The following is a 57,671-nucleotide window of genomic DNA, read 5'->3' as shown; positions in this document are numbered from 1 at the left end:
GCGGGAGGAATAGCAAAATGCGATCGCTCGTCAAAACCGAAACCAGTACCGAAACCAGACTCTCTTGGTGGGCTTACCTATTTGTCCTAGACGAATTCATTGCCGAAGCAGATGCTACTATCAACGGCCCAGCAGCTTACAATAATACACCTCCAGCACTGTCCGATCGCGATCGAGCCTTTTTACTTTCAGTCATGGAAAACCCGCCAGCACCGTCTGAAGGATTGCTCGCATTATTTGCAGATTATTAAACAAAACAGTAAAGCGAGTGAATTGGACTATTAGCCGTCTAGAAGATATAAACCGAAGCACGAGCAGTCTTAGAAAAGACCCATTTAATTCGGGAAATACAGAATTAGATGCTTATCTCAAACGATATGCAAAGCAGAACGATCGCCTCGGTACTGCTAGAACTTTTGTAGCTTTAGCAGGTGAAGATAACTACACAATAGCAGGCTATTATGCTGGCAGCGCTAATTTACTCGATCGTACCCAGCTACCACCTAACTTGCGAGAAAATCTCCCCAACTATCCCCCTCCTGCTATGCTAGTTGGGAAACTTGCAGTCGATCGATCAATGCAAGGTAGAGGCTTGGGGAAGCGGTTACTGCGCCATGCCTTCGAGAATGCACTGAATTTATCCCAAAATATGGGAATTTATGCTGTCAGGGTAGATGCTATTGACGAACAAGCTAAAGAATTTTACAAAAGGTGCGGTTTCTTGGAGTACCAAGATAGTCCTTTTTCACTGTTTATTCTGATGAGTACAATTAAACAAGCAGCAAATGGGTAGGTCTCTAACTCATGACTCTAACTGATAAATTTTACTTTTATTTTGAAGCCGATCGACCGATCGCCCCTACCAACCAAACAAAATTTATACAACAAAGACGGCAAATACAACACAACGTATACGGTTTGCCACAATACCCGAATCGATCGCACACCGTACATTAGGAAGAGTAAAGAAAAGCAGTCAACAACTGTAGCGGTGCAAGCCTCACGGATGCAACCGTCCCCCAACAGGTTCGGTAAATACCCCTTCATCGCAAGGTCTACCGCCCGCAGTATAGAGATAAGCACCCTATCGAAGACTGTATTAAAGCAGGACTCACTACCCGTAAACCGCGAGGTAAAATGGCAGTCCTGAATAACCAGACTATCGCACAGATAAAACACCAAAATTTTGTAGAGATTGGAGCCGGAACACCCCTATGGGAAAAGTAGTTGGAATTGACTTAGGTACGACAAACTCCTGCGTCGCAGTTATGGAAGGCGGCAAACCCACCGTCATAGCCAACGCCGAGGGGGGTCGCACCACACCTTCTGTAGTAGCATATGCTAAAAATGGGGATCAACTTGTCGGACAAATCGCCAAGCGTCAAGCCGTGATGAACGCCGAAAACACCTTTTACTCAGTAAAACGGTTTATCGGGCGTAGGGTTGATGAAGTAACCCACGAAACCACTGAAGTTTCCTACAAAGTTCTCAAAGTCGGCAACAGCCTCAAACTAGACTGTCCCGCCCGCGGCAAGCAATTTGCCCCAGAAGAAATTTCTGCACAAGTTCTTCGGAAACTCGTAGAAGACGCCAGCAAATACCTCGGCGAAACTGTTACCCAAGCGGTAATTACTGTTCCCGCTTACTTCAACGACTCCCAGCGCCAAGCTACGAAAGACGCAGGAAAAATTGCCGGTATAGAAGTGCTGCGGATTATTAACGAACCTACAGCAGCAGCTTTAGCTTACGGGTTAGATAAAAAGAGCAACGAAACCATCCTCGTATTTGACTTAGGTGGCGGTACTTTCGACGTATCTATTCTCGAAGTAGGCGACGGCGTATTTGAAGTGCTAGCAACTTCTGGAGACACTCACCTCGGCGGTGACGACTTCGACAAAAAAATTGTTGATTTCATCGCTAATGAATTCCAAAGAGCCGAAGGAATTGACCTCCGCAAAGACAAACAAGCCCTGCAACGCCTGACGGAAGCAGCCGAAAAAGCCAAGATTGAGCTTTCGAGCGTTACCCAAGCAGAAATCAACCTGCCGTTTATTACCGCGACTCAAGACGGGCCAAAACACTTGGACACGACTTTGACGCGGGGCAAGTTTGAAGAACTCTGTTCCGATTTGATCGATCGCTCCCGCATCCCCGTAGAAAATGCGATCCGCGACGCCAAATTAGACAAATCTGCAATTAATGAAGTCGTCTTAGTTGGTGGTTCTACGCGCATTCCTGCGGTGCAAGAACTGGTCAAAAAACTCCTTGGCAAAGACCCCAACCAAACCGTAAACCCGGACGAAGTGGTCGCAGTCGGTGCAGCAATTCAAGCCGGCGTACTCTCCGGCGAAGTCAAAGACATCTTGTTGCTCGACGTTACTCCGCTGTCTCTAGGCGTCGAAACCTTGGGTGGCGTGATGACCAAAATCATTCCCCGCAACACCACTATTCCTACCAAGAAGTCGGAAACTTTCTCGACTGCTGTAGATGGCCAAACAAACGTGGAAATTCACGTTTTGCAAGGCGAACGGGAAATGGCGAATGATAACAAGGATTTGGGAACCTTCCGCTTAGATGGAGTTCCACCAGCCCCCCGTGGCGTACCTCAAATTGAAGTTACTTTCGATATCGATGCTAACGGTATTTTGAATGTAGCTGCTAAGGATAAAGGTACTGGTAAGGAGCAATCGATTAGCATTACTGGTGCTTCTACTTTGCCCAGCAATGAAGTCGAGCGCATGGTGAAGGAAGCCGAATCGAATGCTTCTGCTGACAAAGAGCGTCGCGAAAGGATCGATCGCAAAAACCAAGCTGATTCTCAAGCCTATCAAATCGAGAAGCAGTTGGCAGAATTGGGCGATAAAGTTCCCGCTGATGACAAAACTAAGATTGAAGGGTTGCTTAAAGACTTGCGATCCGCGATCGAGAGTGAAGATGACGATCGCATCAAGACACTGACAACAGAGTTGCAGCAAGCATTCTACGCTGTCAGCAGCAACCTGTACCAGCAAGCAGGCGGCCCAACTGATGGCCCTGGCGGCCCTGGCGGCTATGGAGACGGCGGCCCCACTGGCGGCGGCGACGACGTGATTGACGCCGACTTCACAGAAGGCAACAAATAACAGGCTAAATTAAAAGCCCCCAGCTAGAAGCAAGAAACCCGGTTTTGAACAGAAACCGGGTTTCTGTTCATGCAAAAACAAACCAAAGTCGATCGACTAAAATTACTAAAAATCTTGCTTGAGGCATAGAGACAAAACTAGAATATGCTTCAACAAATATCATAAACTATAGCAATCCTAAATGATTTGTGTAATTCTTGTAGGGGCAAACCCCCCGTGGTTGCCCCGCCTTAGCTGGGCTAGGCACTCTTAGCACTACCCCTACATATTTTTACAACTTATTTAGGATTGCTATAGCAGTAATATCGCAATCGAGAGCAATTAAATGTCACGTTCTCCTATACAAAATTCCTCCCCAAATACTCCCAGCCAATCTCATGTTGCATCCTTGCGCCGACTCCGCCGCATCAGCCATTTACTAGACAATGCAATTCCGATTCCCGGCACAAAATACCGCATCGGACTCGATCCGATACTGGGACTTATACCGGGCGGCGGCGATTTAATCAGTTCAATTTTTGCAGGCTATGTTGTCTTCAAATCCGCTCAAATGGGAGTGCCTCAAGAGACTTTAGTAAAAATGGCAGCTAATATCGTATTTGATACAGTTGCTGGTACTGTACCGGTAGCCGGAGATTTGTTAGATGTTGCTTGGAAAGCTAATGTCAAAAATATAGAATTGCTGGATGCTCATTTAGGTTCCCCTGAACAAGGCAAAAAAGCCGATTGGCTATTTGTGGCGGCGCTGTTATTGGGTTTAATTTTAATTGTCGGAGGTGTTATTTTCTTGAGTGTGATGCTTTTTGGGTTGCTATTTCAATTAATTACAGGGCGTTAAATTGGGTTTAACGCTCCAGATAAATTCCTCTCTTTATGTCATTCATAGTGATAGCATATAATCGGGAAGCTTCTCCTTGAAACTCCTTTTTGAGGATGATTGCGAACCGAAACACAACATCTGGCTTTAATTATCCATAGGGTGCGTTGCTTTTTTTGATGCCTTACTAAAGAGCAAATATTTCACATATCCGTAGATTACAAACAGGGCGATTGGAAAAAAAACAAACTGTTTTTTCGCAGCAATACTTAATAATAAGAGGAGTATTAGCTACAAAAAAACAGTGACTGCAATCAATGTTCAATAAATAAATACTAAAGTGTGTCTGGGTTTAAAAATTCAACCAACCCCTACTAATAAAAGTTCTGATCCTCTTACCAAGAAGAGATATGTGGCAGAAATCTGAGATATTGCAGCATTCTCAACAACAGGCAAGATGCCTGTTCCACAAGAGAATTCACTCTGGATATTAAAAAATATATCTTAAGGGGATTGACAAAATTTATTAAATACATATTTAATAATCAATTTTCTTTGAAACTAGGAATTGACCAGGAATTTCAAAGGTGGTACCCGCCACGTGATGTATCTCGCGCAAATCAATCCAAAATCGAAAATCCTTGCGTCCCCCGCATTTATCCGTCGGGTCGCCTCTAAAATCTAAAATCTAAAATCTAAAATCTAAAATCGATTGACCCGATCGCCCTTGAGTCCGATATAGTGATATAATCCAGACTATAATATCAAATTGATATAAATGCTTGAATTATCAGCCCTTGGGCTGCTACAGTTGCAACCCCTGCACGGCTATCGGCTAAAGCAAAAACTGGAGCTGTTTATGAGCAGTTGCATCAGCGTCAACTATGGAGCGATTTACCCGCTGCTGAAACGCTTGGAAGAGCGAGGGGAGATTTCGGTAATAGCCGAAGAAGCCGGAGATGCGGGCTGTCCGCGCAAAATCTACGGAATTACCCCCAAAGGGCGCGAACTGTGGCGGCAAAAAATGCTCGAACACCCTCAAGAAAGCTGGGTTAACAGTGGTTCCCGGTTCCAAATCAAGTTTTTCTTTTTTGGCGACTTAGAACCCGCAGAACGGCTGAAATTGTTGGAACACCGCTTGCGAGCCTGTTACACCCGACAAGACTACATCGAAAGCCTCAAGAGCGAATATCCACTAACCGATGACTATCAATTCGCTTCTCGCGATCGCTGCAAGTCAGTGCTGGCCTCAGAGATTGAGTGGTTAACCGAGCAACTAGCCAAGGAAAAAAGCGCGATCGCCCGAGTGCGTGACTCCCCAACCTCCGCTGAATCCGCTGAATCCAAGGGAAAATCCTTCCAACTCACCCACTCAGGTGACTCGTAAGAAGGATGTGCAATCATTCCTGCCATCGTAACTTTTGAGAAATAACAAGAAGCTTTCCTAAAAATAATCACCCCCAGGCTTGGCTAACTGTGATGAGACTAAAGCCCTGCACATACCCCAACCCCATTAAAAAGAGACTTTCCCGATTCCATCCTGTTTAAAATCCCTTGTCATTATTCCCCCTTGTTGGAGGGGAACGCCGGAGAATCAAAGATTTCGCCCAAGTCTCAGTCAGAAGTTAAAAAAAATCTAAGTGGTGCTGCCCATGAGTTATTCTAAATCCCCAGAATCCGTCGTTGAAACCCAAGAGCAAAAACCTGCCACACCCGAACTGCACCCAACCGATGCAGACAGCGATCTACCAGAGGATTTTCCCGCCGTTGTCGATCGCCCGGAACCTGTTGCTAAACCACGATCGCGCTGGCCCCTAATTGCCGCGCTCGCGATCGCCACAGGCGCAGCAGGTTTCGGCTGGTACTCGTGGCAATCAGGCCAGACTCGCGCACCGCAACAGGCAGCCGCCGCCCAACCCCCAGGCATACCAGTCAAGATCGCAGCCGTACAAACCAGCTCAGTCGAAGATGCTTCCGAATTTGTTAGCAGCTTAGAAGCCAAGCGTTCGGTACAAATCAAACCCGAAGCAGAAGGGCTAGTCACGGAGATTTTTGTCAAAGCCGGCGACTTCATAAATCAAGGGCAAGCCATCGCCCGCATGAAAAGCGACAGCGCCCAAGCGGACTTGAGGCAATCCCAAGCCAACCTGATCCGCGCTCAATCCCACTTAGCCGAATTGCAAGCAGGAGCCAGGCCCGAAGAAATCGCCCAAGCTCAAGCCCAAGTCGCCCAAGCCCAAGCCAACCTCGCCCAACTGCGATCGGGCTCTCGGCCAGAAGAAATTGGTCAAGCCCAAGCCCGCGTTAGCCAAGCTGAAGCCGACCTCGCCGACGCCCAAACAGGTAGCCTCTTAGAAGAAATCGCCCAAGCAAGAGCGCAAATAGAAGCAAGCACAGCCGAAGCAAAGTTAGCCAGCCAGCAACTTGCCAGATATGAGGCCTTGGCAAAAGAAGGTGCAGAATCCGCGAACACCCTTGAGCAATACACCCAAAAAGAAGGCAGCGCCAAAGCCAATCTCCGAGAAGCTCAAAGGCGGTTTGAGCAGCGACAAAAGAACAGACAAGCCGAGATCGAGCGTCGCACAGCAGCCTTGCAACAGCAGCGGCAAGCTTTGCGACAATTGCAAAACGGTTCGCGCCCAGAGGAAATAGCTGCATCCGAAGCAGAAGTCGCACAAGCCAAGAGTAGATTAGCCCAGTTAGCCAACGGCACCCGCCAAGAACAGCTCGATCAAGCTGAAGCGCAAGTTGCCCAGGCCGCGGCTCAAGTGCGCGGCTTTGAAGTACAACTACAAGAAACTGCGGTCATCGCCCCCTTCGCAGGAGTCATCGGCGACATACCAGTGAAAGTAGGTGATTACTTGCAAAAAGGCAACGCTATCGCCACCCTGACAGAGAACCAATTGCTAGACTTGCGGTTATCAATTCCTTTGGAACGGATGCCTCAATTACGCTTAGGGTTGCCAGTACAAATGCTCGATGCTCAAGGTAAGGCGATCGCGATCGGTCAAATCAGTTTTATCTCCCCCAACGTCAGCGCCAATTCCCAAACAATTTTAGCTAAAGCCACCTTTCCCAACCCCACCGGCGAACTACTTAATCTCCAGTTTGTAAAAGCTAAAGTCATCTGGAAACAGAACCCCGGAATTTTAGTTCCAGTAACAGCAGTTACTCGTTTAGGGGGGGAAACTTTTGTCTTCACAGCTCAACAGCCGGAACAGCCAAAACCTGGAATGCCACCTTTAGTAGCGCGGCAAAAGCCCGTGAAATTGGGAGCCATTCAGGGGAATAATTATCAAGTTATCGAAGGTTTGAAAGCCGGCGAAAAAATTGTTACCGCAGGCATTCTTAACCTGACAGACGGCGCTCCCATTATGGCTCAAGAGGAAGGGAAAGGAGCAGGGGAAAAATTACCATTAGCAAGCCAAAAATAAGGTAGGTTGTTGCGCTTTAGCGCTCTTAATAGGTAAATTAAGAGCGCTAAAGGGCAACTACGTACCTTACGTGAAACTACTTGATTGCTCCGCTCTAAAAAAGGGGGCTATTTTAATTTTTGACGCAAGTGCAATTAGGAATTAGCAATTATCAACTAACAACTACCCATTACCCAAATAATGTTTGCAGATTTCTTTATTAAACGACCAGTCTTTGCTAGCGTCTGCGCCTTAATTATTGTTTTGGTAGGCGCAATCAGCATTCCCACATTGCCGATCGAACGCTTCCCCGACATCAGCCCCACCCAAATCAACGTCACAGCCAACTATAGCGGTGCCAATGCTGAAGTTGTCGAAAATGCGGTAACAAACATCCTAGAAAGGCAAATCAACGGCATTGAAGGACTGAAATATCTAACTTCCAGTAGCACTAACAGTGGAACTAGCACCATTACAGCCACCTTTGATACTTCCCGCGACAAAGATATCGCCGCCGTCGATGTGCAGAATCGAGTTGCAGTCGCTCAGCCACAACTCCCCGATGCCGTACAACGCACAGGAGTTACAGTTACAAAACAATCTAACAGCCTACTGCTGGCTATAGGATTATTTACCGAAAATAAAGAATACGATACCATATTTTTAAGCAACTACGCCGACCTCTATTTAGCAGACACTTTAAAGAGAGTAAAAGGCGTGGGCGACGTGCGAATTTTTGGGGAAAGACGCTATGCTATGCGCCTGTGGATCGATCCCAATAAATTAGCGGCTCGTAATCTAACAATGCAAGATGTAACAAGAGCAATTAACGAACAAAACTTGCAAGTTGGAGTAGGAAGAATTGGTCAAGAACCCGCCCCAGAAGGGCAAATGTATCAGATTGATTTGAGTGCAGAAAGTCGTCTCAAAAGCCCCACAGAATTTGAAGACCTAGTTATTAAAAGCGAAGCAAATGGAACTTTAGTTAAGTTAAAAGATGTCGGTAGAGCAGAATTAGGAGCAGAAAATTATAACTCTTTTCTGCGATTTCGAGGGAATGACGCGGTGGGTTTAGGGATTTACCAATTACCCGGAAGTAATGCTCTAAATGTTGCCCAAGCCGTCAAAGCAGAAATGGAGAAATTAGCGAAAAACTTCCCTCCGGGGGTGATACATAGAACCGCACTAGATACGACTCAATTTGTCCAAGAGTCAATGGCAGAAGTAGTCAAAACTCTGTTTGAAGCAGTCTTGCTAGTGGTGATAGTTATTTTTGTTTTCCTGCAAGATTGGCGCACTACGATTATTCCCACCCTCACAATACCCATTTCCTTGATTGGGACATTTGCTTTTATCAAAGCATTCGGATTTACGATTAACAGTTTGTCTCTATTTGGTCTTACCTTAGCAACAGGTTTAGTGGTTGATGACGCTATCATCGTAGTCGAAAATATTGACCGTCTAGTCCGCCAAGGTATGAATGCCCGCCAAGCAGCTTCCGAGTCAATGCGGGAACTTTTTAGTGCTGTAATTGCCACTTCCTTAGTATTGATGGCCGTGTTCGTACCCGTGGCATTTTTCCCTGGGACAACGGGAGCACTCTATAAACAATTTGCCCTGACAATTGCTTTTTCAGTGCTGCTTTCTACCTTTATGGCGGTTACTCTTACTCCCTCACTTGCCGCTATATTACTGCGCCCAGGTAAGAAGTTTGGCGGCCCGTTGGGTTGGGTTTTTAACCGGATTAATATTTTTCTTGATTGGATGCAAAAGAAATATAGAGAGTCCTTAATATTCTTAACACGATTTAAAACCCTTGTTACCCTGTTGTTTATTGCTTCTCTGGGATTCACCGCTTGGCTTTATTTAGCAGTACCAACAGCATTTATCCCAGAGGAAGACCAGGGCTATTTTCTGACAATTATTCAAGGGCCTCAAGGCGTTTCGCTGCAATACACCCAGCAGGTGATGGATGGAGTTGAACAAGAAATCCTCAATGTTCCTGAAGTGGTGGGTACTTTTTCGGTAGGTGGCTTTGGTTTTAGTGGTAATAGTTCCAACCAGGGGATTATATTTACTACCCTTAAACCCTGGAAAGAAAGGAAAGGTGAAGCTCAAACCGTACAAGCGATTATTGGTAAATTGCAGGGTAAGTTTTTCGCGATTCCAGAAGCGAGAATTTTCCCGGTGAATCCGCCGGCTATTCAAGGTTTAGGTCAATTTGGCGGCTTCCAATTTCAATTGCAAGACCGCAAAGGGAACAGCGGTTTAGATTCTCTAGTTCAGGCGATGGGCGGGATTTTAAAGCAGGCGAATCAGACGCCCGGATTGCAGGCGGTATTTAGTACGTTTGCTGCGAATACGCCTCAGTTACTTGTGGAAGTTGACCGCAATCGAGCTAAGGCTCTAGATATTCCGATTAATGATGTTTTCAGTACGTTACAAACGGCTCTTGGTTCTCAGTATGTGAATGATTTTAATCTGCAGCAGCGCAATTATCGGGTGTATGTTCAGGCGGATAAACAGTTTCGTGATAACCCTGAAGATATTGGGAAATTGTATGTCCGCTCTGGAAAAAATGAAATGATTTCTTTGAGCAATTTGGTGAAAATAACTCCGGTGGTGGGAGCGCAAACTGTTAACCACTACAATTTATATAGGTCAATTGAAATTAGTGGCTCCCCGGCTCCGGGCTCGAGTTCTGGACAGGCGATAAAATTGATGGAAAAGGTGTCGGCTGAAGTTTTGCCGTCGGGTTTTGGATATGAATGGTCGGGGAGTTCTTTAGAAGAAATTGAGTCGGGGGGTCAAGCACCAATTATTTTTGGTTTGGGGCTGATTTTTGTGTTCTTGGTTTTGGCGGCTCAGTACGAAAATTATGTCGATCCTTTCATTATTTTGCTATCGGTTCCTCTGGCGATTTTAGGTGCACTTTTAGCTCAGTCGTTGCGGGGGTTGGCGAATGATGTTTATTGCCAGATTGGTTTGGTGATGTTGATTGGATTGGCAAGTAAAAATGCGATTTTAATTGTGGAGTTTGCTAACCAGTTGCGGGAGCAGGGATATTCAATTACTAAGGCAGCAGTTGAGGCTTCTCAAGAGCGTTTACGACCGATTTTGATGACTTCTCTATCATTTATTTTGGGGATTGCTCCCCTAATTAACCCGGAAGGTGCGGGGGCTGCAAGTCGTAGATCGCTAGGGAATGCGATCGCGGGGGGGATGGTTGTTTCTACTTTCTTGAGTTTGTTTATGGTGCCGGTGCTGTATGTGGTCATTGTCTCGACTCGCGATCGCTTTCGGAAGCGCGATCGATTAACAAATCTACCCGGTGATGGTACAACTTTGAACGGCAAAACGACTCCAGGCGAGGAGGTTGAACGCGATAAAGTATCGCCGCTGTAGTGGGTAATTAGTTCCTTTAACTATCCGGTTAGTGGTTATTGTTGCAAAATATCCGACTATCTGTGCCACGGGCTTTTTGATTGTTGCGACGCTGTGCGGTAACTCTCGGAGAAGATTTTTTGTACAGGTAGCGATCGCCCCCCATCGTGCAATAATGATATGACTTGCACAAAAGCTCTATTAGTAGGTAAATCTTGCCTACCTTACCGCTACATATAGCGTCTCAACTGTCAACCCGTGCTAGTTATCAATTAAACCGGCTGTTGCACTACACAAATTTTTTCTAATGGCTGAAGTCCCCCTAAATCCCGCAGAACTTGCAGAAGCCCTCAACGGCTTTACCGATATCAATTTCCAATTGCCAGACCCCGAAGACGAACAAATACCAGACTTTGATTTTGACAATCAGGTTGACAATGCCTGGAAAGTGTGCGATCGCTTCGACTTGCAAACCGACATCTGGCGGGGACGCATTCTCCGAACAGTCCGAGACAGAGAAAAAAAAGGCGGCGAAGGACGCGGTACAGGGTTTTTGAACTGGCTCAAAGAAAGAGAAATTGGCAAAAGTCAAGCCTATTCTTTGATAGAATTAGCTAATAGTGCCGACACTCTGATTCAGCAAGGAGATTTAGACCCAGATTCCATTAGAAACTTCAGCAAAAGAGCCTTTGTAGAAACAGCCAAAGCATCTCCCGAAGTCCAGCAAATGGTAACAGATGCCGCAGCAAATGGCGATCGCATCACCCGCCGCGAAGTCAAACAACTCTCCGACGAATGGATGGCAATGAACTCAGATTTATTGCCAGAAGAAGTCAAAGAAAAAGCATCTACAGGTTCTCTACCTTCCCGCTACCTCGCTCCTTTAGTGAAAGAAATGGAGAAACTCTCTCCATCTCACCAAAGCGAAATTCAAAAAGAAGTAGCAGAAAATCCCGACGTAGATACTGTTAAACAGCTAACATCCGACGCCAAGAACTTATCAAAATATCTCGACGCCGCCGCCCAAGTGCAAGCTCTCAATCAGTCTCACTTAGATATGGAAATGGCCTTAGAAGAATCTTTGCGAGTAGGCTGTTTGGGAACCACCGCCGACGTTGTAAAACAAGCCGCACAGCTAGAACAAGCAGTAGTCAAACTCTACACCATTTGGAAACGCTTAGGCAGTTTGGCAGATAGATTGTACGTGGATACAGGAGCAAGCACACCCAATTTGCGGTTGCTTTTGGGATGCTTGGACAGTCTTTCGGGAGAAAAGATTGAAGTGGATTTCGGAGACGGAGAACGCTCTATTCGCTTGCAAATTTTCAGCGAATAGCTCAACTTTGACCGCAGATAAAAGCCAACATCACGGCTCATTATCTGCGTCGATTCCTGTTCATCTGCGGTTAAAATTTTTGATTTTTTCCAAAGATATCGGGGATGCAAATAACGCCGATATTTGGTAACTACTTCTTTCCCCAACAGCACTACGCTAATCCAAAAACAAACTTCCGCCCCAACAGCCAGAACGAAAGATAAAGTAGTTTTTTGGGTAATGTCCAGCCCCAGGAAGGGCACAACAAATAAGACTGCCAGCCAGGGCAGAAAAGATAGGACAAATAAGAACAAACCGAGCTTTTGCATAGATTCACATAATACAGCTTTGATCTGCCCTTTATCTGTTAGTCCGCTTAAAGTGGACTTCGTTTGTATAGTAGCGATTTCAATCGCCTCCTTCACTACAAACTCACCTCTGGAACCAATGTCAGCAACAGGCTTTCCGGCCTGTTCCACAAGAACATTTAGTATTGGTGGAACAAGCATCTTGCCTGTTCTTGAGAATGGTTCAACCTCTGACTACAAACTTAATTGCCAAGCATTTCCAACTCAATTCTTAATCCCCGTTGCCGCAATCCCTCGAATAAACTGTCGCTGACCGGCCAAAAACAGCAACACCACCGGCACTGTTCCAATTACCACCGCCGCCATCAACAACTGCCAACTGCTAGTAAACTGTTCCTGAAATTCGGCCAGAACCAACTGCACAGTCCGCAACTGGGGCCGCGTCGTAAACACCAGCGGCTTAAACAAATCGTTCCACTCCCCGATAAACGTAAACAAAAACAGCGTCACCAAAGCAGGGCGGGCTAAAGGTAACATCACCTGCCACAAAACCTGCCAGCGGTTAGCCCCATCCAGCATTGCCGCCTCCTCTAACTCCGCGGGAATTGTCATAAAATACTGGCGCAGCAGAAAAATCCCAAAACCGTTAGCCGCCGTCGGCAAAATCAGCGCCCCGTAAGTATTCAGCAGATGGCCCCACTTCAAAACCAAGAAAATCGGAATCACCAAAAGCTGAAACGGAATTACCAGCGTCGCCAAAACCCCCAACACAATCGCCTGTCGCCCGCGAAACTTCAGCCTGGCCAAGGCGTAACCGGCCAAAGCAGAAGTTACAACCTGAAAACCCGTCACTGCGATCGCCACTAGAGTAGAATTAAGGAATGCCAACAAAAAATTGCCCCGTCGCCAAGCCTCCTGATAGTTTGCAAAAGTCAGGCCTGCAGCCTTGACACCGACACCAGATGGTGATAATGAAACCCAAAATACAGCAGCCAGTGGCAGCAGCACCAGCGCAGCACCCGCCAGCAACAAAATAAAACTCAGCAGTTCCAGCGCATGAGACCTGTCAAAGGATTTACCCATAAATTTGTGAATTAACCTAAAATAATAAGCCTGTGACGTTCTCCAACCCGATCGCATCCCCGATTCCCATACAACAACATAATAGTCGTAGAAGGAAAGAAGGAGTACCTAGGGAGGAAGTTGTGATTAGGATATAATGTTATAGATAGAGTTGGTACTGTAAAACCCTGAAAGGTGGAGACATAGACCGTATTTCTATCATCTATTTCCGGGCAAAAGATCGACTAACGACTAATTCAAGTAATTAGTAAATAGATAGCATTCTAGCGATAGTCTTTCTGGAGTGTTCGACGGCAAAAGTCCGGCAAACACGCACGCTTGACGCCAGTTTTTCCCGGAACGTCAAAGAAAAGTTCTTTGTCGAAAGCATCCTCAGCTATAATCTGTGATTTAGATGGGGTGCGTTCAAAATAGGTAAAGTGTACTGTCACTGACCCCCCATTTTAAAGGGGTTTCCCAACATCCCGCAAGCTTATATAAGGAGACTACATATCTATGCCCCAGCTTGAGGCCAGCCCAACAATTGACTTTCAAACCGAAACTTACAAAGATGCTTACAGCCGCATCAACGCCATTGTGATTGAAGGCGAACAAGAAGCTCACGATAATTACCTGACACTGGCCGAACTGTTGGCGGACAAAAAAGCAGAGTTAGTTGGCTTGTCCAAGATGGAGAACCGCCACATGAAAGGCTTCCAAGCTTGTGGCAGGAATCTTAAAGTCACGCCCGACATGGCATTTGCCAAGCAGTTCTTTTCGGAATTGCACAGAAACTTCCAAACGGCAGCGGCCGAAGGTCAGATTGTAACTTGCTTGTTGATTCAATCGCTAATTATCGAGTGTTTTGCGATCGCAGCTTACAACATCTACATCCCCGTCGCCGATGACTTTGCTCGCAAAATCACCGAAGGCGTCGTCAAAGAAGAATACAGCCACCTCAACTTTGGGGAAGTCTGGCTGCAGGCTCACTTTGAGGAATCCAAAGCCGAACTCGAAGCTGCCAACCGCCAAAACCTGCCCATCATCTGGAGACTGCTAAACTCTGTCGCAGACGATGCCCGCGTCTTGGGAATGGAAAAAGACGCTTTAATCGAAGACTTTATGATTGCCTACGGCGAAGCCCTAGGCAACATAGGCTTTAACAACCGCGATATCATGCGGATGTCAGCACAAGGCCTCGCAGCCTAGTTAACTTGGAAATAAGGAATGGGAAAAAAATTAAAAATTAAAAATTAAAAATGGGATAACTCATTTTAAAATATAAATTTTTAATCTTCCCATCTTCCATCTTCCATCTTCCATCTTCCACCTTCCATCTTCCTTCATTTGACAACTTAATGTTTGGTCTAATCGGTCACTTAACCAGCTTAGAACACGCCCAATCAGTAGCTAACGAGCTGGGCTATCCAGAATATGCCGATCAAGGTCTCGATTTTTGGTGCAGCGCACCGCCCCAAATAGTTGATCAGATCACGGTAACAAGCATCACTGGACAAAAAATAGAAGGTCGCTATGTCGAGTCCTGTTTTTTGCCAGAAATGCTAGCAACTCGCCGGATTAAAGCAGCTACTCGCAAAATCCTTAATGCGATGGCACACGCTCAAAAAAACGGGATTAACATCACTGCTTTGGGCGGCTTTTCTTCGATCATTTTTGAGACTTTCAACTTGCAGCAAATTAAGCAAATTCGCAATCTCAAGTTGGAGTTTGAACGCTTCACCACTGGTAACACTCACACAGCTTACATCCTCTGCCGCCAAGTAGAAGAAGCAGCCCCTAAATTGGGGATTGAACTTTCAAAAGCCACGGTAGCGGTTTGTGGTGCTACTGGCGATATTGGCAGTGCTGTGTGTCGCTGGCTCAATGTTAAAACAAATGTAGCAGAATTGTTGCTCATCGCCCGCGACAAAGAACGATTGCAAGATTTGCAATCAGAATTGGGTCGAGGGAAAATTATGGACTTGGAAGAAGCCCTGCCCCAAGCGGATATTGTAGTCTGGGTAGCCAGTATGCCCAAGGGAGTAGAAATTGACCCTAAGACATTGAAGCAACCATGTTTATTGATTGACGGTGGCTATCCGAAAAATTTGGCAACTCAGGTTCAGCATCCCGGAATTTACGTACTCAATGGCGGCATTGTGGAGCATTCCCTCGATATTGAGTGGAAAATCATGAAGATTGTCAATATGGATGTGCCGGGCCGACAGTTGTTTGCCTGTTTTGCTGAATCAATGCTGCTGGAATTTGAAAAAATGTATACCAATTTTTCTTGGGGACGGAATCAAATTACTGTGGAAAAGATGGAGCAAATCGGTCATATTTCTGTCAAGCACGGTTTCAGACCTTTATTAATGTCAGTTTGATGTTAAAAGTCAACTGTTAAATTTGAAAATTTAATAGTTGACTTTTTATTTGGCATCAGAATAATATTTTTCGGAGTGCAGCGCTAGCTTCCGGCTCGCGCTATATGATAATGATGATGTGACCAAATTTGATCTCATACAAAATTTAAAATTCAAAACTTCCAAATTTCCTCTCTTTTTCAGCATCCCCTGACAGGGTAGGATCGGGAAATAGTCGATCGACTTTCACCTTAAAACCTTATAGAAATTATCAGCGTGCCAAACCCAGACCGTAAACCCTTACTCTTAGATTTTGAAAAGCCCCTGGCCGAACTCGAAACCCGAATTCACCAGATTCGCGAACTCGCCGCCGAAAACAGCGTCGATGTCACCGACGAAATTCGCAAACTCGAAGCGCGTTCCGCCCAACTGCGACAAGAAATTTTCAGCAGCTTGTCCCCCATGCAGCGGCTGCAACTGGCCCGTCACCCGCGCCGCCCCAGCACCCTCGATTACATTCAGGCAATTAGCGACGAGTGGCTCGAGCTTCACGGCGATCGGCGCGGCGGAGACGACCCGGCCCTCGTCGGCGGAATTGCCCGCATAGACGGGCGTCCCACAGTCATCATCGGCCATCAAAAAGGGCGCGACACAAAAGACAATATCGCCCGCAACTTCGGCATGGCTGCTCCCGGCGGCTACCGCAAAGCCCTGCGCTTGATGGAACACGCCGATCGCTTCTCCATGCCAATTTTCACCTTTATCGACACTCCGGGGGCTTGGGCGGGCTTAGAAGCAGAACAGCTCGGACAGGGAGAGGCGATCGCCTGTAACCTCCGCGAGATGTTTCGCCTCGACGTTCCCATTATTTGCACCGTCATCGGCGAAGGCGGATCCGGCGGCGCATTGGGTATCGGCGTCGGCGAGCGGCTGTTAATGTTAGAACATTCCGTCTACACCGTCGCCACCCCCGAAGCTTGCGCGGCGATTCTCTGGAAAGACTCCGGTAAAGCTAACTTGGCCGCAGAAGCTCTCAAAATCACTTCCTGGGATTTGAAAAACCTCGGCATTCTCGATCAAATAGTACCAGAGCCGATCGGCGGCGCTCACTCGAATCCCCTCAAAGCTGCCTCCATACTCAAACAAGCTTTGTTAGAAAACTTAGCAGAACTAACCCAGCTTACGGGTCAGCAGCGACGCGAACTCCGGTATCAAAAATTTCGCCACATCGGTGTATTCACTGAAATTGCGGCTTGAGCCGATCGATTCAGAGTTATCAGTTATGAGTTAAAAATTCTTAACTTTAAACTCATAACTCACAGCTCATTATTCTGCGGATCTGTCAGCAGTGTTATAATTTCTCAGGTGACACGGCTTAACAGTTCTTAATGTTTATCTCATAATTAACTGTTATCACCCGCAGCAGACAGTTGTCTAATTTGCCGATGAAGGCTGCAACGCTGTAGGGAGTTGCCGAGGGAAAGTATTAGGACATTGAATGAACCATCCAACAACAAAGCAGGCTCTGATTACCGGAGCCAGCAGCGGTATTGGCAAAGCGACGGCTCTAGCGTTCGCCGCCGAAGGCATAAATCTGGCCTTAGTTAGCCGAGAGTCGGAAAACTTAGAAGCCGTTGCCGCAGCGGCCCGAGCAGTCGGAGTGAAAGCAGAAGCTTATCCCTTAGACTTGGCAAAAATTGAGCAAGTGCAAAGCAGCATCAGCGCGATCGCAGCTCAATTGGGTGCCGTAGATATCCTGGTAAACAGCGCTGGCATGGGCTACACCGGCTCCTTGACGGAAACTTCCCTAACCGACTGGCAAAGCGTTCTAGACCTCAATCTGACTAGCGTTTGGCAGTGCATTTTAGGAGTTTTGCCCTCAATGCGCGATCGCCGATCGGGAATCATCATCAACGTTTCCTCGATCGCCGGCACCCAAACCTTCCCCAACTGGGGAGCCTACTGCGTTAGCAAATTTGGTCTCATGGCTTTGTCTAAAACCTTAGCCGCCGAAGAACGGGCTCACGGAATTCGCGTAACAGCAATCTGTCCGGGTTCTGTCAACACTCCTATGTGGGACACAGACACCGTGGACGCCGACTTCGATCGCAGCGCCATGTTAACCCCAGAAATCGTCGCCCAATCAATTCTGCACGCAGTTCAGTTACCAGCGAGTGCAGTAATTGAAGAAATCACGCTCATGTCCAACGCAGGAGTTTTGTGAACTTGAGATTTTAGACTGCTGGATTTTTCTCGAATTCAACAATCTTTGAATCTCTAGCTATAGCGGTTCTCAGATAAATGAGGTATACAGAAACCCTGTAATGTCAAGCTTTCCAGGTCAAAATTCGTACCTCACATTTTTGAGAAAGGCTATATATCCCCCAATCGAAAATCTAAAATCGAAAATCGAAAATCGATTCACCCTCACACCAACTTGTTATGACAATTGCATCTTCCGCCGATTCCAATGGGTCGAACTCTCTCTCGACTGACAGCATGAAACTGTTACAAACCGCAGACAACAACACCCCGCGCATCCCAACTCGACCCGATCGCAATTCCTCCCACGGTCAAGAATCCAGCGTGCCCAAACCATCAGAAGTAGGCATGGAAGAAATGATGGAGGCTGTTCGCACAATGCTGCTGGGAGTAGGAGAAGATCCTGAACGGGAAGGATTGCTCAAAACCCCAAAACGGGTAGCAGAAGCAATGCGGTTTCTCACCAGCGGTTACAGTCAATCCCTAGAAGAACTCCTCAACGGCGCTATCTTTGACGAAGGCCACAACGAAATGGTACTGGTACGAGACATCAGCGTATTCAGTATGTGCGAACACCATATGCTGCCGTTTATGGGTAGAGTTCATGTCGCTTACATTCCCAACCAAAAAGTAGTGGGATTGAGTAAATTAGCCCGAATTGCTGAAATGTACAGCCGCCGATTGCAGGTGCAAGAACGTTTGACACGCCAGATTGCTGAAGCAGTTCAGACAATATTGGAACCGCAGGGAGTAGCTGTAGTAATGGAAGCCAGCCATATGTGCATGACGATGCGGGGTGTGCAAAAACCTGGTGCTTGGACGGTTACGAGTGCCATGTTGGGCGTGTTTCAAGAGGAACAGAAAACTCGCGAAGAATTCCTGAATTTGATCCGCCACCAACCGGCATTCTTTTAGTCATTAGTTATTAGTCATTAGTCATTAGTCATTAGTCATTCACTTTTTTCTTGGTGGCTGTAATCAAGCATGAGGTCCAGAAACCGGGTTTTTTTTACGATATATTTCGTTACGCACCGTAAATTCGGTAAAAAACCCGGTTTCTTTGTCGGAGTGCGTCCAGGACCGATCTAAAATCTAAAATCGGATGACGATCGACTGATAAACCCATAAAATAGACGGGTGACTCATGACTTGTGACTAAATGAATCCTCCTATCAAATTCGGTACAGATGGCTGGCGCGGCATCATTGCTGACGATTTTACATTCGATCGCGTAGCGTTAGTCGCTCCCTTAGCGGCACAAGTTCTCGCACAAACCGGCAGCAGCGATGGCAGCAGCGGTACCGTAATTGTCGGTTACGACCGCCGATTTCTGGCTGAAGAATTTGCCTTCACAGCGGCTGTTGCCGTCCAAAACGCAGGATTTGACGTGCTGCTGAGCGAATCCTACGCCCCCACTCCAGCTTTCAGTTTAGCTGCCAAACAATTAAATGCTTTGGGTGCGATCGTCCTGACAGCCAGCCACAATCCCGGTGCATATTTAGGGTTAAAAGTCAAGGGCGGATTTGGCGGTTCAGTTTCGCCCGAAGTTACTCAACAGATAGAAGCAAAACTCGAAAATCCGGCGGCAATTTCAGCAACTCCCGGCAAATTGGATAATTTCAATCCTTGGCCAGCTTACTGCAAAACCTTGCGGGAAATGGTAGATATTGAGGCGATTAAAGAAGCGATCGCCAGCGGCAAAATTACAGTATTTGTAGATGTAATGCACGGGGCCGCAGCAGGAGGACTAGCTCAAATTTTAGAAGAAACAGTACATGAAGTCAACAGCGATCGAGATCCGCTGTTTGGTGGCGGTGCACCGGAACCTTTGCCGCGCTACCTGTCGCAGTTATTTCGGGTGATGCGTACTCACCAGCGAAAAAGTTCTGGTTTGTCCATTGGATTTGTATTTGACGGAGATAGCGATCGAATTGCAGCCGTTGACTCTAGCGGCAACTTCCTCAGTTCACAAATCCTAGTTCCCATCTTAATCGAACATTTAGCTTCACGGCGCGGCTTGACCGGGGAAGTCATCAAAACAGTCAGCGGTTCAGACATAATTCCTAAAATTGCCAAGCTGTACGACTTGCCATTATTTGAAACGCCGATCGGTTACAAGTATATAGCCGATCGAATGTTGACCACCCAAGTCTTAGTCGGCGGCGAAGAATCGGGAGGAATTGGCTACGGTACACACATACCCGAACGAGATGCTTTGCTGTCAGCGCTGTACTTATTAGAAGCAGTTGTCAAATCCGGCGAAGACTTAAGCGAAATTTACAGCCGACTGCAACAAGAAACAAGCTTTACTTCAGCGTATGACAGAATAGACTTGCACCTAGCAAACATGGAAGAAAGGTCGCGTTTGCTGTCCCTGCTGCAAAATCAACCCTTAACAGAAATCGCCGGCAAAGCAGTTGTAGATTGCAACAAAGTGGACGGATATAAATTTCGTTTAGCAGACGGAAGTTGGCTGTTAATTCGGTTTAGCGGAACCGAACCAGTGTTGCGGCTGTATTCAGAAGCAGCGACATTGAAAGAAGTCATGAAAAACTTAAACTGGGCGAAAAATTGGGCGCATAATTAATCGGACTTTTCCACCGCAGATCAACGCAGATGAACGCAGATGACTCGATCTCAAATCTCTCTTTCTCTGCGTCCTCTGCGCCCTCTGCGGTAAAAAAATCTTGTTCAGAAATCAAATAGTATGGCGGCTATATCAGGTTATTTTTAGGATACAAGCAAATGGCATACAGCGATTTCAGCCTTGCGAGAGTCAAAAAAGATTTTGGATTAACCTTAGATGAAACTCGCAATTTATTTGCCGACACAAAACCAGTTTCACCATCAGAAATTTTAACAACAATCCTGATTGATTATGTACCGCTAGCAACTTTTATTTCCACATAAAAAGCTCGTTCAGAATTTTTGATTGCGCCGATATTAGCAGAAGTCCGGCGATTGTTAAACAAACGAGTTTCTCTTTTTTCCGGTAAGGATTTTACTGTCGATCCAGAAAGAGGTTTGCAAGGATTTTGCGATTATATTATTAGCGGTTCTTCAGAACAATTGTTCATCAGTGCTCCGGTTATAACAATTTTTGAGGCAAAAAAGGAAGATATCATTGGGGGTTTGGGTCAATGCGTAGCGGCAATGGTAGCGGCCCAATGTTTCAATCAAAACCAAGACACTGAGGTCGATCGCATTTACGGCGCGGTGACGACGGGAACTAACTGGAAATTCTTGATTTTGGAGGAAACTACTGTTTATATCGATCCGATTGAATACTATATTCAAGATGTTGATAAGATTTTGGGAATTTTGTTGCAACCATTTTTCCAATCTTTTGTTAATATAGAGCCGTAAGTTTTAATAGAAATAATGACCGATCGCAAATTGCTAGTTGTCGCTACGGGCAATCCGGGTAAACTCAAGGAAATGCAAGTTTATCTTCAGGATTTGGGATGGAAATTGGATCTCAAACCGGAAGAGTTGGACATCGAGGAAACAGGCGAAACTTTTATTGCTAATGCTTGCTTGAAGGCGTCTGAAGTCGCAAAAGCAACGGGCAAATGGTCGATCGCCGATGATTCTGGTTTAATGGTAGATGCACTCAACGGCCAACCTGGGATTTACTCCGCGCGCTACGGGAAAACCGATGCTGACAGGATATCTCGACTTCTCAAAGAATTGGGAAGCGAACAAAACCGGGAAGCACAATTTGTTTGCGCGATCGCGATCGCCCGTCCCGACGGTACAATTGCCCTGCAAGTAGAAGGAATTTGCCGAGGCGAAATCCTGCACACTCCTCGCGGTACGGGAGGTTTCGGATATGACCCCATTTTCTACGTACCCGCACAGCAACAGACTTTTGCCGAAATGACACCGGATATCAAGCGATCGCACTCTCACCGCGGCCGAGCCTTCCACGCTCTCATACCACAAATGGCGAACCTTGTCAACCCCTAACGAGTAAAAAAGCCAAAACCGGGGGGAACTGTGGCATTGGATATTGACACTTAGGTATCAGAACTAAACAGGAAATAGGTTTTTCCTGGGCAAAGACCAGTTACCAAAGACCAATGCCCAATGCTCAATGCCCCAGTATCTTAGATAGCCTCCAAGTTCTTTTCTCCAGTCCGAATCCGAATAATTTGTTCTACAGGAGAGATGAAAATCTTGCCGTCGCCAATCTCGCCCGTGCGGGAAGCCGCGATAATTTTATCAACCACCATGTCAACCTGATCGTTTTCCACAACAATCTCGACCTTGAGCTTTTGCAAGAACTCAACGGTGTACTCAGAACCGCGATAGCGTTCTGTCATGCCCTTCTGACGGCCAAAACCTCTAACTTCAGAAACAGTCATCCCCACAATACCAGCATTGACGAGTGCGATTTTCACTTCGTCTAGTTTAAAGGGGCGAATAATAGCTTCAACCTTTTTCAAGTTTTTCACTCCTAACAGTTAGTACCTTCGTTATATTACTTAAATCGCGTGACATCTTTTAATATCACTGCTAGTATTAAGTATTTTGTAAAATATACTACCTTATTTTGTACTCGCGATGAGAGGCACGCCAATCTTTAACAATATTCTCCCATTGGCCCGAGGCGCGGGCTCTCCGCTCCGATAGATCGCGGTAGAGTGAAAAAGACCCAAGCCCTCCGCCACGGATCTGCTAAAACAGAAAAAGAACCCAGGAGACAGGAGTTTTCCGAGTTTCCGCTTTGCTATGTCAGATTTGCACATATTGCTGAAAACTATAATTGCCAGAGGCGGTCAGTTAAACTATTCTTATGCACCCAGCCAGCCCTCCCCCTGACCGCAGCGGGCTTGATGCCCTACTGAGAAATCGCCCCTTCCTCGCCTTGTGGACGGGCCAGTTATTGGCCCAAGTGGCGGATAAAATCTTTTACGTATTGCTGATTATTCTGCTGAAAACCGGCGACTACCGACCCTGGCCGGTTTCTTGGCAACATTCGGAAAATTCTATGCTGTCAGCGGTGATGATCGCCTACACCGTGCCAGCGATCGTCTTTGGTTCCGTAGCCGGTATCGTGGTAGACCGCTTTTCCAAAAAGCAAATGCTGGTCGCCTGCAACGTGATTCGAGCCGGGTTGATTGTAGCTTTGCCGTTTTTGCCCAAAGCTTTTGTGGTTTTGTTGACAATGACGTTTTTAATCTCTACCGTAACGCAATTTTTTGCTCCTGCAGAAGCGGCCGCCGTCCCCCTGGCTGTGGGGCGAGAGGGACTGATGTCGGCAAATGCTCTGTTCGCCTCGTCCACAATGGGCGGGATCATTATTGGGATGACGATCGGCGAACCGCTGTTTAGTTGGGTCAAACACAGCTTCGGATCAGCTTCTCAAGAGTTTTTGCTGGGCGGGTTGTACCTGATATCAGCAGGTTTGATCTATGCCATGCAGATCAAAGAAGGTCATGTCGGCAGCAGTGGCAAAAACGTCCATCCTTGGCAAGACCTCAAGGAAGGTTTGCGGTATGTGAAACACAATCACCTTGTCAGCAACGCGATGGTGCAGTTGACCATTTTGTATTCCGTGTTTGCGGCGCTTCAGGTGCTGGCGATCGCGCTTTCAGGCAAAATAGGTCTCAAAGAAACTCAATTTGGCTTTTTACTCGCTGCAGCGGGAATTGGAATGGTCTTCGGCGCAGCCTTTTTGGGACATTGGGGTCATCGAATGCACCACAAACCTCTGCCTTTAATCGGTTTCTTGATGATGGGTTTTGTATTAGCAATGTTTGCCTTTGCCAGACACCTTTGGGTGGGATTCGGATTGAGCGCTCTGTTCGGTTTTGGTGCTTCCTTAATTAACGGCCCGATGCAGGCTCTGATTCAAGAAAAAACTCCCGAATCTATGCGGGGTAAAGTCTTTGGATTTGAAAACAATGCGATTAATATTGCTCTGAGCCTGCCTTTAGCACTGACTGGCCCGCTAACGGATGCTGTCAGTAATGCCGTCGGCGACGATGACTTGGGCTTGCGGATCGTGTTGCTGGGTTTGGGCTTTTTGGTCTCGGTGATGGGCATGGCAGCTTGGAAACATACTCGCAAAGTCTTGCAGGATGTTCTCTGAACTTTGCCAAGAAGGAAGAAGCAAGAGGGCTTGGTTTTCGCGATCGATCCATAACATAGCAACCGCCCTGATGATTAGGACGTTCTTAATTGCTCAAACGATTAGTTTTTCTTGTCGAATGCCGAATCAAGAATGCTATAGAAGCGTCATATCACGGTAAACCGACATAGAGGCAGCGATTTCCTCTGTGTCTTTCTTCCTCTGCTGTTCCACAATTTATCGCTCGGACACCGCCCGCTCGCCAAACTTTTTGTAAAATATCAGCAGTCAAATTTTCAGAATTTGACTATTGAGATTAAAGTAGTATTATAAAACATCATTAAGATTGTAAACATCAATAGACAATGGTAGTATCATATAGTCAGATGATTAATGCCGATGCTAACGGGTCTTATAATATTTTGAGAAAAGCAATCCCAAATGCGTTTAGCGATGGGATAGGGAGCTGCGTAGTTCAGCCGAGGCGGGTTAATCCGCTTAAAGTAAAAGCGAAAGGGGAGGGACTTCATGCCTCCCACGTCATGTAATATAGCAATCCTCGCATCAGTTGTAAAAATATGTAGGGGTAGTGCTACCCCTACTCCCCGTGCCTACCCCAGCCTGCATCGGTGCAACCGGGCGTGGGGAGATCCCCTACAAGAATTACACAAATCATTTAGGATTGCTATAGATGACTATAGTTTTACAAGCTATAAAAGCTTTCATTAAAAAACATAATTAGTTTAAGGAAGGAAATACTGTGCAACTAAAAACTAAAGTGACAATCAGGCGTGCAACTGGTGGATTTGCTCTGATTGACAGCTTGATCCGCCACGGTGTCAAGCATATTTTTGGTTATCCCGGCGGCGCAATTCTGCCACTTTACGACGAACTCTACCGCGCCGAAGAAACTGGCGCTATCAAACATATTCTGGTGCGCCACGAACAAGGCGCGGCTCACGCGGCTGACGGATACGCCCGCGCTACGGGCAAAGTTGGAGTTTGTTTTGCTACTTCGGGCCCCGGCGCAACTAATTTAGTGACGGGGATTGCGACGGCCCACATGGATTCGATCCCGATGGTAATTATTACCGGTCAGGTGCCCCGTGCGGCGATCGGCACTGATGCGTTTCAGGAAACAGATATTTACGGGATTACCCTGCCAATTGTCAAGCATTCCTATGTAGTACGCGACCCCAGAGATATGGCGCGAATTGTGGCAGAAGCTTTCCACATCGCCAGTACAGGGCGGCCGGGGCCAGTCTTGGTTGATGTACCCAAGGATGTGGGTTTAGAAGAATTTGACTATCTGCCCGTGGAACCCGGATCGGTGAGAATTCCGGGCTACCGCCCGACGGTGAAGGGAAATCCTCGGCAGATTAATCAAGCAATCTATTTGCTGCAGGAAGCAAAGCGTCCTTTGCTGTATGTGGGCGGCGGGGCGATCGCAGCGGGGGCCCACGAGGAAATTAAGGAACTCGCCGAACTTTTCCAATTGCCGGTCACGACAACACTGATGGGCAAAGGTGCCTTTGACGAAAACCATCCTTTGTCGGTGAAAATGCTGGGGATGCACGGCACTGCTTACGCTAATTTTGCCGTTACCGAGTGCGATTTGCTAATTGCTGTCGGGGCGAGGTTTGACGATCGCGTGACGGGCAAATTAGACGAGTTTGCCGCGCGCGCTAAGGTGATTCACATCGATATCGACCCGGCGGAAGTCGGCAAAAATCGCGGCCCTGACGTGCCGATTGTCGGAGATGTCCGCCAAGTTTTGCTCGATTTGCTGCGCCGCTGTCGGGAAACTGGAGTTTCAGGGAAAACCGGACAGACTGCGGAATGGCTGCACAGGATCGATCACTGGAAACAGGACTATCCGTTAGTTGTGCCTCATTACCCAGACATTTTGTCTCCGCAAGAGGTGATTTCCGAGTTGGCTACTCAAGCGCCGGATGCTTACTACACAACAGATGTCGGTCAACATCAAATGTGGTCGGCTCAATTCTTGAACAACGGGCCGCGCCGCTGGATTTCGAGCGCTGGTTTGGGCACGATGGGTTTCGGGGTGCCGGCTGCGATGGGCGCGAAAATGGCGCTACCCAATGAGCAAGTGATTTGTATTGCTGGCGATGCTAGCGTGCAAATGAATATTCAAGAGCTGGGAACACTAACACAATACGGCATTAATGTCAAGATTGTGATTGTAAATAACGGCTGGCAAGGTATGGTACGGCAGTGGCAGCAGGCGTTCTACGGCGAGCGTTATTCCTCGTCGAATATGACCGTGGGGATGCCGGATTTTGTGATGCTGGCTGAAGCTTATGGCGTGAAGGGGATGCTGGTTTCGCAGCCGGAGGAACTCAAAGATGCGATCGCCCAAATGCTCGCTCACGAGGGCCCGGTGCTGATGAACGTGAAGGTGACGAGGGACGAAAACTGCTATCCGATGGTAGTTCCAGGTAAGAGCAACGCTCAAATGGTTGGTTTGCCCGATCGTAGCAAGTTGCAATCTGCGGAGTTGATTTATTGTCCGAGTTGCGGCGCGAAGAATGTTTCGACGAATAAGTTTTGTCCTGAGTGCGGGACAAAAGTTTAACGAGTTTTGAGTGGTGTTTAGGCATTGCCTGTTAGTCTCAATTTAAGGTCAAACTTACTCAGAGACTGCTGTTTATCGTCGAGGCCAGATCCCCCCTAGCCCCCCTTAAGAAGGGGGGAACCGGAGCGATCTCAACTTAAGGTCAAACGTGGTCATAGACTGCTGTTTATCGCCGAGGCCAGATCCCCCCTAGCCCCCCTTAAAAAGGGGGGAACCGGAGCGATCTCAAAGTCCCCCTTCTTAAGGGGGATTTAGGGGGATCTGGCCTCGGATAAAAGCGAGAGATACAAAGGTTTCAGACTTAAGTTGACACGATGAAAGGCAATCCCATCTCTTTACCCGGCTCTGCTGTTTCACATTTAAAACCATATCCGCTGGCATCGCATCGAGAGCTTTAATCTGTAAATCTCTAAGCATATTTTATGAGCCAGTGTCTAAACCCTGATTGCCTATTCCAAAACCCGTCTGGCTATACAAAATTCTGTCAAAAATGCGGCAATAAACTGCTATTGGGCGATCGCTACGGAGCCCAAAAAATTATTGGACAAGGGGGATTTGGGCGCACTTTTCTAGCTATTGACGAGTATAAACCATCAAAACCTTCCTGCGTTATTAAACAATTTTACCCCCAATTTCAAGGCACTTCTAGTATCCAGAAAGCGGCTGAGTTATTTGAGCTTGAAGCAGTCCGCCTAGAACAGTTGGGTAAACATTCTCAAATTCCCGAATTATTAGCATATTTTAGTCAAGATGGACGGCAGTATTTAGTCCAAGAATTCATCGACGGTGAAAATTTAGCCCAAACACTAGAATCTAAGGGATATTTTAGCGAAACGCAGATTCGCGACTTGCTTAATAATTTATTGCCAGTATTCGAGTTCATTCATTCCCGCCAAGTAATTCACCGGGATATCAAGCCAGAAAATATTATTCTCAAACAAGATGGGCAACTGGTTTTAGTTGACTTTGGAGCCGCGAAATATGCGACACAAACGGCTCTAGCGGTAACGGGAACGAGGATCGGGACGGCTGGATATACGGCACCAGAACAAGCCAACGGCAAAGCTATTCATGCGAGTGATATTTATAGTCTGGGTGTGACTTGTCTGTGTCTGTTAACTCAGGTTGAGCCGATTGATTTATTCGATGATAGCGAGTTTGAGTGGGTGTGGCGAGAACACTTAAAAACATCTGTCAGTTCGGAACTGGGTCAGATTTTAGATAAAATGATACAACCTGCTATTAAAAAACGTTATCAATCTGCTACTGAAGTTTTGCAGGATATTGGTACTCGATCGCCTCAATTATCACCTCAAACACCTTCACCAGCAACGCCACCAGACTCGCTTAAATCAGCGCGGGGTGTTGACTATACTCATCTGCGGGATTTATTGGCGGCGGGGAAATGGAAAGAGGCGGATGAGGAAACATTCAAGGTGATGCTGAAAGCTGCTAGACGGGAGAAGGAACGTTATTTCACAACGGAATCGATCAAGAATTTTCCTTGCGATGATTTGCGGACGATCGACCAATTGTGGGTAAAATACAGTCAGGGTCGTTTCGGCTTTAGCGTCCAGAAAAAAATCTGGTTGGAAGTAGGCGGTAAAGTTGATTATGACACTGAATGCAAGCTAGGCGATCGTGTCGGTTGGCGAAAAGGAGGCAGTTGGTTGGACACAAAAAACCTAACTTATAATAAACAAGCACCTGTGGGCCACCTCCCTAGGCAACTGTGCGGATGGTGGGGTGGGTTCCGGGGTTTGGGTGTGAAGTGGCGTTATGGTTCTTCTCTCGCATCAAGAGCTGTAAGCTGTAATTTATAGGAATTTCAGCCTTTTTTCAAGTCTTTTTTATCGAATCTTTTTTTACGAAATTATCGATTTTAGTCATTTCATTACGTGCTAATTGGATGGGTTTCACAAAGACACGACTTACCCACTAAGGCCAAAGAAACCGGGTTTTTGGCCTAATCTGTGGGTGACAACGAACGATTTTCGTAAAAAAACCCGGTTTCTGACCACCCGTGGGTATCAACTAATGCGTTATGCGATTGTCATTGAAAAAACACCGAATAACTATTCAGCTTACGCGCCCAATTTACCCGGATGTGCAGCCACAGGCGCTACCCTTGCGGAAGTACAGCAGCAAATTAAAGAAGCAATAGAATTTCACTTAGAAGGATTGCGAGAAGAAGGTTTACCGATTCCCGAACCAACTAGGCTATGTGAATATGTCGAAGCACGATAATCTCAGAAACCCGGTTTCTTTCTAGATTTCTCGTCACTCAACGCAAAACTCGTAGAAACCGGGTTTCTAGCCCCCATGCTTAAGCGATGAACTTACGCACTAATGCCAAAGAAACCGGGTTTTTTACCTAATCTGTGGGTGACAACGAAAGATTTTCGTAAAAAAACCCGGTTTCTGAGATATAGGAAAATTCGCGGGAGTAATCAATGAATCTTTATTTGGGAATAGATTTCGGCACCACGGGCGCCCGATCGACAATCATCGACTCCCAGGGTACAATCCATTGCGAGACAGAACATACTTTTGCCCGCGCGCAACAGCCGGAATTGCCCTCAGTGTGGCAAAATGCGCTGTGGGATACGATCGAGCAAATTCCCCCAACAATCCGCAATCAGGTAAGGGCGATCGCCATTGACGGCACATCTTCCACTGTCATGCTGTGCAATACCGACGGTATACCAGTATGCGAACCCATTTTATACAATGATGCGCGCGGTGCAGCGGTGACAGAGAGGTTGCGGGCGATCGCGCCGGATAACCACACAGTATTGAGCGCTACATCCAGTCTGGCCAAACTCCTGTGGTGGCAGGAGGGCGGGCACGGGGGCACCGCCCCTACAGTTTTCCTGCATCAAGCTGACTGGCTGGCATTTCTGCTGCACGGAAAATTGGGAATTAGCGACTATCACAATGCTTTGAAACTCGGTTTCGATGTTGATACTTTGTGCTATCCGAATTGGCTGACACAGGGAATTGCGGGCGCTGCAACGCCTGAATTGCCGCAAGTTATCGCACCGGGAACGCCTGTGGGGGAAGTGAGAACTCAAGTGGGCGATCGCTTCGGTTTTTCCCGCGATTGTATGGTTTGTGCTGGTACAACCGATAGCATTGCCGCATTTTTAGCAAGCGGTGTCAATTTACCAGGGGAAGCAGTAACTTCTCTCGGTTCTACACTAGCAGTCAAACTGTTAAGTCATACCCGCGTAGATGATTCTAGATACGGGATTTACAGCCATAAATTAGGCGATTTGTGGTTAGTTGGAGGTGCTTCTAATACCGGAGGTGCGGTGCTGCGACACTTTTTTACTGATGTTGAGTTGGATAATTATAGCACACAAATTGATCCAGAACAAGAGAGTTTGCTGGATTATTACCCATTGTTGAAAAAGGGCGATCGCTTTCCGATTAATGACCCGAATTTGCCGCCACGACTCGAACCGCGCCCAACTGATTCAGTGGAATTTCTGCACGGTTTGCTAGAAAGCATAGCGCGGATTGAAGCGCGGGGATATCAATTATTGCAAGAATTAGGTGCCACTCCTTTGACAAAGGTTTATACTGCTGGCGGCGGGGCAAAAAATGCGGTTTGGAGTGCGATTAGAAAGCGTTATTTAAAAGTGCCTGTTGAAACGCCGGTTCATACTGCCGCTGCTTATGGAAGTGCGTTATTGGCGAAGCATGGAATGCAAATTTAAAGGTGGTAAATTTGGACTGATATCGCAGTCGATTAAAACTAAAATGAGAGGAAGCAAACATTCTGATATATTGTGTTAACTTGTTATCCCTAATAATTAAGGACAATAGCAAAGCTACCTGATGACATCCTGAACACAATTTTCACATTGCAGCGGCGGCTAGTGGAAATCCTCAACGAAACAACCGCCACAGAATACATTTTAATGCAGCAGTTTGGCGAGACAGAAGCGACACTCCCCGAACTAGAATCCCTGGATAATGTTAAGGAAAGGTTGAGAAACCCTTACAATCGTTTGTACAGGCTTTTGCAGCAGGTGGCAGAATCTCAACCCGCTGCGACTGCGGATACGTTAAACTTTCTGTATGGAACGATAGAAGACGGAGAGGCAATTGTCGATGCCTCAGCAGCAAGCATTCAAGAAATCAAAATGGATTGGAACTTACGATGAATCAACAACCTAGAATCCCCGACGCTGAAACCAGAAAGCGACACGTTGAAAAGATGCGTGAAGTCTGCCGACAGTTGGACGCTTTCAATTTGAAGTTAGATGAAGCGATTGCCATATTTGAAGCTGATAACCGCCGCCAGCGTCGAGAACGTTTGGCGGGTAAATACAGGCGTGTGGAATCTCAGGTAGTCGAATAAGATATGAGATGTTGCATCATTGTTAATAAGTCTTTTATGAACAGGCTTTTCGGCCTGTTCCACAAAGAGTGAATTTTCTTGTGGAACAGGCATCTTGCGATGTTGCATTATTGTTAATAAGTCTTTTATGAACAGGCTTTTCGGCCTGTTCCACAAAGAGTGAATTTTCTTGTGGAACAGGCATCTTGCCTGTTCTTGAGAATGGTGCAAGATGTGAGATAAGATCGATCGAGGGGCGATTCCCTGCGGGATAGCCTTGAATCATTTCTTTTGAGTCCCCTCTGTTCGGACGCAAGGTTGTGTAGTAACGGTTTTAACCGCCGACTCCTATCGGGAGTTTTCAACACTTTTTTATTACACTCGCTGCAACTTAGCTGTTCTCGGATCGATGATTTTTCGACCCAAACCCGAAAACTTAATTGCCAGATTAGTTCTCTCGCCTTCCCCCAAAACATGGGTAATTTCTCCAACTCCAAAAGCATGATGAAAAACCCGATCGCCCGTTTTCCACTCTGCCGATTGAGAATTCCCAGAATTAGCTGCTGAATTATTAGTTTTTCCCTTGGAAACAGCCGTTTTCCCCGCTTTAGTTTTCTTCGCACTTCCCGCCAGCAAATGTGTCGGCAATTCCCCTAAGAATAGCGAAGGGGTGCAGTGTTCCCGGTAGCCTCCCCAGAGGCGGCGTTCGCGAGTGTGGGTGAGAAATAGCAATTCCTGGGCGCGAGTGATGCCCACGTAGCACAAACGGCGTTCTTCTTCGATCGCTTTCGGGTCGTCCAAACTGCGGAAATTCGGGAATAAGCCCTGTTCCATTCCGACTAGAAATACTACGGGAAATTCTAACCCTTTTGCGGAGTGCAGCGTCATTAGCGATACGCGGGAATCTTCTTCCTGCAAGTCATCTAAATCGGATGCTAAAGATGCTTTTGCTAAAAATGATGTTAGCGTTGGTTCTTCGTTTTGTTCTTCAAATTGTAGCACTGCATTGTACAATTCTCTGACGTTTTCTATGCGGTTTTCTGCTTCCTCCGTTCCTTGATTTTTCAAATCTTGAATGTAGCCTGAATCTTCGATAATTCCTTGGACAATTTGCGAAGCGGGCAGGGTTTCAACTTGCGATTGCCAACGACCAATCATTTCGGCAAACTTAATAATAGCTTTTGCCGATCGCCCTGCGAGAGTATTGACAGAAGATTCATCGCTGAGGATTTCCCACAACGGAATGCCCAATTGAGTTGCAGCGTCTTCGATTTTGGAAAATGTGGTATCACCAATGCCGCGACGGGGAGTATTGATGATGCGTTTGAGGCTGACGCTATCGTCGGGATTGGCAAGCGCCCGCAGGTATGCTAGGATATCTTTGATTTCTTTGCGATCGTAAAACTTCAGCCCACCGACAATATTGTAAGGAATGTCTAAACGCATTAACGCTTCTTCAAAGGAGCGAGATTGAGCATTTGTGCGGTAGAGAATCGCAAAGTTACTGCCGTTTTCGTATTCGGAGTTTTGGCGCTTTAAGGAATGAATTTGACCTGCTACAAATTCCGCTTCATCTAATTCGTTGTCGGCGCGCCAGACAACAATCGGAGCTCCCGGTTCGCGAGTCGGGCGCAGAATTTTTTCGATCCGTTCGGTATTGTGTTCTATCAAGTGGTTCGCGACTTGCAGGATGTTTTCGCGCGATCGATAATTTTCCTCTAATTTTACCATCGTCTGAGTTTTCTCGTCAGACAAACCATCTCCAAAATCCTCTTGAAATTCCAGCAATATGGTATAATCTGCCATCCGAAAGCTGTAAATTGATTGATCGACATCGCCCACGACAAAAATCGAGCGGTTTTGCCATTTATCGAAGTTTTTCGGGTCGGCGTTATTTGTCACCAACATCCGAATCAAATCGTATTGAGTGCGGTTGGTATCTTGGTATTCGTCAACTAAAATATGGCAAAACTTTTTATGCCAGTAACTTAATACTTGCTCGTTTTGGCTCAAAAGTTTAACGGGAACGAGGATTAAGTCGTCAAAATCAAGGGCATTGTTGGCTGCTAAAGCGTCTTGATAGCGACTGTAAACATCCGCAATCACCCGACCTCGATAATCCGGTTCTGCTGCTTGGTACTCTTGAGGCGAAAAACCTTTATTTTTAGCGTTGCTGATGATATAGCGGACTTTTCGAGGGTCAAATTTCTTGTCGTCAAGGTTCAGGATTTTGGTGACGATTTGTTTAACGAGACTTTGAGCATCTGACTCGTCAAAAATCGAAAAGTTTTTCTTCCACTGCCGGCCTTTTTCGTCTTGGTATTTTTCAATATCGTAGCGGAGAATGCGGCCGCACAAAGAGTGAAAAGTCCCCATCCAAATGTGTTTGGTAATTCTTTGGTAAATTTGCGATCGCAATTTCGTTTGCACATCCGGTGCTAAGTCTACCAAAGGTTTGCCATATTCCGCTTCAGCTTGCTGAGTTGCCAGCAATTTCTCAATTCTTTCTTTCATCTCCCTGGCGGCTTTATTTGTAAATGTCACCGCCAGAATATTTTCGGGATCGACTCGATGGGTGCGAACTAAGTTAGCAACTCGGTAAGTTAGAGCTCTGGTTTTGCCGGAACCAGCGCCCGCTACTACTAACAGCGGCCCGTTATAATGGGCGACTGCTTGGCGCTGAGATGGGTTGAGGTGGCTGAGGAAATCAGTGGTTTGAGTCATAGCTAGAAAGTTAGTTTAATTTTTTAAGGGGTAAATAATACTTGGTATGCGATACCGCGAGTTCTTTTAACCTAATGTGTACCTAGCGCACCCTATATTATAACTAGAATGGTAATTTTTAAAACTTTAAATATTTTTGGAGCCAGCGAGTTGTTTCAGGTAAGGTGCTGGGCGCGCACGCTACACAATAACTAGATAGGTAATTGTTTTTAACGTTTAAATATCCGTGTCAGCCAAATTGCTGCTAATATTCCCAAGCCAATCCAAATGGCAATAATAACAACAGCGGCAGCCCTATTTATCGGTTTCCCTCGATCTATTTCTGCGGCTGCTTTTTCCCGACACTCTGCTAAAACCTGTGGCGGAATCATCTTCAGTACCAGCCAAATTCCCAAGGGTACAATTATCAAATCGTCCAAGTAGCCGAGAATTGGTATGAAATCGGGAATTAAGTCGATCGGGCTAAAAGCATAGGCCACCGTAAGCCCTGCTAAAATTATGGCGTACCAAGGTACTCTCTGGTCTGTACTGGTTAAATAAACCGCGTAAGTCTCTTTTTTTAGTCGGGGGGCAACTTGTTTTAAGCATTGCATATAATGACTAATCACTAATACTTTTTTTAGTTACTAAAAATGTAACAACCCGGATATTTAGCACTTTCAGTGGGAAGGTAAAGTATAGCATCTGTTGTATGTGAGGAGAATCAAGTTTATGAATTCAAATTTGCAACGTGGCGATCGCATTAATTTCCGCAGTCTGGTAACAGCGTTGTGTTTAACCTTAACTCTCGTTAGTTTTGTGAGATTAGATCCGGCGGTGGCTCAAGAACAGCGGATCAGAACGCTGAGTGTTACTGGGCGGGGTGTGGAAGCGATTCCTACAACTCAAACGCAAGTGCGGCTGGGGGTTGAGGTGCAGGGGAAAACGGCTGCCGAGGTGCAGCAGGAAGCGGCGAGGCGATCGTCCGCTGTGGTAGAGTTGCTGCGATCGCGCCAAGTCGAAAAACTCGAAACTGCCGGCATCACCCTCAATCCCATTTATAACTACGACAACAACCAACAGCGCTTGACAGGTTATACGGCGACGAATACCGTCAGTTTTCGGATTAATACTGCATCTGCCGGCACTTTGCTCGACGATGCGGTGAATGCCGGAGCCACACGCATCGACGGCGTGAGTTTTGCCGCCACCGAAAGTGCGATCGAATCTGCTCGAAAACAAGCACTCAAAAAAGCCACTCAAGATGCTCAAGCGCAAGCGGATGCAGTCTTTAGCGCCCTCAACCTGAAGCGGGGAGAGATTCTGGGCATTCAAGTCAACGGTGCGATCGCGCCGCCTCCTATGTATCGGCAATTGGCTGGTGCTCGCATGGCTGCTGCTGACGCTACAACGCCTGTGGTGGGGGGGGAACAGCAGGTAGAAGCTTCTGTGACTTTGCAATTTGGATATTAATAATATAGTTAGGGGTTGAACTGGCCACCTCAGCTTGACCCTAACTATTTCTCGATTTATCAAGCAGCTTTTTCTACAAAAAACTTTAGCCGTTTTAACCACTTCTGCCAGTAGTCTAGAAACGAAATCTCTCCTTCTTCAGGGGGAGAGTTCCTCAATAAATAGACTCTCTGTTAAACCGTAGGCGATCGCATTCCTCATACACAGAAAAGAGTGGACTCTTTTCTCAGATCCACTCTTTGTTAAACTCTCTTAGCCCTAGCTTTAACAAGCTAGAGTTAAGTCCTTACTTTACCTAGTCCTTAATGATTCTCTTGTCATGAATGACCACTTGATCCTTGAGTTTAGGAGTGCCGGAGATGTGAATATCCGTATCCATATTTTCCTCGGTGGATTCGGCTAGATATTGGGCAGATGACTTAAAATCGTGCGCTGCACGTTTAGCAGATTCGGCTGCATTTTGGGCCGATGAGTTAAAACCATGCCCTGCACCTTGAGGAGATGGGGTTGCATTTTGGGCAGAGGACCTAAAATCAGGCACTGGAGGTTTAGCAGATTCGGCTGCATTTTGGGCAGATGATTTAAAATCATGCGCTGCATCTTTAGCAGATTCGGTTGCATTTTGGGCAGATGACTTAACATCCTGCTTAACATCCTGCGCTGCACGTTTAGCAGATTCGGCTGCATTTTGGGCAGATGACTTAACATCCTGCGCTGCAACTTTGGCAGATTCAGCGGCGCTTTGAGCAGATGACTTCATTGATTCCGCTGCACTCTTACCAGATGACTGAAGCGATTCGGCTGCACTTTTTATAGATGGCTCCACTGCCTTCGCTGTATCTTTTACAGTCGATCTCAGATCCTTAGTTGCCCCCTCAATTTCCTGAGCTACAGCTTTGGCAGAAGGCTTAACTTCATCAGCAGTACTCTTAATAGAATCCGCTGCACTTTGTATAGAAGGCTTGATACCTTCGACTGTCTGCTTGACTGAATCTTTTACTTCTCTAATCGTAGGTTTGACTTCCTCGGATGCGCTCTTGACTGCATCTACTACAGAAGGCTTGGCTTCCTTAACTGTCCGATCGACAGATTCGGCTATACTTTTAATCGAAGGCTTGGTTTCCTCAACAGTCTCCTTGACTGCTTCTGCTGTAGCTTTGATAGATGGTTTAACTTCCTCAGCCGTTTCCTTTACGACTGTCCCTAGGTCTTCTACAGTGTGTGTAATACCGTCTGCTACAGCGTGTGCTGCATCCCCTAAATTATCTACAGCACGGTTAACAGTATCAGCAGTACCTTTACCAATCATAGCGCCAGCAACTGAGCCTGCTACAGCACCAATAATGCCTCCAGAGCGAGCACCGAGTATACCACCGACTGCTGCTCCAGCTATCCTAGCACCAATGCCTGAGCCTGATGATTGATCTTCCTTTGATTCTGAATTTTCGTTAGTCTGAGCCTGAAGCTGCGCGTTTTCGCTATTGTCAACATTCTTTTCCTGGAAGTCAGGATTGGCTTCAGGTTGGTTAAAAGGCTGCTTATTATCAGTCATAGATATCCTTGGGTATTACTGTTACATTTACTAGGCTAACTATATACTTCTCAGAAAATCTACTGCCTAAGAACTAGATTTTGACTGTTACTTAAGAAGTAGATTCTTAAAAATACTTACCACTACGGGGCTAGCGGCTCGCTGTTCATTCGATCTTGAATAAGGTGAAGGCGCGCGATCGCACATCGGGAACAGTCTTAGCTTAGCAATCTTAAAATAACTGCTTTATCCCGACTTCTTAACCGATCGAAATTAATAAATATTCTAAAATAATGTGAATTTTCAGTTTACAATTTAACGCTTAAAAGCGATATTGTATAGAGTTGTAAAACCAAATAAACTATTAAATTATTGAATTAAGTGATTTGTTTTGTGGACGTTGCTGATTTACGCTAGGAAAGGTTAAATATGCAAGTCAGAGAAACCAGTATCCACAAAGATTCGGGATTTTCAACTGATTTTTTTGATCCCCTGATTAAGCAAGGCCAGATTTTGGAGCGATCTAACTCACGAGGAGAGCTCTTTGAACAGCAACTTGACCGCTTTAGCCGCCAGAGGCGATCGCACTTACCTGTAATTGGGCTAAGCTCGATCGCCCCCTAACTTTTAGCGTGACATACGGCACTTTGCCGTATATAATGGATAAATGAGATAAACCGTATTTTGTATGACTAAAACTACTAAATCGGAACCGTCAGCCCGATTGGAGGCTCGTATCAGTCCAGAGATTAAAGCCCTTTGGCAAAAAGCCGCTGACTTAGAAGGACGTACATTAACAGATTTCGTCATCGCCAGCGTTCAAGCAGTCGCTTCCAAAGTTATTGAACAGCACCAAAGACTGAAACTTGACCTTGACGACAGCGAGGCTTTCGTAAATGCCCTCCTGAATCCAACCCAGCCGAATCAAGCTCTCAAAGCAGCAGCCTTGCGCTACAAACAAGTGATGGGCGATGGTACTCACAATTGAACTCTTAGATAGCAGCAGACATCACAGAGAGCTTTTTTGTTGTGGACAAGATAGTTTGGACAACTACATCCGTAAACAAGCTTCTCAGGATCTCAAAAAGAAAGTCGCAATCGTATTCGTTTTAGTGGAGTCTCCAAACACTGATGTGATTGCCTATTATACGCTTTCTGCATACACCATTGAACTCGCAGATTTGAATGAATCTTTTGCAAAAAAGCTGCCCCGCTATCCCCTTCTACCTGCTACATTGCTAGGTCGTTTGGCAGTCGATCGTACTTATCAAGGTCAACATCTCGGCGAGTTGATTCTGATAGATGCTTTGAGAAAAGCACTCTTGGCAACTGCACAAGTTGCATCTCTCGCTGTCATTGCAGAAGCTCTGGATGAGCCAGCAGCCAATTTCTATCAAAAATATGGTTTTCAAAAGTTTAAACAAAACCCGATGAAGCTTTATCTACCAATGAAATCGGTTGAAGAACTTTGTCAAACTTCTAACATTTAGTTGATTTTGTTAAAAACCGATCGCCAATCCCACTCTCCAACCCCGCCACCGCAGACGCGCGATCGCACTTACCTGTAATTGGGCTAAGCTCGATCGCCCCCAACAAACTCAACACAATCCAATTACTACCGGATCAGCGCTCAAAGTACCCGATATCGACTACAGTAAACACAAAATATTATTGGCGGTGATTTGAGTGATTGAGACTTTAGCAACAGGAATCGCAGCAGCCGGTTCGCTGCTAGCATTGGGCGGATTGGGCCTAGAGTTGAACTATCGCCGGACTGGGAGTGCAAATAAACTAGAACTAACAGCCGGAGAATGGCACTTAGCCATCTCCGAACCCAACCGCTATCTTTTAGTCGGGGAAATGGAGTTCCGCAACCTGACACAGCGGTTTGAGATTATGTTGCCGGAAGTGCGGGCACAAGTGAAACTGCTGTCAGACGGAAGTTTGGATGGCGTTACCTCCGAGACAAAGGTGATTCCTTGCCACAAAGACGCAGCAGCCAGAGCAGACGATTACTGGTTCGGCTATATTGTTAAAGCCCAAAAAAACACGAAAATTAAAGTTTCTGTAGACATTCAAGGGCAAGATTTAACCAAATTGCAGTCAGCTTGGGTGCAAGTACATTACGTCACCTACGGCCCGGGCGGCCGCATCCCCAAAGTCCGTAACGTAGTAGTTCCCCTGCAATTTCCCAACTCGGAGACAGTACCTAATGCCCGAAATGTAGGAGTTGCCGAAGTTTTGCCGATTCGCACCCACATCCTGACGGAATTGGACAATCCCGTCGAAATTGTCAAGCGGTACGTGCTGCCACGCGCCCAGAAAGGCGATATTGTCGCCCTCGCAGAGACTCCCTTGGCTTTGATGCAGGGACGCTATCGCCATCCCAGCGAAGTCAAACCCGGATGGGCGGCAAAGCGAGTGTGCTTGTTTTTCTTGCCGATGTCGAGTTTGGCCACGGCTTGCGGGATGCAGACGTTGGTTGATGTAGTAGGCCCTTGGCGCGTAGTCGCAGCATTTGCGATCGGCGCTGTGGCTAAAATATTCGGTAAACCGGGAGTCTTTTACCAACTTGCAGGGGAACAAGCCAGACTGATTGACGACGTTACCGGGACTTTGCCTCCCTTCGACCAATTTATTGTCCTAGGCCCGGACAATCCCCAGCAAGTTGTAGAAGAAATTCAACGAGAAACCGGACTTGCGGCGGCGATCGTAGACGCTAATGACTTGAAAGCAGTTAAGATATTAGCAGCGACCTCCGATTTATCGGTAACATTCTTAGAGCAAGCCTTGCGAAGCAACCCCGCCGGGAATGCTGACGAGCGCACACCAGTCGTTGTAATTCGACCTCTGCCACAAAAATCTTGAGTTGAAAACAGAAAATTAAAAATTCAAAAAGATGATTTGCAATTTTTAATTTTCGATCGAGCAAGAAAGGGAGAAGAATCAAAAGTTATAAGTTTTGAACTCAAAATTTACCCATTCAAAACTCAAAACTTCTCTAACTCTTCCCCTTTCTGAATTTTTATTTTTAAATTTCCATTCTCCACTTTTATGCTATGACTTCATTTCCCTCCCAAAACCAAAACCAGGTTGTGATTCGCCCGTTTCAGTATCGCGACATCGAGGTGATGGAACAACTGTGCGCGGAAACAGCCGAAGAGCCAGAAAACCGCAAGGGCGCAAGCTGCGACGTGGTACTAGGTAGAAAGTTGCAGCAGATACGTCGCTGGTACGGACTACTAAAGATTTTTAGCTTGTTTCCCAACCCCTGTCAGTCCCTGTTCCGGGCCCACGTTGCCGAAGAAGAGGGGAAAGTTAAGGGCATAATTCAGATTTCTCCTTTCAACCGCACCCGCAGCACTTGGCGGATCGATCGCATAGGAGTAGACCCGGAAGCCCGCAGCAAAGGAATTGGTTCCATGCTGCTGCGGTACTGCTTTGAGGCAGTCTGGGAGGCGCGGACGTGGCTGTTGGAAGTGAATGTCGGCGACAAAACTTCCTTGGCTTTGTATCGGCAAAACGGGTTTCAGCCTTTGGCCCAGATGACTTACTGGACGATCGCCCCAGAACGCCTGCAAGAAATGGCTTCCTCGACGCCAGATTTGCCCAACCTGCTGCCGGTGAGCAACGCCGACGCTCAGTTGCTATACCAACTGGATACCGCGTCTATGCCGCCCCTGGTGCGCCAAGTATTCGATCGGCACATTCAAGATTTCAAAACCAGTTTTTTCGGCGCTTTAGTCGAAGGTGTCAGACAGTGGCTGGCCAAAACCGAGGTAGTCAGCGGTTACGTGTTTGAACCGCAGCGCAAAGCCGCGATCGGCTATTTTCAGGTGCAGCTATCCCGCAACGGCCAGCAACCGCACGTCGCCCAGTTGACTGTACACCCGGCCTACACTTGGCTTTACCCGGAACTGCTGTCTCAGATGGCGCGCCTTGTTCAAGATTTCCCGATTCAAAGCCTGCAACTGGCTTCCGCTGACTATCAGCCGGAACGGGAAGCTTATTTAGAGCAATTTGGAGCTGTGCGCGTGGAACACAGTTTGCTGATGTCTCGATCGGTGTGGCACAAATTGCGCGAGTCCAAGTTGGTCTCTCTCGAAGGACTCCAGCTATCAGAAATGCTGCAAAGCTTCCAGCCAACTCGCAAACCCGTACCGGGCCGGATGTCCTGGCTCGGCCCGATGGCTGGGGAAGCAGCAGCAGGGCCCGCATCCTCCGAGATAAAACCCCTCTTGACTGACTCAGGAAACAGCCAAACGAATCAAGTTAACCCCTTGAACTTCCAAAATTCCGAATCCTCGGCAACAGATAGCAGCAGCATTTTGCCTCTAAAATTGCCCGAATTGCCTCTAGACGAAGGCTCCCAAGACAAAAGTTAATACTTAATAGTTAAAAGCAGAAGGTAAAAGGTAGAAGGCAGAAAAAAAGAGAATTAATCATCAAAGAAATTCCTTTTTTCTGTCATAATTCCAAAACCTCCCTTCTGCTTTTAATCTTTTAATTATTAATATCAACCTAAGATTACCTATCTTATTCTTACTTTCTTCACTTCTTCCTTCGCGTCCTTCGCGTCTTCGCGGTTCGTTAAATAAGATTATTTCCGCAAAAAAATAGTAAATCTAAAATCTAAAATCTAAAATCTAAAATCTAAAATTGAATGTCCAACGATAAATTATGGATTTCAGCACTGGGATTAGATATCGGCCTCAAACGAGTCGGCATCGCCGGATGTGACGGCACCGGTTTAATAGCTACGGGAATTACAACACTGGTACGATCGTCCTTCGATCGAGACGTAGCTTATCTCCGAGAACTCGTGCGAGAGCGGAGAGTGCAAATTTTAGTGGCAGGCTTGCCCTACTCCCTGAGCGGAGAATTGGGTGCTCAAGCCCGACAGGTGCAGAAATATGCCAATCGCATCGCCACAGCCTTAGAGCTCCCCCTAGAGTACGTGGACGAGCGCCTGACTTCGGTTGAGGCAGAGGAATTGATGAAAACACAAGGGATTTCGGTGTCGCAAAATAAGGGTGCGATCGATCGCAAAGCAGCAGCCCTGATTTTGCAGCAGTGGCTAGACGAACGGAGGCAAAATATCTCCGCCCTTCCCAATCCTTGATAGCTGGTAACAAAGGCGTGATATCCTGGTTGTGCAAGTTTGCTACGCACACCTGTAACCCTTGACAAACTGGAGAAAATTCTGCTGTACCCTCGGTACTGAAGAAGCACAAAATCGTGATTTGTCCTCAGTGTCGCTTGCTGACTCGACTGAGATTTAAACGCTGCACTCGGAGCCTGTCGAAAAGGCAGCGAGTCTCGCGGTTTAAGCTGGTGGACTGGCGATCGCCCATTTAGCCAGAATATCGCCACGAAAATTCCCAATTGTCAAGCCAACGTTACTGAATTATTGACGGAAAACTAAGATACACGCGATGTCCTCATCCCCATACCGCAAAAAAGAGAATGGCAATTCCAACGAAGAGTCCGTCACCTTGACGGATGAAGTTGGGCGATCGCTAACTTGCAACATAGAATATTCTATGAACCTAGAAGGTCAAGAATACGCTTTGCTGCTTCCAATTGACTCACCCGTAGAAATTTTTACCTGGCAGGGAGACGAGACGGACGAAGCAGCAATTCCTGTAGAAGACGAGACCGAAATTGACAAAATTTTTGAGACTGCTAAAGTTGTCCTGCAAGAGCAGAACTTGACGCTCCGACGCACAGCGGTGACGCTGACTGTAGTTGGCGAATTGCCGGAATTTCCCGAAGAGGATATGGCATCCGATGTCGATCCTGATGAGGAGTCGGAGTTCGAGGAGCTGATGTGGCTGACCAGTTTCTACCACGAAGAACAGGAATATGCGATTTATACGCCTCTAGACCCGTTCTTTATCTTGGCTAGAATGGATGATGACGGCAAGCCAGAATTGCTCTCGGAAGAGGAGTTCCAAAGGCTGGAACCGATGTTACCTATGCTGGAAGACCAGTTTTTTGACGAGCTTGATTAGATATGAATTGCAGGCAAAAAACCTGATGGCAAAAAGCAGAATTTTTTACTATTTTATAAAACAGTAAACTGCTCGCCCGATCGAACTTTTTCGAGGTGGCAGCTTCTGCCTTCGCGATCGGGCTTTTGAATTGGGCCGCGTGGATTGGGTCTTTTAAAGGGCTTGTATTCGTAACTTTTCGGTCATCAATCGCAGGTCATCAGTCATTAGTCGCTAGTTAACCGCCGCTTATCCAGGACAACGGACTATGAATAAAGAACAAATGACAAAAGGCAGCGCGCGCGAGAGCCGAAAAGGTACTCCGCAAGTCTCTAAATGGTTGTTTTATCTGGCTTTGCTGCCGGTAATCTGGGGAGTTTGCGCTTGGCAAGGCTGGGCTTGGTGGAGCTGGGCTTCGGCGCCTCCTAAAATAGCTGAAACGTCAACTTCCACGGCAGAGGAGGATGCTGTTTCTATCCAAATCCCGGAGGGTACTCCCAGTCAAAAAATCGGCCGGGATTTAGAGGCTGCGGGGTTGATTCGATCGAGCTCGGCATGGAATATGTGGGCCCGCTGGATGACTCTGCAAAACCGCGAGGGAGGTTTTCAAGCAGGAACTTACCAACTGTCGCCGACTCAGCCTCTGAGTGCAGTTGCTGACAAAATTTGGAAGGGCGAAGTCGCACAGCAGAGTTTCACGATTCCCGAAGGGTGGTCGCTGCAACAAATGAGCACTTATTTTGAAGCGCAAGGCTTTTTTCCGGCTAAAGAGTTTATGGCGGTCGCGAGTCAAATTCCTTACGCTCAATACCCTTGGCTGCCGAGCGGATTGCCTCATTTGGAAGGTTTTTTGTACCCGGATACTTATCAGCTAGACGGCGATAGAATTACTCCTCAAGCTGCGATCGCACAAATGCTCACCCGTTTCGAGCAGACAGCTTTGCCGGTATATCAAAAAAATCAGAATAATACAACGCTATCTCTCAAAGAATGGGTGACTTTGGCCAGTATTGTAGAAAAAGAAGCTGTGGTTGCTTCCGAGCGGAACCGCATTTCTGGAGTGTTCAACAACCGTCTGAAAAAGGGTATGGCGTTGGGATCTGACCCGACAGTTGAATACGCTCTCGGTATCAGGCAAACTAAGGAAAAGCCTCTGACTTTTAAGCAAGTAGAAACGCCTTCTCCTTACAATACTTATATAAATCCAGGACTACCCCCAACTCCGATCGCATCTCCGGGAATAGCAAGTTTGGAGGCGACTCTGACTCCAGAAAATACAGAATACCTGTATTTTATGGCGCGGTATGACGGCACTCACATTTTCAGTCGCACTCTGGCCGAACACAATGCTGCTGTGGCTCAAGTTGACCAAAAAGTGCGATCGGGTCAATAGATGGGCAATGACTAATAAAAAAGTAAAAAGTCAAAAGTAACCCAGGAAAAGCAATAATTATTCACTTTTGATTTTTTACTTTTTCAATCTTTAACTCCCAATTTCTTATTTCTCAATCTAAAATCTAAAATCTAAAATCTAAAATCATTATGACTTGGGGTAAATTACTACAGCCTGACTTAGTTCTAGGCGATTCAGTCATGAAGTTAACGGCTGATATTCTGCAGAAATATCAGATAAAAGGATTAGTATTGGATGTGGACGAAACTCTGGTTCCCATTACGGCAATGAATGCTTCTCCTGAACTCAGCTTGTGGGTACAAGAAATTAAACCGGTGGTATCCCTATGGTTGGCGAGCAATAATTTAAGTCAAAATCGGATCGGTCGAATTGCTGAGTCTTTGAATTTACCATACATCACTGGTGCGGCTAAACCGTCCCGCCGCAAGTTGCGAACAGCAGTGACGGCGATGAATTTGCCGGTGGAACAGGTGGCGATGGTGGGCGATCGACTTTTTACTGATGTTTTAGCAGGCAATCGTTTGGGTATGTTCACTATTTTAGTGGAACCAATGGTTGATGCTGGGTATGCGCTTCGCAAGTATCCGGTGCGCTCTTTTGAAGTTTGGGTTTCTCAAGCTTTGGGGGCTTCTCTGAAAATTAAAGATTAGTCATTAGTCATTAATGCGGAGGGGGGGTTTATAAATATCCAGGACGTGAATCATAGAAGTTGGTGAACCCGCCCCTACAGTATTTGTTATAATCAACTAGACATTTCCCGAAAAGCCAGCTTTGAACAGGCAGGATGCCTGTTCCACAATAATAATTATTGGAGATGTCTACTGGAAATGATATTATCACTAATAACTAATAACTACTGACTGCTGACTACTGACTATTGACTACTGACTAATGACTAAAACTATTGTTGTTAAAATTGGAACTTCGACTCTGACTCGATCGACTACAGGAAACTTAGCTCTTTCAACTATTGCTGCATTGGTCGAAATTTTAGCTGATTTGCGGCAGCAAGGCCATCGAGTAGTTTTGGTTTCTTCGGGTGCGGTTGGGGTTGGCTGCGCCCGCTTGGGTTTGACGGAACGCCCGCGAAATATTGCTATGAAACAGGCTGTGGCGGCTGTGGGCCAAGGGCGGCTGATGCGGGTGTACGATGACTTGTTTACTACTCTACAACAGCCGATCGCTCAAGTATTGCTCACCAGGGGTGATTTAGTGCAGCGTAATGGTTATGTTAACGCTTGCAATACTTTTCAACAACTGCTCAGATTGGGCGTGATTCCGATCGTCAATGAAAACGATACAGTAGCGGTAGACGAGCTTAAATTTGGCGATAACGACACGCTTTCGGCGCTAGTAGCGAGTTTGGTAGAAGCAGATTGGTTGTTTGTACTCACAGATGTCGATCGGCTGTATTCCGCCGATCCGCGCAGCAATCCCGACGCGCAGCCGATCGCCCTAGTCCAAAGTATGGCACAGCTCACAGAATTTCAGGTGCAAACAGGAGATTCCCGCAGCGGTTGGGGAACCGGCGGTATGGTGACAAAAATTGAAGCAGCCAGAATAGCAACTGCATCGGGAGTACGGACTGTCATCACTGACGGCTGCTTTCCTGGTAATATCGAGAAAATACTTAACGGAGAGTCGATCGGTACTCAATTCGAGCCTCAACCGCGCCCTGTAAACGCTCGCAAACACTGGATAGCTAACGTGCTAATTCCGGCCGGAAAACTATATTTAGATGCGGGTGCTGTCAAAGCAATTTCCCACGGCGGAAAATCGCTTTTAGCTGCGGGTATTGCTCAAGTAGAAGGAGAATTTCAAGCTGATGATTCCGTGCAGTTGTGCGATGCAGCCGGCAAGCAAATTGCTAGAGGACTTGTGAATTATAGCAGTTTAGAACTGAGACAAATCCAAGGCTGCAAGTCAGAGAAAATTGCTGAGATTTTAGGCTATGCAGGCGTCGAAACGGCGGTACACCGAGATAATTTAGTGATTGTTTAAACTAACAAATATCGAGAAAGTCGATCGGGCAATGAGCAAAGGCAGAAATTGAGGATATTTGCAGCACAGTCTTGCAAGAATTTGTTTGGCTGTGTCTGAACAGCTCGTTCATCGCTTCTGTAAACAGTTCAAATACATTTTGTGCTAATTCTAAAGCTGCTTGGCATTCCGCATTAGTAAGTTTAATCTCTGCTAAAACTTCCAACATCTCTGGCGTGTTTAAAAGGTGATAATTTTCTAAACCCCCATAAGATCCTCCAAAATCAACAGATTCTTTTTTGTTAATTTGCTGTAATTCCATTACCACTGCTAGCGCCGCTTCAAAAAAAACTTGGGCCGTTCCTTCGAGGACTTCCACTAACACCAGTTTCTCAATGGGAGAAGCTTTCCAAGCGTAGCGTTCGAGCACTGAACATAGCGATCGAGTTTTTTTAGTTTCTTCACCCCAAAGCATTCTGAAATCGCCGCAACTCATTAATTGGTTTAAGCCCAGCTCATCTAAGTATTCTAGATAGTCGTGCCAGTAATAGTTTTTTTTATACGTATATTTATTAATTAGTTCCTGAACTTGGCTATTACTAGAAGATTCTCGCAATACATATTTATTTAAATCGCTCAATCCTACAGCCAAAGGAGCGAGTACAGGTGCAAAAATTAGTCGTTGATTCGCGTGAATGTGTTTATTGGCTAGAAAGTCAAACAAGGGCAATTTGGCAAACTCTTGCTTTTTTGGTTCAATGAATGCTACAATGGCTTTCATACTTTTTTCGCCTGAATAGTTGCTGTCAAGATAATTTTCATACCTCTGTTAATTATCTATATTTTTGAGCATAAATAATTGTGTTTCTTATCATACATATTTGTATTTAAGATCGTAGGTAAGAGTGTTTGCAGTCACAGCAAATTGTGACCGAAAGCATACATGATACAAGCCCCCGGATTCATCCGTGGAAAAATAAAAAACCTGTATCCGATAAAGGAGCCCCGAATTTATCCGTGGGGTCGATGGCTTCAATTCTAAAATCTAAAATCTAAAATCTAAAATCGCGCAATCGATTGACTTGTATCATGTTGTGCCAGAAGTTCGAGCATATTGTTCCCTAGACATAAAATGTTCTAGATTTAAATTGGGTATTTCTGGCGTTGCTCAAAGCCACCCCACAAGAGTTTGATTATTTATTGACCGATAATTTAAAGACTGATTAACTTAATATAGGCAAATGAGCATTCTGCTCAAAGTCCTAAAAAATGCTGTTTACAAAATCGGGATGCTCCCTGCAAATCAGTCCTAGACGCATAGGAGTCTCGAAACCAGGTTTCTTTGCAGATTCATCCCTGCTCAACAAAAATTTATCGTAGAAACCCGGTTTCTTTAACCCTTGCTTTTATTAGACCTCTTGCAAAAATAGCTGGGCCGGAGATCCCGTCCGAAAATTTGCTTAAAAGGACTTTTGCAAAAAGTCTATTGCTTCTTCCCTCTTTTCTCTTCCCTCTTCTTATTCCTTCTTCCTTCTTCCTGCGGCAATAAGCCTCCAAATGACAATTTCCAATTCTCAGAATTGCCTTTAGGTGCGTTGTGAGTTACTCTATCTTTTGGATCAGTTAACACAATTATAGGAGTTAATCTTGGAACGGACTTTTTTAGCGATTAAGCCCGACGGCGTACAACGCGGACTCGTCGGCGAAATTATCGGTCGTTTTGAAGCCAAGGGCTTTAAGCTAGTTGGTATGAAGCTAATGACGGCGAGTCGCGAACTAGCGGAACAACATTATGATGTTCACAAAGAAAAACCCTTCTTTGCTGGATTGGTAAACTTTATCACTTCAGGCCCTGTTGTGGCGATGGTGTGGGAAGGCGACGGCGTTGTGGCATCGGCGAGAAAAATCATTGGTGCTACAAATCCTCTGAATGCAGAACCTGCGACAATTCGGGGAGATTTTGCCGTGAATGTCGGCCGTAATCTCATTCACGGTTCTGATGCTGTCGAGACTGCCCGCTCGGAAATTAGCCTTTGGTTCAAGGAAGAAGAATTGAGTGCTTGGACACCTTGTTTAACTCCTTGGATTGTGGAATAGTTTTGATATTCTCCCGATGGTTAATCGGGAGATATAACCTTTCTCAGACAGATGAAATATCCTGTTGCGGACTCACTCATAACTGTAAAATATAGAAGAGTTTGACAGTTTTACTCGTTACCAAGCTATTTCTAGTAACGAGAATAAAAAACGTTAATCGGAACTTAAAAACTCCAAATAATTATTAGTCAATTCTTTGACTGCTAATTCGTAAAACTGTTGACCGTGTTCGGCGGTTGCTAAGCCCGGATTTGAACCCATTCTCCCGTCGGGAAATCGGCGACGGAAGTCAGCGGCACCGTAAATTTTGTGCCCGGAAGCGACTTCTTCCGAAAGCGGAGCTTGCTTGATTGCTTCTGGATAAAGGTACTGGGTTAAGGCGATTTCGCTGGGGGTGGCGTGGGAGCCTTCTTGGTTTCCGTACAATTCTTTTGCTAGTTTGTAGACTGATCCGCACATAAACCAGTTGCCGATTTGACACTGGATTCGATCGGCATTCGGTAAATTTAAGTCAGACAAATGCGCGTAAGTCTCGGAAAATGCTGCTTTCATCGTGGCAATGTTGCCGCCGTGACCGTTGATGAAGAAATATTTCTCAAATCCCGCTTTTGCCAAAGATGTGATGTAATCCCGGATTACCAGTATCAGCGTCTGCGGTCGGAAACTGATTGTGCCGGGAAAGCTGGTGTGGTGCAAGGCCATCCCGACATTAATTGTCGGGCCGATTAAGGCATTGGCAGCTTCGCCGACACCGTGGGCGATCGCCTTGGCAGCAATGGCGTCAGTGCCGATCAAGCCGGTGGGCCCGTGCTGTTCGGTGGAGCCGATCGGGATAATTATGCCTCGCGAGCTTTCGAGATAAGCTTCTACTTCGGGCCAGGTACTCAAATGCAGCAACATGATAGGCAGTCTACAGAATTTTTACTTGCTATCGTCGATCGTAGCCGGCACGGGAAGAATAAGGAATTTGGAGCAACTTATTATTGTATTCTTAAAAAAAGCTCTTAAAGTGCGATCGCTACTTTACTGTTATATTACTTAACGTTAATAATTTAACCAATTGATTACCAAAATTTTACCTTTTAATAACCTTTTAACAGTAGTATAACAAGCATATCCCTCTAGATTGGGTGTTACGTGGTCAATTAACAGCGGGCAATGTTTTATGAAATTAACACCGACCCCGAAAAATGACCAGACTTCTGTGGCCTGGACGCAGGCAGACAGCGCGGTTCCGGCAACTGCTCTACGGCTGTATTCCTTACACGAGCAAGTAGCAAAGGTCGAGCGCGTGTCTGTGGGATGGACTGGCGAAGGATTCTAAGCGATCGAACTTTTTGGCGATCGTACAAGCGATCGCAGCGCGAGAGTGCCTCAGCTACTGAAGAAGGTACCTCGCGCTAGCCACATACAAACATCACTCCCACTTATATTTATGTCTTCTGCTGAATTAAGCGAAAGTCCTTCAAGGTTGGCTGTTGGACAAGCCGGCCGTATCTTGTTATTGGAAGGTGAAGATCTGTTGCGGGAAATGCTAGCTTTAGCCCTTAAAGAACAGGGCTATGAGGTGGTGGTTACTAGCGACGGGCGCAACGCGCTGCCTTCTGTACAGGCTGCTTCGTCATACCACGGTGAATTTGCCTTCAACCTGTTAATTATGGATTCAATTAACGGTTTGGATCTGTGTCGAATGTTACGGCATCAAGGAAATCCCGTCCCTATTTTGATTATCGGTGCTAGAGGAAGTGCCAACAATTGCGCTTTTTACCTAGAAGCCGGATCGGATGATTATCTGACTAAGCCTTTTGGAATGCGGGAGTTTATCGCTCGCTGTCGGGCGCTGATGCGACGCCAGCGCCTCGGTCAGTTGCGACAACCGATGATGCTGCAATATAAGAGCATAACTCTGTATCCTGAAGAGTGCCGCGTGTTGGTTCGTGGTCTGGAAGTGAAATTTTCTCCTAAACAGTTTCGCTTACTAGAACTATTTATGAGTTATCCCCGGCGAGTTTGGTCTCGCGATCAGTTGCTGGAAAAAATTTGGGGTCAAGATTTTATCGGAGACAGCAAAACAGTTGACGTTCACATCCGCTGGCTGCGCGAAAAGTTGGAAATAGATCCGGGCCAACCGGAATATATCATTACAGTACGCGGGTTTGGCTATCGATTTGGTTAAATTATTAAATCAGTTGTAGGGTGGTAAATTGCAGTCGAATAGACAAATAAGGACACAAAAATGTTGTGTCCTTCTTTGTCTATGGAGGGTGGGCTATACAATAGCTTGGAGGTGCAACCAGTAGAGCTATTGTAGCGACTGTTGCCGTTTTCTTTTACTCGCTCGCGATCGGTATAAACTCACATATTGCAGCATTTTCAAGAACAGGCTTTCCGGCCTGTTCCACAAATAGTGAATTTTCTTTCTTGTGGAACAGGCATCTTGCCTGTTGCTGATGCAAAATGCCTGTTCCACAAATAGTGAATTTTCTTTCTTGTGGAACAGGCATCTTGCCTGTTCATAAAAAGCTTATTGAGAATGCTGCAACATCTCAGCATAAATCAAAACTCCCCTGTCCACTCCCAACAATCAAGTTTAGAGCAATCTCCTGGAACCGCAACAGCCGCCACCATATCTGAACTGGGAATTAATTCAATTAAAGACCATCTCGATGCTTCTTCGGGGTTGTCTTCAACATTTAACAGCGCTGCAGGTTCTCCTGGTGCGAGGCTGACATCAAACTGATTCAGGGGAATAGAAAGTCCTTTACCAACTGCTTTGATATAGGCTTCTTTGCGAGTCCAGCAGGTGAAAAAAGCTCTGGGTTGGAGATGTTCTGGGAGCGAAAGCAATACAGATTTTTCTAATGGTGAAAAAAACTTTTCAGCAATCTCCTGACAAGGAAAGTTGGGATTTATGCTTTCAATATCGACACCAATATCTCGATTTTTGGTAATCGCAATTAGAGCCATGTTCCCTGAGTGAGACAAATTGAAACGCAGCGTATTTCCACCTTGGGCGGCGATGAGAGAGGGTTTGCCGTAGGGATTGTAGTCAAAGCGCAAAATGTGAGGATTTATGTTAAGATAGCGACTCAGAATCGCTCTGAGTGCGCCACGACTCACAATAAATTGCGATCGACCTTTGGGAAAGTGAAAACCCTCGGCTTTTGTCCGCTCGTCGGTAGAGAGAGTCTGTTGTAAACTCTGCAAGCAAGATTCTGTTTGAGTCAGAGACACGCGCCAAACATGAATTTCGCCCAGATCCAATATCAGGTTTTGCGGTGGGGACTTCCACGAATCAAAAGCAGCAATCATGTATTTATCTTTTTTTCTGAGTCACCTCATTCAGCATTCCCAGAAACAGGCAAGATGCCTGTTCTACTTTTGTTCTACTTTGAGAAACAGGCAAGATGCCTGTTCTACTTTGAGAAACAGGCAAGATGCCTGTTCTACTTTGAGAAACAGGCAAGATGCCTGTTCTACAATAGATAAATTTCAATCCCAAGAATCAATTAATCCAGGTTTGTACAACTTTTCCTGCTAATTGCTGTCCCAACCAAGGCGTATTTGCCGATCGCGACTTCAGACTTTGCCCGTCAACAGTCCAACTCATTTCCGGGTCGAACAAAATCAACTCAGCAGAGACTCCCGGTGCAACCGTGAGGGGGGTTTGTCCGAGACAAACGGCAGGGCCTGCGCTCAACACTCGCCACAGTTCCAAAGCTGAAAATTCGCCCGTTTCTACCAGTCCGTGCCACAGCAAAGGCAAAGCTAATTCCAAGCCGATCGCCCCGGGCGGACTATCAGCAAAAGCCACAGTTTTCTCCTCATAAGTATGCGGGTTGTGGTCGATCGCGATCGCATCAATTACGCCATCTTTCACAGCTTGAATCAACGCTAATTGATCGCTGAGATTGCCCAACGGCGGTTCTAGGCGTAAATTCGGATCGTAGGGCAACGAAGCAGTCAGAGCATTTTTCCCGCCGGAATCTTGAGAGTTTCCTGAAATTGCCCCGACATTCAACAGCAAGTGCATCCAAGTCACACTCGCAGTCACCGGCAAACCCCGCGCCTTCGCATCTCGAATCAATTCCACGCTGCGCGCCGTAGAAACGCGCATAATGTGAACCGGAGTTCCCGCAGATGCCACCAACTCCAGGATTGCCGCCAAAGCCGAAGTTTCTGCACTCGCCGGAATTCCAGGCAAACCCAAGCGCACCGACACCGCACCCTCCCGCGCCGCCCCGTTTCCTGCCAAAGTTCGATCGCACGGCCACAAAGCCACCGACTTGCCCAAAGGCTTGATATACTCCAGCAAACGCCTCACCAGAGCCGGATTAGACAGCGGCGAACCGTCCGCAAAACCCACCACTGCACAGGAGGCCAGCTCGCCCAACTCGGCCATCTGCTGCCCTTTAACGCCCGCTGTCAGCGCGCCCCAAAAATACAAGCGGGGCAGCCCCGGCCGCAAATTGCGGATATGTTGCTGCAACAAAGCTAAACCGGCCAAATTGTCAACAGGTGGCGAAGTATCCGGCAAAATCGCCACTCGCGTAAAACCCCCAGCCGCCGCAGCCTGCATCAAAGATTCCAGCGTTTCCCGATCCTCGAAACCCGGTTCTCCGCTGTGGCTGTAGATATCAGTTAGCCCCGGCCCCAAAATCAGTCCCTGGCAATCCCGCACTTCTGTGTCAGCGGGAAACTCAGCAATTTTTTCCTCAACTGCTTTGATATTACCTTCAGCAATCAGAGTATCAGCGATGCGATCGCTCCCTGAAACTGGATCTAGCACTCGTACATTTTGTAGCAGTTGGCGGCTCATATAACAGAAGGAAGTTCGGCAACGGATTATGTAACGGATGTAACGGATGTAACGGATGTAAAGGATAGAAAGAAGAAGGAAGAAGGAAGAAGCAATCCAGCGCATTAGTTTCAGGAATTAAGAACTTCCTAAGCGTCGGGCGCGGTTGTTATCAAAATTCAAACATTTTTCAGGCGGGCGAAGCGTAGCGGTGGGCGTTCCTTCCGCTACGGGTTCGCGATCGGCACTTTACTAATTAGAGTGCTCCGGCTGCTGTTTTGTCAAAAACGCCGCCGCTCAAATGAGTTGTGACATTCATCGCTTGTAATACTGGCAAACCATCGGGGCCGTGGGGATAATCAATCACGCTAACGGCTCCGTTTCCTTGTTTGAATTTCCAGAAATGTTCGGGTTCTAAACCGAATAGGTGGCAGAGAATTGCTTTGTTAATGGCGTCGTGAGCAACGACAATGCCAGTACCTGAAACAGATTGTACGATTTCTCGCCAAGCTGCGATCGCCCGATCCCAAACTTGCTGCAAATTCTCTCCTTCGGGCATTTGGACTTTTTCAGGAGATGTTTTCCATTCCTGTAGCAAACCCGGATAGGATTGTTCGATTTCTGATTCAAACTTTCCTTCCCAAAGTCCGTGGCTAATTTCTCTCAAGTCGTCGCGGAGTTCTAGTTGCAAACCGCCGTGATGTTGGAGAATAATTTCCGCTGTTTCTTTCGGGCGCAGCATCGAACTGCTAATCGCAAAATCTAATTTTACATTCTTGAGAAATTCTGCTGCCCGCCGGGATTGTTCGCGGCCGTTATCGTTGAGAGGTACGTCTATTTGCCCCTGAAATTTACCTGCTTTATTCCAGTCGGTTTCGCCGTGACGCACCAGCAACAAGCGGGGGCCTTGGTGTCCGTCCCTCGGTTTGGGAAAATTTTCCCCGGTATGGGAAGTTAAATTCACTGACTCTAATTGAACTGGAACTTTCTTTTTTGGCTCTCCTGGCTCGTCGTTGGTAACAGGGGAAGTTCCAAAATTAATTACGCTAATTCCGCAATTTGACTGTTGGATTGATTGATAGTAATCTGGGGTAATTTCTGAGGCTGTGGCGATGAGAGCGCGGTTGATTCCGTTGTGACCTACTACTAGAATTGTGCCGTCTTGGTGACGCGATAAAAGTTCTTGCCAAAAATGACGGGCGTTAGCAAAAACGGCTAATACGGGAAAGTGTTCGATTTCTCCGTCAGCAGATGGCAGTTTCATGGAAAATTTGTCGGGCTGTCTTTGCCACTGCTGATATGCTTCGGGGAATTTGTCTATAGCATCTTGCCGCAGCATTCCTTCCCACAGAGGCAAATCGATTTCCATCAAATTATCAGTTGGCTGGAGTTGTGGCGGATTTGTCAAGCGCGACAGGATGATTTCCGCTGTTTCTTTGGCTCGTTGCAGGGGACTGGTATAGGCGGCATCAAAGGCGATACTGCTGAGTGTGTCGCCTACTTGCAGGGCGGCGCTGCGGCCTGCTTCTGTCAAAATTGATTTATCGAGGCGGCCTTGGATGCGGCGTTCTTGATTGTATGTGCTTTTGCCGTGACGGACTAAGATAATGCGAGTCATTCGATTTTAGATTTTAGATTTTAGATTTTAGATTTAGCCTGTTACTGCGCTTCGGGTGCGGGGTGCACGCCTTACCCAGTATTCGGGTGCGAGGCGAGTCAAAAAGATGAGCCAGTGAAATTTTACCAGTTGTCGGGATACTCTCGTCTGCAACGACCTATGATTAAAGACGGAAAAGATTTAGCCACGGATTCGCGCGGGACGGAAAAGCAGGAATGACACTGAAGCGGGTTATTTTAGGTATTTTAACGGCGATCGCGATCGCCCTGGTCGGTTTATCTTTACTTGCTAGTTGGAATCAGCCGCAAATTCAAAGCCGGCTGGAACTCTACCAGACAAATTTGCTGCTGCACGCCTCGGAGTGGCAAGGAGAAAATAATCAGAGTGCTAATTTAAGTTCGGCGCGCAACAATATTGTCGGTGCAGATCCTTTAAATACGGCTTTGACGCAATATCAAGAAGCGCGAGACTCGACTCGCAAAACTCTCGAAACATCTCAAGCACAAGTTAAAGAAATTCAGTCGGCAATTGCCTCTAAGTCTGAGGATAATACTCTGAATTTGGCTCAAAATAAGGCGGCGTCCGAGTCGATCAAGCAACAGTCAGTGCTGCTAAACGAACTTGACTTGCGATTGGGAATTTTGCAGGCAAGCAGTGGTAAAACTGAGGCGGCGATCCAAACTTGGAAAAATTTAGTTGAGCGGTACAACACTCAAATTGATTACGATCCTGCGGCGGTAACTGCTAAAGTTTTAACTGGAATTTGGAGCAATCCGGCTCAACTTCTGCCGGATGCCGAGCAGAACATTCAAAAGTCTTTGGATGGCTGGTTTCGCTATCGCGCTCTCGCTCAACTTTACAAGCTGCAAGAACGTTCTAAAGAGCTGGTGGCGCTGCAAGCAGCAGAGCAAGTAACAGCCCAGCAAGCTGTAGAAAAGTTGGCAATTATTGTCGGCGTTCCGGCTATTTCGCTTTGTATTGGTACGGTTTTGCTGGTTGGTTTGAGCCTGCAGTGGCTGTTGCAGCGGCAGCAGTTAGATACAGCAGGTTCCGGCCCGGTGTTGGCGCGAAATGCAAGCTTGACTTGGGATGTGCCTTGGGATGGCGAGATTGTTTGGCAGGTGCTGGTGGTCGGCTTTTTCTTTGTCGGGCAAATCTTGATTCCCTATTTGCTGCTGCCTGTTTCTCTGGCTGTTTTAAAACTGAATCCTGCTACTTTTGACCCGCGCGAGAAGGCTTTTTATATCTTTGCTACTTATTTGTTGCTGTCGGCGGGGGGGCTTTCGGTACTGTATTTTTCGGTGAAGTCTTTTTTGCCTTTGCCTGATGGTTGGTTTCGGATTAATTTGCGGGGAAATTGGTTTTTGTGGGGTTTTGGCGGCTATTTTGCGGCTTTGCCTTTGGTGGTTTTGGTGTCGCTGATCAATCAGCAGTTATGGCAGGGACAAGGTGGCAGTAATCCGATTTTGCCGATCGTTCTCGAAGGTAGGGATAACGTGGCTTTGGCGGTGTTTTTCGGCACTGCTGCGATCGCGGCTCCGGTTTTTGAGGAAATTGTGTTTCGGGGCTTTCTACTACCTTCTCTGACTCGCTATTTGCCTGTTTGGGGGGCGATCGCAGCTTCTGCTTTCTTGTTTGCTGTGGCTCACTTGAGTGTGTCTGAGATTCTGCCTTTGGCGACTTTGGGTGCGGTTTTGGGGTTTGTGTACACGCGATCGCGAAATCTCCTTGCTCCTATGCTTCTCCACAGTCTTTGGAATAGCGGTACTCTCTTGAGTCTGTTTCTTTTGGGCGGCGGCGCGAGTTAATTGGGGCGGTTGTTAATAATTGTGAATTAACCGAGTTTTTTTGACAGTTTTCGTGCGGGCGATCGACTCTTGCCAAAAACAGCAGTAGGCTGTTCGCTGCGCCCCTGATATCTAGGCCGGTACAATAACCGGAACTCCCATAGGGGCGGGTTCACATTAATCTGTAATATTAGCCACAGATCCAGATAGACCCGCCCCGGTTCCTTACTTTAGCGGAAAAACAGGGTTTAAGATGGAAGTAATATCTTGTCGGCTGTTGATTGAGAGACTCACGCGGGCGATCGCACCCAGCGGAAGTTGACAATCCGGCTAATTTATAGCTAAATTTTAATTTAGGATGAGGCTTAAACCCATGAGCAATTTGAACAGCCGCAACTTAGAGGGAACGCCGAGTTGGATGCGTTTCGCACCCTACGCAGCCTTGGGTCTGTTAATATTTTCTTTCAATTCAGGCAGCGAACTCAATTATTTCTTGAGAGGCTACTTGGTCATTATACAAGCTCAAGCCGGTATTGTTCTGCTGTATTTTGCGATGTCTAAGTTTCGCAAAAACCCAAATAAATGAGTAAAAATTAGTAACATTACTTAGCTCGATCGTTCAAGGTCGTGCATTCAAAGTCGATGGCGGAAGTTAAAATAAAAAACTGGGGAAAGTAAAAATGGTAAAAGATAAAACCGTAGCAGTTCTGTTAGCTTTCTTTGTAGGAGGTTTCGGAATTCACAAATTTTATTTGGGCAATAACTTAGCAGGGGTATTATACTTGCTATTTTCTGGGACATTAATTCCGTTCGTGATCGCATTTTTCGATTTTCTGGGACTGCTGCTGATGTCGGAACAAGCTTTTCAGGTTCAGTACAATGGCGGCACGTTGCCGTCGGGCTATGTCCTCAGAGCGGCAAAAGATGTAACCGGGGCGATCGGCGAATTGAAAAAACTTTACGATATGGGCGCAATTACCGCCGAAGAATATGAGGAAAAACGCCAAAAACTGTTGCGAGAATTGTAATTAAGAAGGAAGTTCGGCAACGGATTATGTAACGGATGTAACGGATGTAACGGATGTAACGGATGCAACGGATGCAACGGATGTCAGTCCGATGGAAGAAGGTAGAAGGTAAGGATTCAGGTCAAAAAAACTTCAGTGTCAAAAGCTGGTAAAATAAACGAATGAAAAAGCCCGCAGCCACCA

The 57,671-nt window shown here is 46.5% G+C and carries 55 protein-coding genes and 2 pseudogenes; 42 read left to right on the top strand and 15 right to left on the bottom strand.

Annotation, left to right across the window (positions count from 1 at the left end):
- Positions 1-17 precede the first annotated feature (17 nt).
- The 9 genes from QUB39_RS04320 to QUB39_RS04280 all read left to right on the top strand — a co-directional run bounded on the left by QUB39_RS04320 (position 18) and on the right by QUB39_RS04280 (position 12,072).
- Positions 18-251 carry a hypothetical protein gene (locus QUB39_RS04320; protein ID WP_333028250.1) on the top strand — a complete coding sequence of 78 codons (234 nt, stop codon included), beginning with the start codon at positions 18-20 and terminating at the stop codon, positions 249-251.
- 17 nt (positions 252-268) lie between these two features.
- Complete coding sequence (locus QUB39_RS04315) at positions 269-793, top strand: GNAT family N-acetyltransferase (protein WP_333051494.1); 525 nt, start codon at positions 269-271, stop codon at positions 791-793.
- A gap of 11 nt (positions 794-804) precedes the next feature.
- The gene (locus QUB39_RS04310) at positions 805-957 is read left to right on the top strand and encodes a hypothetical protein (RefSeq protein WP_333051495.1); all 153 of its coding nucleotides are present in this window, start codon (positions 805-807) and stop codon (positions 955-957) included.
- 257 nt (positions 958-1,214) lie between these two features.
- Positions 1,215-3,122 carry a molecular chaperone DnaK gene (gene dnaK / locus QUB39_RS04305; protein WP_333485015.1) on the top strand — a complete coding sequence of 636 codons (1,908 nt, stop codon included), beginning with the start codon at positions 1,215-1,217 and terminating at the stop codon, positions 3,120-3,122.
- Between the two features lie 325 nt (positions 3,123-3,447).
- Complete coding sequence (locus QUB39_RS04300) at positions 3,448-3,960, top strand: DUF4112 domain-containing protein (protein ID WP_333051500.1); 513 nt, start codon at positions 3,448-3,450, stop codon at positions 3,958-3,960.
- 757 nt (positions 3,961-4,717) lie between these two features.
- Complete coding sequence (locus QUB39_RS04295) at positions 4,718-5,326, top strand: PadR family transcriptional regulator (protein WP_333051502.1); 609 nt, start codon at positions 4,718-4,720, stop codon at positions 5,324-5,326.
- A gap of 265 nt (positions 5,327-5,591) precedes the next feature.
- Positions 5,592-7,373 carry an efflux RND transporter periplasmic adaptor subunit gene (locus QUB39_RS04290; RefSeq protein WP_333485014.1) on the top strand — a complete coding sequence of 594 codons (1,782 nt, stop codon included), beginning with the start codon at positions 5,592-5,594 and terminating at the stop codon, positions 7,371-7,373.
- A 180-nt stretch (positions 7,374-7,553) separates the two neighbouring features.
- Positions 7,554-10,757 carry an efflux RND transporter permease subunit gene (locus QUB39_RS04285; RefSeq protein ID WP_333051505.1) on the top strand — a complete coding sequence of 1,068 codons (3,204 nt, stop codon included), beginning with the start codon at positions 7,554-7,556 and terminating at the stop codon, positions 10,755-10,757.
- Positions 10,758-11,043: 286 nt separating this feature from the next.
- Positions 11,044-12,072: a hypothetical protein gene (locus QUB39_RS04280; RefSeq protein ID WP_333209264.1), complete on the top strand. Its 1,029-nt coding sequence runs from the start codon at positions 11,044-11,046 to the stop codon at positions 12,070-12,072.
- Positions 12,073-12,233: 161 nt separating this feature from the next.
- Here the strand turns inward: QUB39_RS04280 and QUB39_RS04275 are convergent.
- The 3 genes and pseudogenes from QUB39_RS04275 to QUB39_RS04265 all read right to left on the bottom strand — a co-directional run.
- A pseudogene (locus tag QUB39_RS04275) lies at positions 12,234-12,380 on the bottom strand (transporter suffix domain-containing protein); the annotation flags it as partial.
- A gap of 243 nt (positions 12,381-12,623) precedes the next feature.
- Positions 12,624-13,442 carry a carbohydrate ABC transporter permease gene (locus QUB39_RS04270; RefSeq protein ID WP_333051507.1) on the bottom strand — a complete coding sequence of 273 codons (819 nt, stop codon included), beginning with the start codon at positions 13,440-13,442 and terminating at the stop codon, positions 12,624-12,626.
- Positions 13,443-13,705: 263 nt separating this feature from the next.
- Positions 13,706-13,873, bottom strand: a complete 168-nt coding sequence (locus QUB39_RS04265; RefSeq protein ID WP_333051509.1) for a hypothetical protein — start codon at positions 13,871-13,873, stop codon at positions 13,706-13,708.
- Positions 13,874-13,937: 64 nt separating this feature from the next.
- On the opposite strand from QUB39_RS04265, the gene QUB39_RS04260 reads away from it, so the two are divergent.
- The 9 genes from QUB39_RS04260 (at position 13,938) to rdgB (ending at position 22,015) form a co-directional block, all read left to right on the top strand.
- The gene (locus tag QUB39_RS04260) at positions 13,938-14,630 is read left to right on the top strand and encodes an aldehyde oxygenase (deformylating) (protein ID WP_333051511.1); all 693 of its coding nucleotides are present in this window, start codon (positions 13,938-13,940) and stop codon (positions 14,628-14,630) included.
- Positions 14,631-14,779: 149 nt separating this feature from the next.
- Positions 14,780-15,805: a long-chain acyl-[acyl-carrier-protein] reductase gene (locus QUB39_RS04255; protein ID WP_333051513.1), complete on the top strand. Its 1,026-nt coding sequence runs from the start codon at positions 14,780-14,782 to the stop codon at positions 15,803-15,805.
- 255 nt (positions 15,806-16,060) lie between these two features.
- Positions 16,061-17,041, top strand: a complete 981-nt coding sequence (gene accA, locus QUB39_RS04250; RefSeq protein WP_333051515.1) for an acetyl-CoA carboxylase carboxyl transferase subunit alpha — start codon at positions 16,061-16,063, stop codon at positions 17,039-17,041.
- A gap of 241 nt (positions 17,042-17,282) precedes the next feature.
- Entirely contained in the window at positions 17,283-18,008 is a 726-nt protein-coding gene (locus QUB39_RS04245) for an SDR family oxidoreductase (RefSeq protein WP_333051517.1), read from the top strand.
- A gap of 218 nt (positions 18,009-18,226) precedes the next feature.
- Complete coding sequence (gene folE, locus QUB39_RS04240) at positions 18,227-18,961, top strand: GTP cyclohydrolase I FolE (protein WP_333051519.1); 735 nt, start codon at positions 18,227-18,229, stop codon at positions 18,959-18,961.
- 244 nt (positions 18,962-19,205) lie between these two features.
- Positions 19,206-20,633 (top strand): phosphoglucomutase/phosphomannomutase family protein, encoded by a 1,428-nt coding sequence (locus QUB39_RS04235; RefSeq protein WP_333051521.1) that lies wholly within the window; start codon positions 19,206-19,208, stop codon positions 20,631-20,633.
- Between the two features lie 158 nt (positions 20,634-20,791).
- Entirely contained in the window at positions 20,792-20,956 is a 165-nt protein-coding gene (locus QUB39_RS04230; RefSeq protein WP_333209268.1) for a hypothetical protein, read from the top strand.
- Between the two features lie 51 nt (positions 20,957-21,007).
- Complete coding sequence (locus tag QUB39_RS04225; protein ID WP_333209270.1) at positions 21,008-21,412, top strand: hypothetical protein; 405 nt, start codon at positions 21,008-21,010, stop codon at positions 21,410-21,412.
- A gap of 15 nt (positions 21,413-21,427) precedes the next feature.
- Positions 21,428-22,015 carry an RdgB/HAM1 family non-canonical purine NTP pyrophosphatase gene (gene rdgB, locus QUB39_RS04220; protein ID WP_333051524.1) on the top strand — a complete coding sequence of 196 codons (588 nt, stop codon included), beginning with the start codon at positions 21,428-21,430 and terminating at the stop codon, positions 22,013-22,015.
- Positions 22,016-22,155: 140 nt separating this feature from the next.
- On the opposite strand, the gene QUB39_RS04215 is transcribed toward rdgB, so the two are convergent.
- Positions 22,156-22,494, bottom strand: a complete 339-nt coding sequence (locus QUB39_RS04215) for a P-II family nitrogen regulator (protein WP_006633346.1) — start codon at positions 22,492-22,494, stop codon at positions 22,156-22,158.
- Between the two features lie 350 nt (positions 22,495-22,844).
- On the opposite strand from QUB39_RS04215, the gene QUB39_RS04210 reads away from it, so the two are divergent.
- The 8 genes and pseudogenes from QUB39_RS04210 (at position 22,845) to QUB39_RS04175 (ending at position 31,087) form a co-directional block, all read left to right on the top strand.
- Positions 22,845-24,143, top strand: a complete 1,299-nt coding sequence (locus QUB39_RS04210) for an MFS transporter (RefSeq protein WP_333051525.1) — start codon at positions 22,845-22,847, stop codon at positions 24,141-24,143.
- A gap of 353 nt (positions 24,144-24,496) precedes the next feature.
- A pseudogene (locus QUB39_RS04205) lies at positions 24,497-24,670 on the top strand (RNA-guided endonuclease TnpB family protein); the annotation flags it as partial.
- A 212-nt stretch (positions 24,671-24,882) separates the two neighbouring features.
- Positions 24,883-26,718, top strand: a complete 1,836-nt coding sequence (gene ilvB, locus QUB39_RS04200; protein WP_333051526.1) for a biosynthetic-type acetolactate synthase large subunit — start codon at positions 24,883-24,885, stop codon at positions 26,716-26,718.
- Between the two features lie 422 nt (positions 26,719-27,140).
- Positions 27,141-28,541: a serine/threonine-protein kinase gene (locus tag QUB39_RS04195; protein ID WP_333209273.1), complete on the top strand. Its 1,401-nt coding sequence runs from the start codon at positions 27,141-27,143 to the stop codon at positions 28,539-28,541.
- A 214-nt stretch (positions 28,542-28,755) separates the two neighbouring features.
- Entirely contained in the window at positions 28,756-28,965 is a 210-nt protein-coding gene (locus QUB39_RS04190; RefSeq protein WP_333051530.1) for a type II toxin-antitoxin system HicB family antitoxin, read from the top strand.
- A 206-nt stretch (positions 28,966-29,171) separates the two neighbouring features.
- The gene (locus QUB39_RS04185) at positions 29,172-30,440 is read left to right on the top strand and encodes an FGGY-family carbohydrate kinase (protein ID WP_333209275.1); all 1,269 of its coding nucleotides are present in this window, start codon (positions 29,172-29,174) and stop codon (positions 30,438-30,440) included.
- Between the two features lie 147 nt (positions 30,441-30,587).
- A complete protein-coding gene (locus tag QUB39_RS04180; protein ID WP_445243111.1) occupies positions 30,588-30,890 on the top strand; it encodes a hypothetical protein in 303 nt (100 codons plus the stop codon).
- Positions 30,887-31,087 (top strand): hypothetical protein, encoded by a 201-nt coding sequence (locus tag QUB39_RS04175; protein ID WP_333051533.1) that lies wholly within the window; start codon positions 30,887-30,889, stop codon positions 31,085-31,087. Before QUB39_RS04180 ends, QUB39_RS04175 begins: the two co-directional genes overlap by 4 nt.
- A 34-nt stretch (positions 31,088-31,121) precedes the next feature.
- Here QUB39_RS04175 and QUB39_RS04170 read toward each other — a convergent pair whose 3' ends face one another.
- The 3 genes from QUB39_RS04170 to QUB39_RS04160 all read right to left on the bottom strand — a co-directional run bounded on the left by QUB39_RS04170 (position 31,122) and on the right by QUB39_RS04160 (position 34,383).
- Positions 31,122-31,352: a hypothetical protein gene (locus QUB39_RS04170; RefSeq protein WP_333279123.1), complete on the bottom strand. Its 231-nt coding sequence runs from the start codon at positions 31,350-31,352 to the stop codon at positions 31,122-31,124.
- An 89-nt stretch (positions 31,353-31,441) separates the two neighbouring features.
- A complete protein-coding gene (gene pcrA / locus QUB39_RS04165; protein ID WP_333209277.1) occupies positions 31,442-33,790 on the bottom strand; it encodes a DNA helicase PcrA in 2,349 nt (782 codons plus the stop codon).
- Positions 33,791-33,999: 209 nt separating this feature from the next.
- On the bottom strand, positions 34,000-34,383 hold the full coding sequence (locus QUB39_RS04160; RefSeq protein ID WP_333051537.1) for a YkvA family protein: 384 nt from the start codon (positions 34,381-34,383) through the stop codon (positions 34,000-34,002).
- A 118-nt stretch (positions 34,384-34,501) separates the two neighbouring features.
- Between QUB39_RS04160 and QUB39_RS04155 the strand changes: the two genes are divergently transcribed.
- On the top strand, positions 34,502-35,242 hold the full coding sequence (locus tag QUB39_RS04155) for an SIMPL domain-containing protein (RefSeq protein WP_333051540.1): 741 nt from the start codon (positions 34,502-34,504) through the stop codon (positions 35,240-35,242).
- Between the two features lie 295 nt (positions 35,243-35,537).
- On the opposite strand, the gene QUB39_RS04150 is transcribed toward QUB39_RS04155, so the two are convergent.
- Positions 35,538-36,794, bottom strand: coding sequence for a hypothetical protein (locus QUB39_RS04150; RefSeq protein ID WP_333209279.1), 1,257 nt, complete (start codon positions 36,792-36,794; stop codon positions 35,538-35,540).
- Between the two features lie 408 nt (positions 36,795-37,202).
- Between QUB39_RS04150 and QUB39_RS04145 the strand changes: the two genes are divergently transcribed.
- The 10 genes from QUB39_RS04145 to proB all read left to right on the top strand — a co-directional run bounded on the left by QUB39_RS04145 (position 37,203) and on the right by proB (position 46,181).
- Positions 37,203-37,397, top strand: coding sequence for a hypothetical protein (locus tag QUB39_RS04145; RefSeq protein WP_333209281.1), 195 nt, complete (start codon positions 37,203-37,205; stop codon positions 37,395-37,397).
- A gap of 64 nt (positions 37,398-37,461) precedes the next feature.
- Positions 37,462-37,761 (top strand): DUF1778 domain-containing protein, encoded by a 300-nt coding sequence (locus tag QUB39_RS04140; protein WP_333051545.1) that lies wholly within the window; start codon positions 37,462-37,464, stop codon positions 37,759-37,761.
- Positions 37,745-38,263: a GNAT family N-acetyltransferase gene (locus QUB39_RS04135; protein ID WP_333051548.1), complete on the top strand. Its 519-nt coding sequence runs from the start codon at positions 37,745-37,747 to the stop codon at positions 38,261-38,263. Before QUB39_RS04140 ends, QUB39_RS04135 begins: the two co-directional genes overlap by 17 nt.
- 196 nt (positions 38,264-38,459) lie before the next feature.
- Complete coding sequence (locus tag QUB39_RS04130) at positions 38,460-39,641, top strand: F420-0:Gamma-glutamyl ligase (protein WP_333051551.1); 1,182 nt, start codon at positions 38,460-38,462, stop codon at positions 39,639-39,641.
- A 191-nt stretch (positions 39,642-39,832) separates the two neighbouring features.
- Positions 39,833-41,158, top strand: coding sequence for a GNAT family N-acetyltransferase (locus QUB39_RS04125; protein ID WP_333051554.1), 1,326 nt, complete (start codon positions 39,833-39,835; stop codon positions 41,156-41,158).
- A gap of 278 nt (positions 41,159-41,436) precedes the next feature.
- Complete coding sequence (ruvX, locus tag QUB39_RS04120) at positions 41,437-41,895, top strand: Holliday junction resolvase RuvX (RefSeq protein ID WP_333051557.1); 459 nt, start codon at positions 41,437-41,439, stop codon at positions 41,893-41,895.
- Between the two features lie 313 nt (positions 41,896-42,208).
- Positions 42,209-42,787, top strand: a complete 579-nt coding sequence (locus tag QUB39_RS04115) for a DUF3727 domain-containing protein (RefSeq protein ID WP_333051560.1) — start codon at positions 42,209-42,211, stop codon at positions 42,785-42,787.
- A 247-nt stretch (positions 42,788-43,034) separates the two neighbouring features.
- Complete coding sequence (mltG, locus tag QUB39_RS04110; protein ID WP_333051563.1) at positions 43,035-44,159, top strand: endolytic transglycosylase MltG; 1,125 nt, start codon at positions 43,035-43,037, stop codon at positions 44,157-44,159.
- A 149-nt stretch (positions 44,160-44,308) separates the two neighbouring features.
- A complete protein-coding gene (locus QUB39_RS04105) occupies positions 44,309-44,830 on the top strand; it encodes a YqeG family HAD IIIA-type phosphatase (RefSeq protein ID WP_333051566.1) in 522 nt (173 codons plus the stop codon).
- A 241-nt stretch (positions 44,831-45,071) separates the two neighbouring features.
- On the top strand, positions 45,072-46,181 hold the full coding sequence (proB, locus tag QUB39_RS04100; RefSeq protein ID WP_333051567.1) for a glutamate 5-kinase: 1,110 nt from the start codon (positions 45,072-45,074) through the stop codon (positions 46,179-46,181).
- Between the two features lies 1 nt (position 46,182).
- On the opposite strand, the gene QUB39_RS04095 is transcribed toward proB, so the two are convergent.
- Positions 46,183-46,941 (bottom strand): hypothetical protein, encoded by a 759-nt coding sequence (locus tag QUB39_RS04095; protein WP_333209285.1) that lies wholly within the window; start codon positions 46,939-46,941, stop codon positions 46,183-46,185.
- Between the two features lie 866 nt (positions 46,942-47,807).
- Here QUB39_RS04095 and ndk point away from each other — a divergent pair.
- On the top strand, positions 47,808-48,257 hold the full coding sequence (gene ndk / locus QUB39_RS04090; RefSeq protein WP_333051572.1) for a nucleoside-diphosphate kinase: 450 nt from the start codon (positions 47,808-47,810) through the stop codon (positions 48,255-48,257).
- A 153-nt stretch (positions 48,258-48,410) separates the two neighbouring features.
- Here the strand turns inward: ndk and QUB39_RS04085 are convergent, their stop codons facing one another.
- Positions 48,411-49,157, bottom strand: a complete 747-nt coding sequence (locus tag QUB39_RS04085; RefSeq protein ID WP_333051575.1) for a creatininase family protein — start codon at positions 49,155-49,157, stop codon at positions 48,411-48,413.
- A gap of 535 nt (positions 49,158-49,692) precedes the next feature.
- Here QUB39_RS04085 and QUB39_RS04080 point away from each other — a divergent pair.
- Positions 49,693-50,433: a response regulator transcription factor gene (locus tag QUB39_RS04080; RefSeq protein ID WP_333051578.1), complete on the top strand. Its 741-nt coding sequence runs from the start codon at positions 49,693-49,695 to the stop codon at positions 50,431-50,433.
- Positions 50,434-50,587: 154 nt separating this feature from the next.
- On the opposite strand, the gene QUB39_RS04075 is transcribed toward QUB39_RS04080, so the two are convergent.
- The 5 genes from QUB39_RS04075 to QUB39_RS04055 form a co-directional block, all read right to left on the bottom strand.
- Positions 50,588-50,761, bottom strand: a complete 174-nt coding sequence (locus QUB39_RS04075; RefSeq protein WP_333209287.1) for a hypothetical protein — start codon at positions 50,759-50,761, stop codon at positions 50,588-50,590.
- Positions 50,762-50,813: 52 nt separating this feature from the next.
- Positions 50,814-51,569 carry a 4'-phosphopantetheinyl transferase superfamily protein gene (locus QUB39_RS04070; RefSeq protein ID WP_333209289.1) on the bottom strand — a complete coding sequence of 252 codons (756 nt, stop codon included), beginning with the start codon at positions 51,567-51,569 and terminating at the stop codon, positions 50,814-50,816.
- Between the two features lie 4 nt (positions 51,570-51,573).
- A complete protein-coding gene (locus tag QUB39_RS04065; protein ID WP_333231284.1) occupies positions 51,574-51,723 on the bottom strand; it encodes a hypothetical protein in 150 nt (49 codons plus the stop codon).
- Positions 51,724-51,762: 39 nt separating this feature from the next.
- Complete coding sequence (locus tag QUB39_RS04060) at positions 51,763-53,076, bottom strand: dihydroorotase (RefSeq protein ID WP_333209290.1); 1,314 nt, start codon at positions 53,074-53,076, stop codon at positions 51,763-51,765.
- A gap of 235 nt (positions 53,077-53,311) precedes the next feature.
- On the bottom strand, positions 53,312-54,673 hold the full coding sequence (locus QUB39_RS04055) for a histidine phosphatase family protein (RefSeq protein WP_333209292.1): 1,362 nt from the start codon (positions 54,671-54,673) through the stop codon (positions 53,312-53,314).
- A gap of 215 nt (positions 54,674-54,888) precedes the next feature.
- Between QUB39_RS04055 and QUB39_RS04050 the strand changes: the two genes are divergently transcribed.
- From QUB39_RS04050 to QUB39_RS04040, 3 genes are all read left to right on the top strand, one after another.
- A complete protein-coding gene (locus QUB39_RS04050; protein WP_333051590.1) occupies positions 54,889-56,481 on the top strand; it encodes a CPBP family glutamic-type intramembrane protease in 1,593 nt (530 codons plus the stop codon).
- Between the two features lie 352 nt (positions 56,482-56,833).
- Positions 56,834-57,046 carry a hypothetical protein gene (locus QUB39_RS04045; RefSeq protein ID WP_333051592.1) on the top strand — a complete coding sequence of 71 codons (213 nt, stop codon included), beginning with the start codon at positions 56,834-56,836 and terminating at the stop codon, positions 57,044-57,046.
- Positions 57,047-57,140: 94 nt separating this feature from the next.
- The gene (locus tag QUB39_RS04040) at positions 57,141-57,488 is read left to right on the top strand and encodes an NINE protein (protein ID WP_333035309.1); all 348 of its coding nucleotides are present in this window, start codon (positions 57,141-57,143) and stop codon (positions 57,486-57,488) included.
- Positions 57,489-57,671: the final 183 nt, after the last annotated feature.

Origin of the sequence: Microcoleus sp. AT8-B5 (assembly GCF_036705565.1) — a bacterium.
Taxonomy (GTDB): Bacteria; Cyanobacteriota; Cyanobacteriia; order Cyanobacteriales; family Microcoleaceae; genus Microcoleus.
Note: the sequence above shows the minus strand (reverse complement) of the source record. Positions and strands in the feature narration are given on the sequence as shown.

What these genes read in the sequence shown, in the direction of transcription:
- QUB39_RS04320 (WP_333028250.1), top strand. Translation starts at nt 18, where the DNA reads ATGCGATCGCTCGTCAAAACCGAAACCAGTACCGAAACCAGACTCTCT.
- QUB39_RS04310 (WP_333051495.1), top strand. Translation starts at nt 805, where the DNA reads ATGACTCTAACTGATAAATTTTACTTTTATTTTGAAGCCGATCGACCG.
- dnaK (WP_333485015.1), top strand. Translation starts at nt 1,215, where the DNA reads ATGGGAAAAGTAGTTGGAATTGACTTAGGTACGACAAACTCCTGCGTC.
- QUB39_RS04300 (WP_333051500.1), top strand. Translation starts at nt 3,448, where the DNA reads ATGTCACGTTCTCCTATACAAAATTCCTCCCCAAATACTCCCAGCCAA.
- QUB39_RS04295 (WP_333051502.1), top strand. Translation starts at nt 4,718, where the DNA reads ATGCTTGAATTATCAGCCCTTGGGCTGCTACAGTTGCAACCCCTGCAC.
- QUB39_RS04290 (WP_333485014.1), top strand. Translation starts at nt 5,592, where the DNA reads ATGAGTTATTCTAAATCCCCAGAATCCGTCGTTGAAACCCAAGAGCAA.
- QUB39_RS04285 (WP_333051505.1), top strand. Translation starts at nt 7,554, where the DNA reads ATGTTTGCAGATTTCTTTATTAAACGACCAGTCTTTGCTAGCGTCTGC.
- QUB39_RS04280 (WP_333209264.1), top strand. Translation starts at nt 11,044, where the DNA reads ATGGCTGAAGTCCCCCTAAATCCCGCAGAACTTGCAGAAGCCCTCAAC.
- QUB39_RS04270 (WP_333051507.1), bottom strand. Translation starts at nt 13,442, where the DNA reads ATGGGTAAATCCTTTGACAGGTCTCATGCGCTGGAACTGCTGAGTTTT.
- QUB39_RS04260 (WP_333051511.1), top strand. Translation starts at nt 13,938, where the DNA reads ATGCCCCAGCTTGAGGCCAGCCCAACAATTGACTTTCAAACCGAAACT.
- QUB39_RS04255 (WP_333051513.1), top strand. Translation starts at nt 14,780, where the DNA reads ATGTTTGGTCTAATCGGTCACTTAACCAGCTTAGAACACGCCCAATCA.
- QUB39_RS04245 (WP_333051517.1), top strand. Translation starts at nt 17,283, where the DNA reads ATGAACCATCCAACAACAAAGCAGGCTCTGATTACCGGAGCCAGCAGC.
- folE (WP_333051519.1), top strand. Translation starts at nt 18,227, where the DNA reads ATGACAATTGCATCTTCCGCCGATTCCAATGGGTCGAACTCTCTCTCG.
- QUB39_RS04235 (WP_333051521.1), top strand. Translation starts at nt 19,206, where the DNA reads ATGAATCCTCCTATCAAATTCGGTACAGATGGCTGGCGCGGCATCATT.
- QUB39_RS04230 (WP_333209268.1), top strand. Translation starts at nt 20,792, where the DNA reads ATGGCATACAGCGATTTCAGCCTTGCGAGAGTCAAAAAAGATTTTGGA.
- rdgB (WP_333051524.1), top strand. Translation starts at nt 21,428, where the DNA reads ATGACCGATCGCAAATTGCTAGTTGTCGCTACGGGCAATCCGGGTAAA.
- QUB39_RS04210 (WP_333051525.1), top strand. Translation starts at nt 22,845, where the DNA reads ATGCACCCAGCCAGCCCTCCCCCTGACCGCAGCGGGCTTGATGCCCTA.
- QUB39_RS04195 (WP_333209273.1), top strand. Translation starts at nt 27,141, where the DNA reads ATGAGCCAGTGTCTAAACCCTGATTGCCTATTCCAAAACCCGTCTGGC.
- QUB39_RS04190 (WP_333051530.1), top strand. Translation starts at nt 28,756, where the DNA reads ATGCGTTATGCGATTGTCATTGAAAAAACACCGAATAACTATTCAGCT.
- QUB39_RS04185 (WP_333209275.1), top strand. Translation starts at nt 29,172, where the DNA reads ATGAATCTTTATTTGGGAATAGATTTCGGCACCACGGGCGCCCGATCG.
- QUB39_RS04175 (WP_333051533.1), top strand. Translation starts at nt 30,887, where the DNA reads ATGAATCAACAACCTAGAATCCCCGACGCTGAAACCAGAAAGCGACAC.
- QUB39_RS04170 (WP_333279123.1), bottom strand. Translation starts at nt 31,352, where the DNA reads ATGATTCAAGGCTATCCCGCAGGGAATCGCCCCTCGATCGATCTTATC.
- pcrA (WP_333209277.1), bottom strand. Translation starts at nt 33,790, where the DNA reads ATGACTCAAACCACTGATTTCCTCAGCCACCTCAACCCATCTCAGCGC.
- QUB39_RS04160 (WP_333051537.1), bottom strand. Translation starts at nt 34,383, where the DNA reads ATGCAATGCTTAAAACAAGTTGCCCCCCGACTAAAAAAAGAGACTTAC.
- QUB39_RS04155 (WP_333051540.1), top strand. Translation starts at nt 34,502, where the DNA reads ATGAATTCAAATTTGCAACGTGGCGATCGCATTAATTTCCGCAGTCTG.
- QUB39_RS04150 (WP_333209279.1), bottom strand. Translation starts at nt 36,794, where the DNA reads ATGACTGATAATAAGCAGCCTTTTAACCAACCTGAAGCCAATCCTGAC.
- QUB39_RS04145 (WP_333209281.1), top strand. Translation starts at nt 37,203, where the DNA reads ATGCAAGTCAGAGAAACCAGTATCCACAAAGATTCGGGATTTTCAACT.
- QUB39_RS04140 (WP_333051545.1), top strand. Translation starts at nt 37,462, where the DNA reads ATGACTAAAACTACTAAATCGGAACCGTCAGCCCGATTGGAGGCTCGT.
- QUB39_RS04135 (WP_333051548.1), top strand. Translation starts at nt 37,745, where the DNA reads ATGGTACTCACAATTGAACTCTTAGATAGCAGCAGACATCACAGAGAG.
- QUB39_RS04125 (WP_333051554.1), top strand. Translation starts at nt 39,833, where the DNA reads ATGACTTCATTTCCCTCCCAAAACCAAAACCAGGTTGTGATTCGCCCG.
- ruvX (WP_333051557.1), top strand. Translation starts at nt 41,437, where the DNA reads ATGTCCAACGATAAATTATGGATTTCAGCACTGGGATTAGATATCGGC.
- QUB39_RS04115 (WP_333051560.1), top strand. Translation starts at nt 42,209, where the DNA reads ATGTCCTCATCCCCATACCGCAAAAAAGAGAATGGCAATTCCAACGAA.
- mltG (WP_333051563.1), top strand. Translation starts at nt 43,035, where the DNA reads ATGAATAAAGAACAAATGACAAAAGGCAGCGCGCGCGAGAGCCGAAAA.
- QUB39_RS04105 (WP_333051566.1), top strand. Translation starts at nt 44,309, where the DNA reads ATGACTTGGGGTAAATTACTACAGCCTGACTTAGTTCTAGGCGATTCA.
- proB (WP_333051567.1), top strand. Translation starts at nt 45,072, where the DNA reads ATGACTAAAACTATTGTTGTTAAAATTGGAACTTCGACTCTGACTCGA.
- QUB39_RS04095 (WP_333209285.1), bottom strand. Translation starts at nt 46,941, where the DNA reads ATGAAAGCCATTGTAGCATTCATTGAACCAAAAAAGCAAGAGTTTGCC.
- QUB39_RS04085 (WP_333051575.1), bottom strand. Translation starts at nt 49,157, where the DNA reads ATGTTGCTGCATTTGAGTACCTGGCCCGAAGTAGAAGCTTATCTCGAA.
- QUB39_RS04080 (WP_333051578.1), top strand. Translation starts at nt 49,693, where the DNA reads ATGTCTTCTGCTGAATTAAGCGAAAGTCCTTCAAGGTTGGCTGTTGGA.
- QUB39_RS04075 (WP_333209287.1), bottom strand. Translation starts at nt 50,761, where the DNA reads ATGCCTGTTCCACAAGAAAGAAAATTCACTATTTGTGGAACAGGCATT.
- QUB39_RS04070 (WP_333209289.1), bottom strand. Translation starts at nt 51,569, where the DNA reads ATGATTGCTGCTTTTGATTCGTGGAAGTCCCCACCGCAAAACCTGATA.
- QUB39_RS04060 (WP_333209290.1), bottom strand. Translation starts at nt 53,076, where the DNA reads ATGAGCCGCCAACTGCTACAAAATGTACGAGTGCTAGATCCAGTTTCA.
- QUB39_RS04055 (WP_333209292.1), bottom strand. Translation starts at nt 54,673, where the DNA reads ATGACTCGCATTATCTTAGTCCGTCACGGCAAAAGCACATACAATCAA.
- QUB39_RS04050 (WP_333051590.1), top strand. Translation starts at nt 54,889, where the DNA reads ATGACACTGAAGCGGGTTATTTTAGGTATTTTAACGGCGATCGCGATC.
- QUB39_RS04045 (WP_333051592.1), top strand. Translation starts at nt 56,834, where the DNA reads ATGAGCAATTTGAACAGCCGCAACTTAGAGGGAACGCCGAGTTGGATG.
- QUB39_RS04040 (WP_333035309.1), top strand. Translation starts at nt 57,141, where the DNA reads ATGGTAAAAGATAAAACCGTAGCAGTTCTGTTAGCTTTCTTTGTAGGA.